This is a genomic window from Rhizobium rhizogenes NBRC 13257 (assembly GCF_000696095.1).
In the GTDB taxonomy this organism is placed as follows: Bacteria; Pseudomonadota; Alphaproteobacteria; order Rhizobiales; family Rhizobiaceae; genus Rhizobium; species Rhizobium rhizogenes.
This window is the reverse complement of sequence record NZ_BAYX01000004.1, coordinates 115,344-171,502: the sequence shown is the minus strand read 5'-3', so window position 1 is coordinate 171,502 and position 56,159 is coordinate 115,344. Positions and strand designations below refer to the sequence as shown.

Sequence of the window (56,159 nt, the reverse complement as noted above, 5' to 3'; positions counted from 1 at the left end):
CGCCGAAATCGCCCATCGAACGGCCCTTCTCATAGGCGTCTTCCAGCCCGTCGAGCATCATATGGTCGAAGATGCGGTCATGGCCCATGCGATAGCCGCCGCGCGCCTTGGCGAGCAGATAGGGAGCGTTCGACATCGATTCCATGCCGCCGGAGACCGCGATGGAAGCGGAACCGGCGAGAATCAGATCATGCGCCAGCATGGTCGCCTTCATGCCCGAGCCGCAGACCTTATTGACGGTCGTCGCACCCACCGCATCCGGCAATCCCGCGCCCCGCGCCGCCTGTCGCGCCGGCGCCTGCCCTTGCCCCGCCGGCAGCACGCAGCCGAACAGCACCTCGTCCACCTTGTCCGCCGATAATCCGGCGCGCTCCAGGGCAGCGCGGATGACATGGGCGCCAAGCTCCGGCGCCTGCAAGGATGATAGCTCCCCCTGGAAGCGGCCAAGCGGCGTGCGCGTGGCGGAAACGATGACGACGGGATCGATTGCGGACATGATGGCTCCTCCCAGCCTGCAATTTCAGAATCGACGCTATAGCTAACACGTTAGATGATGTTCGTCATATAAATATCTCGGAAACATCCTTTCGGAAAGACGGTTGCATCGCTACAGCAATGCCGATTGTCCTCTTCCTCGACATGCCCTATGGATATCCCATTCGCAAAAAATGGATATCTCATGCCCCTCTATATCAAGGACGATGCCATCGACCGGCTGGCGCGGCGCTATCAGGCGCTGACGAAAAGCTCGACCAAAACCGAGGCTGTGCGACTGGCATTGCAGAAGGCGCTGGATGAAGAACTGACCAAGCCGGCGCTGGCCGATATCGCCGTCGCCTTCTGCCGCAATCTCAAGCAGAAGGCTGACGCCAAAGCCGCCGATGGCAGCACGGCGGGAGAGGCCTGATGCTCATCGACACCTCGGTATTGACGGCAATGATGACAGATGAAGAGGAAGCGCGTTGCTTCGCCATCCGCATGCAGACCGCGACCGCGCGCATGACCACGCCTATGGCAGCGGCTCAGGCGGCGATCGATATCGCCGAGCGGCTCAGCTTGACGGCGGTCGAAGCCGGCGACGCCGTCCAGACTTTTCTACAGCTGATGAACATCCAGCTTCTAGCCATTCCGCCGCGCGCTGCCTTTCTGGCGGTCGAAGCACATGATCGCTTCGGTGAGGGCCGCCATTCGGCGGCGCTCAACCTTAACGATTGCATGACCTATGCCTGCGCGCGCTATTATCGCCAGCCATTATTGTCGAAAAGCGACCAATTCAGCCGGACCGATATCGAGGTGGCCTAGGCCACCCGATGCAATAGTGCCGTCAGGGGCAAAGCGAGGCCGATCCTGCGGTATACGAGTTCGAACGTGCACCCACGGAGTTGGGCGCCGCGGCGCATTGCAGCCGCGAGATCGAATCGCCGGCGCGGATCGGACCGGTCACCGATGGGTCGGTGTTGATCGTGCCGTCGGGCAGGATCGCATCCTTCGAGTGGTCGATATTGCCGACATCGGCCTGAGCCGCATCGACCTTGAGCCTCTTGGTGTGATGCTTGTGCGCCGGTTCCGCCCACGCGGTGCTGGACATGCCGATGACGAGAGCCGAAATAGCGAGAGTTTTGAGCAGCATGAGACTGCCTCCTATGGGAGTTGAAGCCCTATCTATATGGGGCCAGGCGCGCCGATTTACAGCGGTGGGCAGACCAAATATCGCAAGAGTTTGAGGGACCAGATCACGCCTTGATCTTGTGCCGCGATACCTCCGCGCCGGCATCGTGTCGCAGGCTGAGGAAGCGCAGCGACGAAACCGCGCCGATTACGGCGATCACCAGGAAAGCCCAGCGGAAATCGATGAGGGAGAGTGTCTCGCCACCGTGAATGGTGCGCGAGAGATTGAGCACGGCGGCGGCAACCGCAACGCCGAGCAGCAACGAGACCTGCTGCAGCATGCTCGACAGGGTCGAGGCGGAGCTGCGCTGCGATGCGTGGATATCGGCGAAGCCCAGCGTGTTCAGCGCGGTGAAATTCATCGAGCGCGACAGGCCGGCGGCAAGCAGCAGACAGTAGATCAACCAGTTTGAGGTCGACGGCGACAGTAGAGCGAAACAGCCGATACTGACCGACGAGATCAGGCCATTGATGACAAGCACGTTGCGGAAGCCGAACGTTTTCAGCATCTGCGTCGTGATCGCCTTCATGCCGAGATTGCCGGCGAAATAGAAGAGCAGATAGGTGCCGGCATCGATCGCCGTCAGGCCGAAGCCCACCTGGAAGAGCAGTGGCAACAGAAAGGGCGTGGCGTTGATCGCCAAACGGCTCGCCGTACCAGCCGAAAGCGTCGACATCGCGAAGGTCTGGACCTTGAAGGCGGAGAGATCGAGCAACGGCGCCTCAACCCGCATGAAATGCCGGGTGGCGACGATGGAAAACACCGCACCGGCAGCAATCAGCCCGACGCTGACCGCCAGGCCCGTCGTGCCCTGTACGACGAATTCGAGGCCGGCAAGCATGAAGGTCAGCCCCGCCGCCGACTGGAAGAAGCCGACGAGGTCGAGCCTTGCCACCTTCTCCTCGCGCTGATCCGGCACGAAGCGCAGGACAAGGACCAGCCCGATGATGCCGATCGGGATGTTGATCAGGAAGTTCCAGTGCCAGCTCAGATAGGTGGTGATGAAGCTGCCAAGGATAGGACCGATGACGGGCGCCGTCAGCGCCGGCCAGGTGATCATCGACATGGCATGCACGAGATCGGACTTGCGCGCGTTTTTCAGCACGATGATCCGGCCGACCGGCGTCATCAACGCGCTGCCGATGCCCTGCACGGCGCGGGCGATGACGAATTCCGTAAGATTGCCGGAGAGGCCGCAGAACAGCGACGCGACGGTGAAGAGGGTGATGGATGCCAGGAACACCCGCCGGGCGCCATAACGATCGCCCGCCCAGCCGGCCAGCGGCACGAAGGCCGCCATGGTGAGCAGATAGACCGTGATGCCGATGCTCATCGACACCGGCTCGATGCCGAATGTCCTGGCCATCTGCGGCAGCGACGTCGTGACGATCGTGCCGTCCAATATCTGCATGAAGAAGGCGACGGCGACGACGAAGGCGATGATGCGGGATTGCCGGCCGAAACTTTCCTCGGAAGGCTGCTCTGTGGTCTGAACGACGGTCATGGCATGGGATTTCGGGGATGGTGTTATGGATAGCCGGGCGTGCCCGACAGCAATCATATGATCAATGCATACGCCCATCGCCGCCGGTTGCAAAGTCGCAATCGAACCCCAGAGGTATTAAAAATATGCCCGGTCCCATAAGGAGCACGGCCGGGGACAACGACCTCAGTCGTCGGAATAACGCTGCTCGCGCCAAGGATCGCCGAACATGTGATAACCGTTTTCCTCCCAGAAACCGGCCTTGTCGGCGGCGATCAGCTCAATGCGGACCAGCCACTTGGCGCTCTTCCAGAAATAGAGATGCGGCACGACAAGCCGCATCGGCCCGCCATGCTCGCGCGTCAGCGGCTGATCCTCCCAGGCGGTGGCGAGGATCGCATCTTCAGCGGCAAAATCGGCAAGCGGCAGGTTGGTCGTATAGCCGTCATAGCTGGTCAGCATGACATAATGCGCCTCGGCCTTGGGCATGGCGAGGTCGAGCAGGTCGCGTGTTGAAACGCCCTCCCACCGATTGTCATAGCGCGACCATGTGGTAACGCAGTGGATATCGCTGACCTTGCTGCTCTGCTCGAGCGCCTGGAAGGCTGCCCAATCGAGGCTAAGCGGCGTTTCCACCAGCCCGCGCACATCGAGCCGCCAGCTCGACAGCGACACTTGCGGCTGCTCCCCGAGATCGAGCACCGGCCAGTTCTTGACCAGATGCTGCCCCGGCGGCAAACGCTCCGTTTCCGGCCGGCTGATCCGCCCGGTCAAAAACTTGCCCTCGGCCGCCCAGCGGCGCTTGGAGGTGGTGAGCTTGCTGTCGGTGGGCATCTGATCGTCGCTCATCGAGGCATCCCTTTTGCTGTGAGGCAATAGGATATCGGAGGCCGATGGGTGTCAAGACATGGAGCAGTGCCCGTAGCGTCATGGCGAACATAGTGCTATGGCCCGGAAAACACAGCGAGGGGCCTAGCTTGGACACCGATACGACATCCGTTCGCGACATTAGATATTCCAGATCCAGCTTCAGGATTGTGATCGCCATCTATTGTCTGCTGGCCGTCGGACTTGCGGCCATGCTGATAGGCGCTGGCGTCGGGCGCTTCTATACGATCATCGGCCTGTTGCCGCTGGCTCTATTCATCGCCTTCATCCTATACGAATATTTTCGCCGCGACTTCTTAACGCCGGTGATAACGATTGGCCCTCAAGGCATTCAGGATATCCGGATTGCCGCCGGTTTTATCCCATGGGAGTGCATGGATGGCGTGATTTTCGCCGGCTTGGATCCAAGAATGGCGAAGACCGCGACCATATTTCTCAACCCGGAGAGCAAGACTGTCCTGAGCGCCGATCTCGTCGCCAAATTCTGGAAAGGCTCGAAACGTTCACGCCCTCGCCCGGTTTTGATAAACCGTGGCCAATTCGATACGCGGTTCAAAGAAATCACCGCTGCGATCGATCTCTATTACCGTGTCTACAAAGCGAGAGCACGGAACGCCGAAATCGCTCGACAGCAGCATACGCCGGCTTAGATCGCCTTGATCTCAATCAGGAAAATGCCGGCCGTGCCTGAAAGCGCGATGCGCCTTCCGCTTGTCTCGTTTATGACCGCGCAATCGCGGGCGAATAGCGAAAAACTCTCATCAGCATCGTCGACCCGGAGATTGCCGTGATCACAGAGAAGGAGCGCGATGCCGGTATGCAATTGCAGCTCCGTGTGCCCATCGACAGCACTTCGCTTGACCGAATGCGACAATCGCCCCCGCCGCGTCATCACATTCAGGTCCATGATGGTGCCATCCACGAGCGTCGCCGATGTCGGCGCGTCCGCGGCAAAGGGCAGCGGATCACTGCCCTCCGTCAGAAGCACAGGCTCACGCCCCTCGATAAAAAGCGTCATGCCCGCGCCTTCGAGGATCGATAGCGTGCGATCGATGCCGGAGAAGACCGAAAACGGCCCATCCGTGGCGACCGTCGCCATGCTGACGCGCCAGTCGAAATCGGCAAGCCCCGCGCCGCCGGGCGAGACGGCGATCTCCACCGTCTCCCCGCCACCGTTTTTCCAGGGCATGCGTTTGTAGTCGCTGGCGCGCAGTATCCGCATGGAGATCAGTTCCCCAGGATGCCCGGCAACCGCAGGCCCTTGTCCTTGGCGCAATCAAGCGCGATGTCGTAGCCCGCATCGGCGTGGCGCATGACGCCTGTCGCCGGGTCGTTCCACAGCACGCGTTCGATGCGGCGGGCTGCATCGTCGGTGCCATCGGCACAAATGACCATGCCGGAATGCTGGGAAAAGCCCATGCCGACGCCGCCGCCGTGATGCAGCGACACCCAGGTGGCGCCGGACGCGGTGTTGAGGAGGGCGTTCAGCAGCGGCCAATCGGAAACGGCGTCCGAGCCGTCCTTCATCGCTTCCGTCTCGCGGTTCGGCGAGGCGACGGAGCCGGAATCGAGATGGTCGCGGCCGATGACGACAGGAGCCTTCAGCTCGCCGTTCCTGACCATTTCGTTGAAGGCAAGACCGAGGCGTTCACGATCACCGAGGCCGACCCAGCAAATGCGCGCCGGCAGGCCCTGGAAGGCGATGCGCTCGCGCGCCATGTCCAGCCAGTTGTGCAGATGGGTGTTGCCGGGGGTAAGTTCCTTCACCTTGGCGTCGGTCTTGTAGATATCTTCCGGATCTCCGGAGAGTGCCGCCCAGCGGAAGGGGCCGATACCGCGGCAGAACAGCGGGCGGATATAGGCCGGCACGAAGCCGGGGAAGGCGAAGGCGTTTTCAAAGCCTTCGTCCTTGGCGACCTGGCGGATATTGTTGCCATAGTCGAGCGTCGGAACGCCGGCGTTCCAGAAATCGACCATGGCTTCGACATGAACCCTCATCGAAGCGCGGGCGGCAGCTTCGACGGCTTTCGGATCGCTCTCGCGCTTTGCCCTGTGTTCGCCCACCGTCCAGCCGGCCGGCAAATAACCGTTCAGCGGATCATGCGCCGAGGTCTGGTCGGTGACGATATCGGGGCGCGGGCCGCCAGCCTTCATGCGCTTCACCAGCTCCGGGAAGATTTCGGCGGCGTTGCCGAGCAGGCCGACCGATTTGGCTTCGCCGGCCTTGGTCCATTTGTCGATCATCGCAAGCGCTTCATCGAGGCTCGTTGCCTTCTCGTCGACATAGCGGGTGCGCAGGCGGAAATCGATGCGGGTCTCATCACTTTCGACCGCAAGGCAGCAGGCGCCGGCCATGACGGCTGCCAGCGGCTGCGCGCCACCCATGCCGCCGAGGCCGCCGGTCAGGATCCACTTGCCCTTGAGACTGCCGTTATAGTGCTGACGACCAGCCTCGACGAAGGTCTCGTAGGTGCCCTGAACGATGCCCTGCGTGCCGATATAGATCCACGAGCCGGCGGTCATTTGGCCGTACATGGCGAGACCCTTCTTATCCAGCTCGTTGAAGTGATCCCAGGTCGCCCAATGCGGCACGAGGTTGGAATTGGCGATCAGCACGCGCGGCGCATCCTTGTGGGTGCGGAACACGCCGACAGGCTTGCCGGATTGCACTAGCAGCGTTTCTTCCTCGGTCAAGGTCTTCAGCGTCGCGGCGATGCGGTCGAAATCCTCCCAGGTGCGAGCGGCGCGGCCGATGCCGCCATAGACGACCAGCTCGTTCGGATTTTCCGCAACGTCGGGGTCGAGATTGTTCATCAGCATTCGCAGCGGCGCTTCGGTCATCCAGCTCTTGGCGTTGAGCTCCGGACCGCGAGGGGAGCGGATTTCGCGGATGTTATGGCGTGGGTTGGTCATGTCATATCTCCAGGGAAGGCAGAATATCGGCGGATACGGATGCGTTGAGCGCGCCGGAGGCGACGAGGTCGCTGGCGGCCTTGAGGTCGTTTGCCATGTAGCGGTCTACATCGAGCGTCGGCACGACGCTGCGGATGGTGGCAATGGCAAGGGTCAGTTCGGGGCTGGTGGCCAGTGGCGCGCGAAACTCGACGCCTTGTGCCGCCGTCAGCGCCTCGATGCCGACGATGCCGAAAAGATTGTCGGTCATCTGCAGGAGGCGGCGTGCGCCATGGCAAGCCATGGACACATGGTCTTCCTGATTGGCGGAGGTCGGCGTCGAATCGACGGAGGCCGGATGCGACATCTGCTTGTTTTCTGACATCAACGCCGCCGAGGTAACCTCGGCGATCATCAGCCCGGAATTCAGGCCAGGCTTCTTGGCAAGGAAGGCCGGCAGGCCGTAGCTCAGCGCCGGATCGACCAGAAGCGCGATGCGGCGCTGAGAGATCGCGCCGATCTCACAGACAGCAATGGCGATCTGATCGGCCGCAAAAGCGACCGGCTCGGCGTGGAAATTGCCGCCGGAGACAACAGAATTGTCGGAAAGGACGAGCGGATTGTCGGTGACCGCATTGGCCTCGATTTCAAGCGTACGGCCGACCGAACGCAGGAGGTCGAGGCAGGCGCCGTCAACCTGCGGCTGGCAGCGAATGCAATAGGGATCCTGCACCCGTTCGTCGCCCTCGATATGGCTCTCGCGAATGACCGAGCCGGCCAGCAAGCCACGAAGCGCAGCGGCAGTGTCAATCTGGCCCTGATGGCCTCGCAGCGTATGAATGTCGGGATGGAACGGCGCGGACGAACCCATGGCGGCATCAGTCGACATGGCGCCGGTAATCAGGGCTGCCTGCGCGGCGCGATGGGCGCGGAACAGACCGGCAAGCGCAAGCGCGGTCGACACCTGCGTGCCGTTGATCAGCGCTAGGCCTTCCTTGGCGGCAAGCACGACCGGCGTCAGCCCGGCCTTTTCGAGCGCCGCGGCACCATCAAGCCGTTCGCCGGCATAAAAGGCTTCGCCATGGCCCATCATCACGGCCGTCATATGGGCAAGCGGCGCAAGGTCGCCGGAAGCACCGACGGAACCCTTCTCGGGGATAACCGGCACGACGCCCTTGGCGAGCATGCCTTCGATCAGCCGCACCAGCTCCAGGCGCACGCCGGAAGCACCACGGCCGAGCGAGACCAGCTTCAGCGACATGATCAGGCGGACGACATTCTCCGGCAGTGGCTGGCCGACGCCGCAGCAATGCGAGAGGATGAGATTGCGCTGAAGCGTGGCGACATCGGCGCTGTCGATCTTGATCGAGGCCAGTTTGCCGAAGCCGGTGTTGATGCCATAGACCGGCGCATTGCCGGCGGCGATTTCGGCGATACGGGCGGCGGCCTTGAGGATACCCGCATCGAAAGAGGCATCGAGCTTGGCCGGCTCGCCGCTCCAGTAGATTGCGGCCAGCTGCTTCAGCGAAACAGAGCCGGGATGAAGAGTGATGGTCATCGGTCGAACCTTTCGCCCCTGAACACATGCGCATGCAATGGATTGAAGCCGATGCGGTAGACAAGCTCGGCGGGGCTTTCGATATCCCAGATGGCGAAATCGGCCGACTTGCCGGCTTCCAACGTGCCGGTTTCGGACAGCAGGCCAAGCGCACGGGCACCTTCGCGGGTGGCACCAGCGATACATTCCTCGACCGTCAGGCTGAAAAGGGTCGCCCCCATGTTCATCGTCAACAACATCGAGGTCAGCGGCGAGGTGCCCGGATTGCAGTCGGTGGCGATGGCGATGGCAACGCCGGCCTCGCGCAGCGCCTTGACCGGCGGTTTCTGCTTTTCATGAATGGCGTAGAAGGCGCCGGGCAGAAGGACAGCCACTGTGCCGGCCGCAGCCATCGCCTTCACGCCGTCCTCATCAAGATATTCGATATGGTCGGCGGAGAGAGCGCCGTAGGAGGCGGCAAGCTTGGCACCACCGAGATTGGAAAGCTGTTCGGCATGTAGCTTCACCGGGATACCAAGCGACTTCGCCAGATCGAAGACGTGGGCAATCTCGGCGGGCGAGAAGGCAATGCCCTCGCAGAAGCCGTCGACGGCGTCGGCCAGACCCTCAGCATGCGCCTGTTCCAGACCCGGCAGCACGACATCGGTAATATAGTCGCCGTTGCGGCCCTTATAGTCGGCGGGCGTCGCATGTGCGGCAAGATAGGAGGTGACGACACGCACCGGGCGGACTTTTTCCAGCCCGCGAGCAGCCTGCAACATCTTTAATTCGGATTCGATGCTGAGGCCATAGCCGGACTTCACCTCGATGGTGGTGACGCCCTCGGCCAGCAGCGTGTCGAGACGCGGCAGGGCGGTTTCAATGAGACCGTCGACGGAAAGAGCCCGGGTCGCATTGACGGAGGAGACGATGCCGCCACCGGCCCGCGCGATTTCCTCGTAGCTCGCGCCTTGCAGCCGCATTTCGAACTCACGGGCGCGGTTGCCGCCGTGGATAATATGCGTGTGGCAATCCACGAGACCGGGCGTGACCCAGCGTCCCTCGAGATCGATGCTCTCGACATTGCCAACGTCAGACAGATCGCTTTCGTTTCCCACGAAAACGATGCGGCCGTCCCTGGTCAGGATCGCACCCTTCTCGACAATGCCGAGCCCAGGCTCACCCTCTTTCAATGTCGCCAGACGGGCATTGCGCCAAAGGCGGCTCTTACCGTCGGACTTCACGCTATCTTCGGAAAAATTGTTCCCACGCATCAGCTTTACGCCTTTCCTCATGGGTTCATAATGTATATACATAATAAAAAGCCTGACAAGAGGGATTTTGGACTCGGCATCCAAAAGGAAAGGGTTGGACCATGACGAAACTCCATGCACGCTCGGCACTGCTTCGCGATGGCTGGCAAGAAAATGTCCGGATAATCCTGGACACCGGCCGCGTTACCGGCATCGAAGTGGGCGTTGTGGCCGAGGCCGGCGACGAGCGGCACGAGGTTCTCGTGCCTGCCATGCCGAACCTGCACAGCCACGCCTTCCAGCGCGCCATGGCCGGCCTTGCCGAGGTCCGCGGCCCTGCGAATGACAGCTTCTGGAGCTGGCGCACCGTCATGTACAAATTCGCGCTGTCGATGACCCCCGATCATGTCGAGGCGGTGGCAGCCCAGCTTTATATGGAAATGCTGGAAGCCGGCTTTTCCCGCGTCGGCGAATTCCACTATCTGCACCATGACAAGGACGGCAGCCCCTATGCCAATATCGCCGAGATGGCGGAGCGCATCGGTGCCGCCAGTGCCGAAACCGGCATCGGACTGACGCTGCTCCCCGTCTTCTATGCTCATTCCGGTTTCGGCGGTGCTGCCCCCATCGACGGCCAGCGCCGCTTCATCAATTCGCTCGACCAATTCGAAGCGCTGATGGCCGGTTGCCGGACGATCGTCGGCCAATTGTCCGGCGCTGAGCTCGGCCTTGCGCCGCATAGCCTGCGGGCCGCCACGCCGGAGGAGCTGGAAAAACTCGTGCCGCTGGCAGGCGACGGGCCGATCCATATCCATGTCGCCGAGCAGGTGAAGGAAGTCGAGGACTGCCTCGCCTGGTCCGGCGCGCGGCCAGTGCAATGGCTGCTCGATCACGCCCCGGTCGACGCACGCTGGTGCCTGATCCATGCGACCCACATGACCGACGACGAAACCCGGCGAATGGCAAAAAGCGGCGCGATCGCCGGCCTCTGCCCGATCACGGAAGCCAATCTCGGCGACGGCGCCTTTTCTGCGCCGCTGTTCCTGGAGGAAGGCGGCCGCTATGGCATCGGCTCGGATTCCAATATCCTGATCTCCGTTCCGGAGGAGTTGCGCCAGCTTGAATATTCGCAGCGCCTGGCACTCCGCGCCCGCAATGTCGTCGCCACATCGGGCGGCTCGACGGCGCGCACGCTGTTCGATCACGCCCTTGTCGGCGGTGGCGTAGCATTGAAGACGCCGGCCGGGCTCGCCGTGGGTCACTATGCCGATCTGGTTTCGCTCGACGTCAGCGCGGTGCCCTATCTCTCCGGCGATCAGATCCTAGACCAATGGATGTTTGCCGGCGGCGTCACCGTCGATTGCGTCTGGACGCAGGGCCGCAAGCAGGTCGAAGGCGGCCGTCATAGCAAGCGGAAGGCAATCTCGGCACGGTTCCGCACGGCCATGTCCGAACTAATCGGTTGAAAAGAACTTTTCCTGACGGCGATTGACGCCTAGATTGATCAGGCGGCGAATACCCAGGTCTTACGAGGGAATGATCGGCGGCATGACCACAGGCAAAGAGGCGACCCTGCATCAGCGTATCCTCAGCGATATCGAAGGCCGGATCGTCTCCGGCGACTGGCCGCCCGGCTATCGCATTCCCTTCGAGCTAGCGCTGGCGGAACAGTATGACTGCTCGCGGATGACGGTGAACAAGGCTCTGACGCAGCTTGCCCGGGCCGGGCTGATCGAGCGGCGCAAGCGCTCTGGAAGTTTCGTCACCCAACCGCAGGCACAATCGGCGGTGCTGGAAATCCACGACATCAAGTCGGAAGTCCTGTCGCTGAACCTGCCCTACTCCCATAAGATCGTCAGGCACGCCAAGCGCAAGGGTCGCATCGAGGATGCGCGGCGGCTGGAGTTTGCCGGCTCAGTATCAGCGCTCGAGGTCATCTGCATTCACTATGCCGGCCGCCGGCCCTTCTGTCTGGAGGATCGCGTCATCAACCTCGATGCGGTTCCCGAGGCCGGACAGGTCGAGTTCGATACGTTGCCGCCGGGGCCATGGCTGCTCAACCAGGTGCCGTGGAGCACGGCCGAGCATCAGATCCGCGCCATTGCGGCGGACAGCGACGCGGCCACAAGCCTCGATATCGCCAGGGGCTCCGCCTGTCTCGTCGTCGAACGGCGCACCTGGAGCGGTCTCGGCCCGATCACCCACGTTCGCCTCACCTATCCCGGCGACCGTCACTCGCTGGTAGCGCGCTTTGCGCCTTCAAGCTGAACGCTGCCGCCGTTGCCATTGGCGCCGCCGGGCTCGGTCTGCATCGGAATAAGGCTTCCAGATTGACGGGGTGGTTGCGCAGGATTGACCAGCAGGATGCTGAGCGCGATCAGCACCAGCACCAGAATGAGGGTAAGGCCGATCAAAAATGGGCGAATCGCTGTCATTTTGGTCCTCCAATTTCCCACGCCCGAAATAGTACCACGGCAGGAAGGGCATTTTGAGGCAATTGGCCTGTTTTTGCGACCTAAACTCTCTACAAAACCTTAAAGTTCAAACCATAACCCCGGATTTCCGGGATTTCTCAAGGGCAATGCGGCAATGACCGTGACAATCAAAACCACCCTCACCTGGCTAGATATCGCCGATGTCGCAGCCGGCGAAACGCTGATTTTGGACGATACCGCCTGGGCTCGCATCGAGCATGCCAGCCGGATCGTCGAAGCCATCGTCGAACGCGGCGTACGCGCCTATGGCATCAATACCGGTGTCGGCGCCCTCTCGGACACGGTGGTCGATCGTCCGTCCCAAAGCCGGCTGTCGCGCAACATCATCCTCAGCCATGCCTGCGGCGTCGGCAGTCTGCTGGAGCCGCGCGAGGTGCGCGCCATCATCGCCGCCCAGATCGCCAATTTCGCCCATGGCCATTCCGGCGTAAGGCGGGAGATCGTCGCGCATCTGCTCGCCTTTCTGGAACGGGATTGCGTGCCGGATGTTCCATCGAAAGGCTCGGCTGGCTATCTGACGCACAATGCCCATACGGCGCTGGTGCTGATCGGCGAGGGATCGGCCCGGGTCGGCGGCAAGTCTATGTCCGGTCGCGAGGCGTTGGCGGCAATCGGCCTAGAGCCGCTGGTGCTCGGCGCCAAGGAGGGCCTGAGCCTCGTCAACGGCACGGCGTGCGCCACCGGTCTTTTCAGCGTGGCGCTCGCCCGCACGAAGCGCCTGCTCGCCTGGGCCGACGCCATCGCAGCACTGACACTGGAGGCAGCCGGCGGACAGATGGCCGCTTTTGACGAGACCGTGCTGGATCTGCGCCAGTCGCCCGGTATCGCGACCGTCGGCGCATCCCTGCGGGCGCGGCTTCAGGGCAGCGGGCTGATTACCGCCGCCATCGGCCGGCGCACGCAGGACGCCCTCAGCCTGCGCGCCGTCCCGCATGCCCATGGCGCGGCGCGCGACGTCTTCGATTTCGTGGCCGGCGTCGCCGACCGCGAGCTTGCCTCCGTCACCGACAATCCCGCCATCTCTGGCACGCCAGAAGAGCCGGTCGTTTCCTCCGAAGCGCACGCTGTTGCGCCGGCGCTCGGTCAGGCCGCCGATAGCCTCGCAATCGCCCTGGCGCAGATTGCCACCATCAGCGAGCGCCGCATGGACCGGCTGGTCAATCCGCTGGTGAGCGGCCTGCCGCCATTTCTCGCAAGCGACGCCGGCAGCCATTCCGGCTTCATGATCGCGCAATATACCGCAGCGGCACTCGCCAACGACAACCGCCGGCTCGCTGCCCCCGCCAGCCTCGACGGCGGCTTGACCTCGGGCCTCCAAGAGGATTTCCTCGCGCATCCGACGGCAGCCGCCAACAAGCTGCTGGCCATTCTCGACAATGCCGATCATGGCCTCGCCATCGAACTGATGGCGGCAGTACAGGCGCATGACTTCCTTGAAGCGACCGCCAGCCGCGGCCCCGGCACCGAGGCGATCCACAGGCTGGTGCGCTCGCATGTCGCCCACTATCATGACGACCGACCGCTGAACCGCGATATCGAGGTGATACGGAAGCTTATCAGCAAGCGCGATCCGCCAGCCGCATAAGGCCTTATGGATAGCCTGGCGACAGAACACGCTTCTCTCACACTTGTTTGATTGGCGGGGCTACGGCGCGGTCGATAGGATCGCCCCGTTGCAATCGAGCATGGCCACATGCCAGCAACTTTGCCGGCCGATTTCTGCCGACATATCGAAAACCCACCGATTAGCGAATGTCTCAAGGAGACTGTCCATGGACCGCAAGCTTCTGACGAAGGGCGCATTGACGCTCGCCGCCGGTGTCGTCGCGACGCTCGTAGCACTGCAGAGCGCCAACGCCACTGAGCGCGTCCGCGTGCGCGGCACGATCGAGAGCCTCGAGGGAGACACCCTCAAGATCAAGTCTCGCGAAGGCAAGGATATCGCCGTCACGCTGAAATCTGGCTGGAACGTCGCCGGCGTCGTCAAGGCTTCGGCCGCTGACATCAAGCCCGGCGATTTCGTCGGCATCGCCAATGAACCGACCGCCAGCGGCGTCGCCGGCGCCATCGAAGTCGTCATCTTTCCGGCCGCGATGAAGGGCACCGGCGAGGGCGACCGCCCATGGGATTCGAAGCCGAACAGTTCCATGACCAACGCTACGGTTGCCAATGCCGTCACATCGGTCAACGGCCCGACGCTGACCCTCACCTACAAGGGCGGCGAGAAGAAGATCAACATCCCGGACGGCACTCCGGTCGTAACGCTGACGTCAGCCACCAAGGGCGATCTGAAAGCCGGCGCCGCCGTCTTCATCACCGCCGAAGCATCCGACGATGGCAAAGTCTCCGCCGACCGCATCGCCGTCGGCCTCAACGGCACCGTTCCACCGATGTGACTTGAAAATCGGGATTGAAAGTAATACTTTCATTTCATCGATCATTACCGAGGCAATTATGAGCACGACCGTAACCGCAAAAGGACAGGTGACGATACCGAAGGCTGTTCGCGAAATGCTCGGGATTGGTCCCGGAAGCCAGATCGACTTTCGTCAAGCGGCCGATGGCAACGTTGTCGTGGTGCCGGTAGAAGCGGGTAAACGCAATAGCCGGTTCGCCAAGTTTCGGGGACATGCCGGAAAGGGCATGAGCACAGACGAAATCATGGCGCTGACACGTGGCGACGACTGAGGTGATCCTGGTCGATTCCAACATACTTCTGGATATCATCACGGATGATCCCGTTTGGTACGATTGGTCGTTGAGCCAACTCGACAGCGCAACGTTGCTTGGCTCTCTTTACATTAATGATGTCGTTTATGCTGAAATATCAGTTCGTTACAATAAGATCGAACATCTCGACAACATGCTGGCTGAGACAGGTATCAGCATCCTTTCGATCCCGCGCCCCGCACTTTTCCTAGCCGGCAAAGTTTTCGTACAATATCGAAAGGCAGGCGGAACACGCACGGGTGTCTTGCCAGATTTCTTCATTGGTGCTCACGCGGCGGTCAGTAATCTTTCTGTGCTGACGCGCGACACCAAGCGCTTCCAAAGCTACTTCAAGTCGATAAAACTCATCAGCCCGCCGGCAGCTTGAGCGCGAATGCCCACCAGCAATCCCTTCGCGGGACTCAGGGCGTCCCTCACCCCTCGACAACCTCGAACCGGCCTGGATGCGAGGCCCCGAGCTCCGCCCAGTCCAGTTCTTCCTCAAGGACATGAAACACGTCGTCGTCGATGGTGCCGCTGCGGCGCATGGCGGCGAGCTTCGTGCGTTTGGCCTGGATCACCTGCCGTTTGAGAGCGTCGACTTCGCCGGCCTCGCGTGGATTTAGCCCCTGGGTGGCCAACTCCCGGTCGCCACGATAAAGGCCGCGCAGCGTCGTGGCAGCCTTGCTGTCCTGCATCGACTCCAGCTCCTCCAGCGCGGCATCGATCAGCGCCAGACGGGCGCTGTCGATATCGTTTTTCATCGAATCGTCACGCTCGAGCTTCAAGAGACGGATCAATGGCCCAAGCGTCAGGCCCTGCACGATCAGTGTGCCGAGCACCACGGTCAGCGCGCTGAAAACGATGAGATCGCGCGAAGGGAAGCCCTCGGGCAGGGCGAGCGCTGTCGCCAGCGTCACCAGACCGCGCATGCCGCACCAGGAGCCGACCAGGCTCATCGAGAGCGTCGGCGCCGAGGCTTTGTAAATGCCGGCAGCGTGGAGATAGTAGATCACGCGGTTTGAAAGCAGCAGCCAGACGATGCGGACAAGGACGACAGTGAGGAAGACGAGGACGGCGAAGCTGATCGCGAAGCCGACATCCTGCTGATAGAGTTGCAGCACGGTGGTGCGCGCCTGCATGCCCATCAGCAGGAAGGCGAGCACGTTGAGCATGAAAATAGCCGCCTCCCAGATGGAATAGGACCGTATCCGGTTGCGCGCCGATATCCGATCCGGCATGTCGCGGGCGATCACCATGGCAAAAGCGACCATGGTCAGAACCGCGGAGAGATGCAGCCGCTCGGCAATCACCCAGACCCCGAAGGTGGCGACGAATTCGAACAGTGAGCCGCCGAGCGTGCCGGCAAGGCGCGGCCCGATCCGCATATAGACATAGCCAAGCAGGATACCGAGAACGATGCCGCCGGGCGCGGCAAGGGCCAGTTGAGGCACAAGTTCGACGGCAGAAACCGTGCCGGAAGCGGCTGCGACGGCAGCACCAAAGATCAACAGCGCCACGGCATCGTTGAGCAGGCTTTCGCCCTTCAGCACAGTGAACGCGCGACGCGGCAGGTTGAATCGGCCAAGCATGGCGGTGGCGGCCGCCGCATCCGGCGGCGCGACGATGGCACCGAGCGCAATGGCGGCAGCAATCGGTAGGCCGGCATAGGCGACACCGACCCAGGCAACAGCAGCGGCCGTCAGAATAACCGCGATGCCCGCAAGCGAGATCAGCGGTATCCAGTTCTGCTTCAGCGTCCGGGGCGGCAGGTCATAGGCGGCATCGAACAGGGCAGGCGCGATGAACAACGCCAGCGCCAATGCCGGATCGATGGAGATGCCGGGCGCCCAGGGCAGCATGGCGACCAAGACGCCGGCGATCGCCAGCATGGTCGGATAGGGAATACCAAGCTTTCGCGACGGCTGTAGCGCGATCAACGCCACTAGCATCAGCGTCAGCATGCTCTCGAAAAAAGCCATGAAACAGGGTCCCCACGTTTTCGTCATCATGGCGGGAAAATTCTGTCGAGCAAGGGGGAGCTCTGCTCGTCGATCCCTGTATCTACGTGGCAAAAAGGGCGCCCGAAGGCGCCATTTTCAAAGTCGATGCTCGATGGGGATACTTGACCCTACTCAGCCGCCTGCGCGTGCGGTCGGTGGCCGATCTCATCATCCTTGTCGTCCTCGTCCGACTTCGGCTGTTTCCAGGCGATCAGGCGGTAGAACATCGGGATGAAGAAGGTAGCAAGGAAGGTCGCCGCCAGCATGCCGCCAATGACGCCGGTGCCGATGGCATGGCGGCTGGCCGAGCCGGCGCCGGTGCTGATCGCCAGCGGCACGACGCCGAGGATGAAGGCAAGCGACGTCATGACGATCGGGCGGAAGCGCAGGCGCGCAGCCTCGAGCGCGGCTTCCGCCGCACTCATGCCGTCCTTGCGTTTCATCACCGCGAACTCGACGATCAGGATCGCGTTCTTCGCCGCCAGGCCGATGAGTGTCACCATGCCGATCTGGAAGTAGACGTCGTTGGTGAGCCCGCGCAGATAGGTGGCAAGCAGCGCGCCGAACAGCGCGAAGGGGATCGCGGTGAGAACCGCGAGCGGCAGGCTCCACTTCTCGTATTGCGCGGCCAGAATCAGGAACACCATGATGATGCCGAAGATCATCGCCTGCGTGCCCGCACCGCCGGTTTCCAGCTCCTGATAGGCAGAGCCCGTCCAGGCGATCTGGAAGCCTTCCGGCAGGGTCTCAGCCGCCACCTGCTGCATCGCCTTGATCGCGTCGCCGGAGGTATAGCCGGGCGCCGGATTGCCGGTGACCTTGGCGGCATTGAAGGCGTTGTAGCGCTCGAGCTGGTCCGGCCCGATGGTACGCGTCACCTTGATCAGCGTATCGAGCGGGATCATCTTGCCGCTGTCGGAGCGGACGAAGACCTGGCGCAGATCGTCGGGTGATTCACGGAACGGCGCTTCCGATTGCAGGTTGACCTGATAGTTGCGGCCATAAAGCGTGAAGTCGTTGACATAGAGGCTGCCGAAGGTCGCCTGCATGGCATCGAAGACGGAGTTGATCGGCACGCCGAGGGCCTTGGCCTTCTCGCGGTCGAGATCGGCGCGGAACTGCGGCACGTTGGTGTCGAGCGTGGTACGCACGCCCGCCAGCTCCGGCCGCTTGGAAGCAGCCGCCACGAGCTTCTGTGCTTCCTCCGAAAGTCCGGCAACGCCCTTGCCGGAACGGTCCTGCACATAGACTTCGAAACCGCCCGTCGTCGAAAGGCCCTGGATCGGCGGCGGGTTGAAGGCGAGCACCATGGCGTCCTTGATGCCCATGTTGGCGCCGATCAGGGGGCCAGCCATGTTGCGGGCGTCAAGTTCGGGCGTCTTGCGCTCGCTCCAGTCCTTCAGCGTCACGAAGGCGACGCCGGCGCTGCTCTTCAGGCCACCCGAGAGCAGATCGAAGCCGGCAACGGCGAAGACGTTTTCAACGCCGGGGAGCTTCTCGGTATTGACCAGCGCCTGATCCATGACAGCCTGCGTGCGCGTCAGCGAGGCCGCCGGCGGCAGGATGGCGATCTGGAACAGCGAGCCCTGGTCTTCATCCGGCACCAGCGATCCCGGCAGCGTATAGAAGAGATAACCGGTCGCCCCGAGCAGGCCGGCGACCAGCACGCAGCCGAGCACCATGCGCTTCAGGAAGAAGGCGACGCCGGCCGTATAGCCCTGCGTCAACCGGTCGAAGGCGCGATTGAAGATACGGAAGGGCAGCACCGGCTCGTGATGGCCGGGCTTCAAGATCAGTGCGCAGAGCGCCGGTGTCAGCGTCAGCGCCACGATACCCGAGATGGTGACCGAGATCGCGATGGTGACGGCGAACTGCTTGTACATCTGGCCGGCGAGCCCGCCCATGAACGAGACCGGGATGAACACGGCGCAGAGCACCAGCACGATCGCGATGACCGGACCGGTCACCTCGCCCATCGCCTTGATTGCCGCCTGCTTCGGCGACAGTTTCTCTGTCGTCATCAGGCGCTCGACGTTTTCGAGCACGACGATGGCGTCATCTACCACGATGCCGATGGCCAGCACCAGACCGAACAGCGTCAGAAGATTGATCGAGAAGCCGAGCACATACATGCCGGCGAAGGTGCCGATGATCGAGATCGGCACGGCAATGACCGGGATCAGCGTCGCGCGCCAATTCTGCAGGAAGACGAAGACGACGATGATGACGAGCAGGATCGCCTCGATGAAGGTGCGGCCCACCTCCTCGATCGACACCTGGATGAACTTGGTCGTGTCATAGGGGATCTGGTATGCAACGCCCTGTGGGAAGGATTTTTGCAGCTCGTCCAGACGCCCCTTGAGCGCCGACATCGTGTTCAGCGCATTGGCGCCGGGCTGGAGATAGACGGCGATCGGGATGGCCGGCGTGCCGTTGAGGCTGCTCTGGACCGAATAGCTCTTGGTGCCGAGCTCGATGCGCGCGACGTCCTTCAGCCTCAGCGTCGCGGCATTGGCGTCCGAGCGCAGGATGATATCGCCGAAGGCGTCGATGTCGGCCAGGCGCCCCTGCGTCGTCACCGTATAGGTGAAGGGCTGGGCGGTGTTGCTCGGCTGGTCGCCGAACCGGCCGGCGGCAAACTGCGAATTCTGTTCCTGGATGGCGGTCGAGACATCGCTCGGCGTCAGATTATACTGCGCCAGCTTGTCCGGCCGCAGCCAGATACGCATGGAATAGTCGATATCGCCAAGCAGGTTGACGTCGCCGACGCCGGGAATGCGCTTGAGATCGTCGATGACATTGAGCAGCGCGTAGTTACCGACGAAGGCACGATCGTAGCGGCTGTCGGTCGAATACATCGCCACGAAGCCGAGGATCGAGGTCGAGCGCTTGGTGACGACGACACCGAGACGGGTCACGTCCTGCGGCAGGGTGGTGACGGCGCGCTGCACGCGGTTGTTGACGTTGATCGCCGCCTGGTCCGGATCGGTGCCAAGCGCGAAGGTGACCGTGATCTGCATCGCGCCGCTATTGGAGTTCGACGACTGCATGTAGAGCATGTTTTCGACGCCGTTGATCTGCTGCTCCAAGGGAGCAGCAACGGTCTGGGCGACGGTTTCGGCGCTGGCGCCGGGATAGGTGGCGGTGACGACCACCTGCGGCGGCGTCAGCTCGGGATACTGCGCAATCGGCAGGAGGCGAATGCAGACGGCGCCCGCAAGCAGGATGACGATCGAGATCACCGCCGCGAAAACGGGGCGATCGATGAAGAATCTGTTTCCCAACATCAGTTCTGCACTACCTTGTTCGCGTCGCTGGGCGCGGCGGCTGCCGCCGCCTGCACGGGCGCGCCGGGGCGCACCTTGATGATGCCTTCGACGATCAGCCTGTCGCCGGCATGAAGGCCCGACAGTACGAGCCAATTGCCGCCGATCTTCTGGCCGAGGGTCACCGGATTGACATGCGCCTTGCCGTCCTTGTCGATCGTATAGACGAACTGCCCCTGCGGGCTCTGCATCAGCGCCATTTCCGGAACGGTGATGGCATTGTCGAGCGAGACGCCGGTAACAGTGGCACGCACGAACTGGCCGGGCAGCAGCCGACGGGTGGGATTGTCCACCACGGCGCGGGCCTGCAGCGTGCCGGTCGAGGCGTCGATGGTGGAGGAGGTGAAGTCGACGACGCCGTCATGGTCGTAGGTCGTGCCGTCGCCGAAGGAGATCTTCACGCCAAGGTTCGGCGCTTCGCCCTTGGCCTTCTTGAGGTCGATCAGCCGGCGCACTTCGGCGGCCTGCGTATCCGAGAAGGAGAAATTGACATAGACCGGGTCGAGCTGGGTGATGCTAGTGAGCAGACCCGTGTCACCCGTCGTGCCGATCAAGCTGCCTTCGGAGACCTGCTCCAGCGTGGTGATGCCGCCGACCGGCGCCGTGACCTTGGTATAGTCCAGATTGAGCTGCGCCGTCTGCACCTGCGCCCGGGCCGAGGCGACCGCGGCGTCCGCCAACTGGCGTGTGGAAATCGCGTCGTCCCGCGCCTTCTGCGTGACGGCGTTCTGGTCGAAGAGGTTGATGTTGCGCTTTTCCTCGCGCTGCGCCTGGGTCAGCTGCGCGTCGGCCTGCTGCAACTGCGCCTGAGCCTGCGCAAGCGTCGCCTCGTAGGAGGCGGGATCGATCAGAAACAGCACGTCGCCGGCCTTGACCTCGGCACCTTCGACAAAATTCCTTTTCAACAGGATACCGCCGACACGCGCGCGGACATCGACTTGCCTATAGGCGGAGATGCGCGCAGCATATTCATAGGCGAGCTGCACGGTCTCGGGCTTGACGTCGACCACGGTCACCTGCGGCGGCGGCATTTGGCCCGCCTGCTGGGCAAGGGAGGAGTGCGCGCCGAGAAAAAGGACACCGGCTGCGAGAAAGCTGCTGCGCAAAAAGGAGCGGGGATGCGCCGTCATAAAAAATCACCACGAGTTTTGACATTTTTATTGCGTCGCAGCATACAAACATACATGAATGATTGTAAATATCAAATCGACGTGACCAATGGCATGAGGTTCGGGACGGCGCTCAAGTTCCCGGACAATATCATGTGAAATCAACCGCATGAGGCGAAATGAAATAAATTTGCGCCACATGCAAAAGTGGAAAGATCGAATGCGCAGGACCAAGGAAGATGCAGCCAAGACCAGGGAGGAGGTTTTGGCAGCCGCCGCCGAGGTTTTCTTTGAAAACGGCGTCAGCGGCTCCAGCCTCGACAAGATCGCCAGGCGCGCCGGCGTGACGCGCGGTGCGATCTACTGGCATTTCAAGGACAAGGCCGAGGTGCTGACGGCGCTGCACAGCGAAATCCGCCTACCGCAGGAAGAACTCGTCGACCACGCAATCGAACATGGCCATGACGATCCGCTGAGCCTGATCGAACAGGCTTCTATCGAGGTTGTGCATATCCTGGCGAACGACGAACACCAGCAACGTATCTTCGCCATCATGATTCTCGGCTGCGAATTCACCGAGGACCCCTCTGACGCCGCCCAACGCATCATCACCGCCAATGCCGAAATGTACGAGAAGCTGCAGAAGCTGATCGACATGGCCGACCGGCAGGGCAAACTCGCGCCCGGCTGGACCGTCGACACTGCCGCCCGCGCCTTCCAATGCTGCATGAACGGCCTCTTTGCCGAATGGCTCCGCTCGGGAAAGTCGTTTCCGGTAATCGATGTCGGCGAAAGGCTGGTGTGGAGCGTGATCGGGTCGATGCGGCGAAACGCCAACTGAGCCCGGCAAGGATCATCTGGCTCGCGACAACTCCCGCGCTAGAGCTGGGCTTCGATCGCGGCCTTATCGACAATCGACCATACTCGCCAGATCTTCTCGCTGCGAAACTCATAGAATACGTTCTCGGTAAAGGACACTCTCTTCCCATTGACGGGCAGACCAATGAACGTTCCTTTCGGCCTGCAGTCGAATTCCAGCCGGCTCGCTATATGAGGCGGGTCAGAAATCAGCAGCTGAATGGCAAAACGGAGATCCGGAATCTCGGAAAAGTCCCTCTCCAGCATCTGGCGATAGCCTGAGATCCCGACATTCTGACCGTTGTGGGAGACGTCATCATCAACGAACTGTTCCAGCCTCGCCCAGTCCTGCGCATTCAGGCAGGCAATATAGCCTCGGTAGATATCGGAGAGGTCGGTTTTGACCATGGCAAATGCTCCCGTGCTTCTACAATAAAAAAGTAGCACGGGGTGCGGGATCGGCGAACCGATGTTCGCCTGCTGCCTCCAAGCACGACGCCGCCGAATAGGGGCAGTCGCCCACGATCAGCCGTCGTGCTGCATCGCGCGGCGGAAGGCTTCCAGCGTCTCGGCGCTGACATGGTGCTCGATGCCCTCGGCGTCGATCCGCGCCGTTTCGGCGCTGACGCCAAGCCAGCGCAGGAAGGCTTCAACCGTCTGATGGCGGGCGCGAATGTCCTGGGCGATCCTGTTGCCCGCATCCGTCAGGAAAACGCCGCGATAGGGCCGCCGCGACACGAGCCCGTCCTCGCAGAGCCGCGCCAGCATCTTGGCGACGGTCGGCTGCGACACGCCGAGCCTTGCCGCGATATCCACCTGCCGCGCCTCGTTGCCGTCATCGATGAGATCAGCGATCAGCTCGACATAATCCTCCACGAGAGCGCCACGCGTGGCCTCTCTCGTGTGCCGGAAACCCTCGGAATGCGTCTCCGCATCCAGCAATGGCTCGTCTCGTTGGATCGGCGGTCTTCTCGTCGGCAATAGGTCAGCTCCTCGCGAGTCCTAGTAAACTCGCTTTCATCTTTATAGCACCGGCTTCAATCTTGAAAGTGGCGGCATAAACGGTCGTCGCCTTTGCAGCTCCAGGCATTTATCCGCTGCGCCAGAATTTCGTGCGCCCAGTTACCCGCTCGTCGCGTTCGCTGCAACCGCCGAACCGATTTTGCCGAATGCGGCGGTGGAGAACTCCTTTTCCCTCATGCCGAGACGACAGTCGCCGCGGCGTGAGCACAAACGGTGTCAGCCCCAAACCGCAAGGCAGCACCGCCATATAATGCCAAATCTATGAAATATAGCCTATTGCATAATGTTGATATCCAGCATATTTCTTTAGATAGATCATAGCTCAATCCCCCGGAGCCCTCCCGTATGTCGCAGAGTCAGGATGCCGCCGCGCCGCGCGCATGGAAATTCGCCAGCCCGAACGAAGACGCACGTCCAAGTCTTCCCGAGGTCAACGCCACCGTTCATGTCCCGCACACAGGCACCTGGATCCGGCGGCTTCTCGCCTTCATGGGGCCGGGCTACATGGTCTCCGTCGGCTATATGGATCCGGGCAACTGGGCGACCGATCTCGCCGGCGGCGCGCAATTCGGCTACACCCTGCTTTCGGTCATCATGCTGTCGAACCTGATGGCGATCCTGCTGCAGGCGCTCTCCGCCCGGCTCGGCATCGCCACCGGCCGCGATCTGGCGCAGGCCTGTCGCGATCATTATCCGAGGCCGGTCAATCTGGCCCTGTGGTTTGCCTGCGAACTCGCCATCATCGCCTGCGACCTCGCCGAGGTCATCGGCACGGCGATCGCACTGCAACTGCTCTTCGGCATTCCGCTGATCGGCGGCGCGCTGATCACCGCGCTCGACGCCTTCCTACTGCTGCTTCTGATGAACAAGGGCTTCCGCTTTCTCGAAGCCTTCGTCATCGCGCTGCTGATCGTCATCTCCGTCTGTTTCGCCGTGCAGATCGCCGCGGCAGCGCCGCCGGTCGCCGCCATCCTGCACGGCTTCATCCCCTCGCCTGAGATCGTCACCAATCACGAAATGCTCTACATCGCCATGGGCATCATCGGCGCCACCGTCATGCCGCATAATCTCTACCTGCACTCCTCGATCGTGCAGACCCGCGCCTATAAGCGCGATGACGAAGGCCGCCGCGACGCCATCAAATGGGCGACGGCCGACAGTACAATCGCCCTGATGCTGGCGCTCTTCGTCAATGCCGCGATCCTGGTCGTCGCCGCCGCCGCCTTCCACGACAGCGGACATGCCGATGTCGCCGAAATCGGCCAGGCTTACGAACTGCTGTCGCCGCTCCTCGGCCTTGGCATTGCCTCGACCCTGTTTGCCGTGGCGCTGCTGGCCTCCGGCCTCAATTCCACCGTGACGGCGACGCTTGCCGGCCAGATCGTGATGGAAGGTTTCCTGCGCCTGCGTATTCCGCACTGGGCAAGACGGCTTTTGACCCGCGGTCTCGCAATTATTCCAGTTATTTTTGTTACCGCATTTTATGGTGAAAAAGGCACTGCCGATCTGCTGGTGCTAAGCCAGGTCGTGCTCTCCATGCAGCTGCCCTTTGCAGTCATCCCATTGGTCCAATTCGTCACGGATCCCAAGAAAATGGGCAAATTCGTCGTGCCCAGGAGCGTTGCCATCCTCTCCTGGCTGGTCGCCGCAATCATCCTGGCACTGAACTTCAAGCTGCTTTACGACACCATCTTCGGTTGACGAATCGCCCGCGAAGCGCGAATCTGACCCTGTGGACGATCACGGCAATTAACAGACTCGTAATATTTGCCTAGATTTCGCCATGATTTGCCCTAGTTTGGGCCCACCGCAGTCTGCAGGGTTCCTCACTTCATGGCCGAAAGTCCATTGCGCGTCCAATTTCCTGCAGAGGCTGCGATTCAGGCGCAGCCTCATCATGAATTTCACGTTCCCTTTCTGCCGCGCTCTGCCCATCTTCGCCATCTGATCGCCATCGGCATTGCCGGCACGGCGTCCTTCGGCCTTCTCGCCACCGTCCTCTACCCGCTGCTGGCCCACCACACGATCGAGCAGGCCGTGCCGATGCGAACGGCCCAGCTCGTCCAGTCGCAGCCGGCAACGCCGAAGAGCAACCGGCTTGCCACGAAACAGCGTTTCGACGGCGCCCGCTTCGCGCAAGTGGCGGAAAAGCTTTCGAGCGGCGAAACCCGCATCTTCACCTATCATCGCACCACGCTGGTCTTCAAAGCCGAGGATACCGAGCCCTCTGCCGGCGATGTCCGAGCGATCAACGCAGCCTATGGCGGCGACATGCGCGCCGAGACCGCATTGTTCTCGCCGCCGGCGCTCACCGAGATCCGCCACGGCATCTATCCGCAGAACAACCATTACGATTCAGTCCGGCGCTCACGCTTCCCGATCAGGGGCGTGCCGTTGAATGTCAGCGTCTCGAGAGCGACTGCCGGCGAATCCGGCCGCGAGTTCAAGAGGCTGGTTTCGATGCCCAAGGACCGCCAGGACTTGCAGGATATCCTCGCCTCCGCCGGTCTCGACGCGGATGCCGGCGACGAGTTGCAGCGCGCCCTGGAGACCGATGCGGTTTCGCCCGGCGACAGAGTGGAACTGCTTCTGGAGAAAAAGACCGCCGACGCGCGGCCGAAATTGATCATGGCCCGCCTCAGCGGCGGCAAGACGCCGGAGCGCATCGTCGCCCGCGACGACGCCGATGGTTTCGTGCCGATGAACGACGACCGGCTGTTTTCCACGCTCTATAGCGAGAGCCAGGCCGACGCGCCGTCCTCTTCGGAAGTCGCCGCCGTCGATCTCAAGGGCGTCGACGATGATAATGAATCGACAATCGACGCCAAGCTGGAAAAGGCCGGCCTTTCCGAGGCAAGCGCCGCCCAACTGATGAAACTCGCCAAGGCCAACGGCATTTCACTGACCGGCGGCGACAACGCACCCGACAGCGTCGACCTTTTGTCCCGCAAGGCGGACAACGGCAAAAGCGAGCTGATGTTCATCGAATTCCATACCGATGGCGATACGCACCGCTACTATCTGCACAAGGGAAGCGGCGAAGGCCCCTCGGAATTCTATGACGAGGGCGGCCATTCCGTTGCCAAGGTGCTGAACCACCGTCCCGTACCCAACGGCAAGCTCGGCGATGGTTTCGCCTGGCGCATTCATCCTATTCTGGGCGTCAAGAAGTTCCACAACGGCGTCGACTTCCGCGCGCCGATGGGCAGCCCGATCATGGCCGGCGGCGACGGCGTCGTCGAAAAGATTTCCTGGGAAACGGGCTACGGCAAATATGTCCGCATCCGCCACGACGGCGGCTATGAGACCACTTATGCCCATATTTCCGCAACGCCATCCGACCTACATGTCGGTGAACGCGTCACCCAGGGCCAGGTCATCGCCTATGTCGGCTCGACCGGCTATTCGACCGGACCGCATCTCTACTACGAGCTGCGCGTCAACGGCCGCTACGAGAACCCGCTGACCGCCCAACTCCCGGCCGGCACCAATCTCACCGGCAAGTCGCTCGACAATCTGCGCTCGCAGGTCAGCCACGTCGACAACATCATGAGCTATCTCGACGTCCCGGCCGAACGCGAGCCGCCACCACCCCCACCCTTCTTTGGCTTCGGGCGCGGCCCCGGACCAGGTCCCGGCGGCAACTTCGGCAGTCCTTGACGACGATCATTTGCTGGCACATTGTCGGCAAATAGGCTATCTACTGACTATCTGACCAGGTAGAAGCCATGAGTAAGCAAAGCAGACAGTTGCCGAAGAGCGACAAGACCGCCGTTCACCAGGGCGGTCGATGGAGCCTTGAGACCGCCAAGGCGCGGTTTAGCGAGGTCGTCCGCCATGCCCGCGACGATGGTCCGCAGCGGGTAAGCGTGCGCGGGCGTGAGGCTGTCGTCATCATGAGCGTCGAGGACTACGACCGCCTGATGCCAGCCAAGCCCAAATTGCCTCTTGTTGACTTCATGGAAAGCCTCAGCCTTTCCGAGCTGGATGTGGAGCGCGAGAGCGACACCGGCAGGAACATCGAGCTTTGATCGGCTGGCTGCTCGATACGAACGTCGTTTCGTCTCTGCTCAACCGAAATGGCGCCCCTTCCGTCAAAGATTGGGCTCGCTCCCAGCCGGAAGAGAGCCTGTTCATCAGCATCCTGACGATCGCCGAATATGATAAAGGCATCTACAATCTGCCGGATGACCATCCGGATCGCTCCCGTCATCTGGCATCCCGCGATGCCTTGCTGGAGCGTTTCGCCGACCGAATTCTGCCGGTCAGCGATCCCATTATTCGGCGCTGGGGCATGATTTCCGGGACGATCAAGCGCCAGACGAAGCATTTTCCGTCTGTGATCGACACGATCCTGGCCGCCACCGCCATGGAATTCGACCTGTTTTTCACCACGCGCAACATTGCCGACGTGAATCACACAGGCGCGGCACTTTTCAATCCGTGGAGCGACGATCCGTCGAACTTCCCCATAGGCAAGGGGAAGCGACTGTAAAAGAGTCGCAGGCTATCGCACCATCATGCGCGGGAACTCCCGAAGGGATGATCAGGCGCAGAATATCGCACACGCCCGACCATCCCCTGGCCCCTCCAGCCTACAGAAGCTTCTCCAGTGTGATCGGCAGTTCGCGGATGCGCTTGCCGGTCGCGTGGAAGACCGCATTGGCAATGGCCGGCGCGACGCCGACGATTGCCAGTTCGCCGACCGCCTTGCCGCCGAGCACGGAGGCATGGGGGTCGGGAATGCCGACATTGATCACCTCGATATCGGGGATATCGGCGTTGGTCGGCACGAGGTAATCGCCGAGATTGTTGTTGATGACGCGCGCGTAACGCTCATCGACAATGCCCTCCTCCAGCAGCGCCTGACCGATGCCCATGATGATACCGCCTTTCCACTGGCTTTCGGCGAGCTTCGGATTGTAGAGCCTTCCGGAATCGAGTGCCGAGACGACGCGCGAGACGCGCACAGTGCCGAAATCCTCGTCGACCCGCACTTCAATGAAATGCGCGCACCAGCTATGCAGCGAATACTCACCCTCCGTCGGTGACCGCATGGTCGCGATGGTCGAGAAGTTGCGGTAGATATCCGCCTTGCTTTGCTTGTCGTCCGGCAAGGTGTTGCGCAGCACCTCGATCTTGTCGCGACCGATCTGCCGCAACAGGTCGGCAATGGCGATGCCGTCGCCGCCATCGCGTGGCGGCAGGATGCGACCTTCCGAAACGGTCAGTGTATTGGCCTGCAGGTCACGAAGCGGCGAATTGGGATCGTTGATCGCCAGACCCACGAGCTCATCGCGGGCGGCGATCGCCGCCTTGTAGACGGCACCGGTCATCAGGTTGGCGAGCTGCGAGCCGCCGGCAACCGGCGCGCGCGGCAGGGCGGAATCGCCGAGCTTGACGCGGATCTGCTCGATCGGAATGCCGAGCGTTTCCGCCGCCGTCTGCGCCAGGATCGTGTAGGTCCCCTGCCCCATGTCGATGCCGCTGCTCGCCACCTCCGCCGATCCGTCGGCCAGGATCCGCACAAGCGCTTCACCCGGCGTGCGGCGCACCGGATAGGTGCCGGCGCCGACGCCCCAGCCGATCAACTGCTTGCCGTCGCGCATCGATCGCGGCGCATGCGAGCGCTTCGCCCAGCCGAACGCATTCGCGCCGGCCTCGAAAGCCTCGCGCAATTGCCGCGTCGACCAGGGCTTGTCCGCCTCCTGATCCCGCTCGGCATAGTTCATCAGCCGGATTTCCAGCGGATCCATGCCGAGTTCATGGGCAAGCTCGTCCATGGCGCTTTCGATGCCGAAGGCGCTCGGGTTTTCGCCGGGAGCACGCAGGGCACCGGGCTTGACCGTGTTCACCGGCACAATGTTCTGCCGCGACGAGAGATTGGGCGTCGCATACATGATCGCGGTGACCACACCCAACGGCTCGACGGCCACGTCACCCATCGACGTCTCATTGGCACCGGTCTGGACGATGGAGGTGAGCTTGCCGTCCTTCGTGGCCCCAAGCGCAATCGTCTGGCGCGTGCCGGGACGGCCACCGAAGGAGGTAAAGGTCTGCGGCCGGGTGATGACCAGCTTGACCGGACGGCCAAGCAGCTTCGCCGCCATGACGCCGACCGCGCCGTGCGGCAAGGCGAGTGCCTTGGAGCCGAAGCCGCCGCCGATATAGGGCGAGATCATCCGCACATTCTCGAAGGGCACGCCGAACCATTCGGCATAGGTGCGTGCCATGCCGTCGATCCATTGGCTGGCCTCCCAGAGGGTCAGCCTGTCGCCGTCCCACTTGGCAATCAGCCCATGCGGCTCGATCGGCACGTTGTATTCGCGCGGCGTCTTGTATTCCGCTTCGATCCTGACGGGCGCGGCGGCAAGGGCGGCTGCGGCATCGCCCCATTCCTTGGTCATCGGGTCGAGCGGAAAACCCTCGCCACCCTTCGGATCCTCAAGGCTATAGACGGCCGGCGCTTCCTCATAGCTCACCTTCACCAACGCCGCCGCCGCCGTTGCCTGCTCGAAGGTTTCGGCAACGACGATGGCGACATGCTGGCCGCTATAAGTGATCTCACTGGTCAGCGCCCGGTACGGGCCTTCCGGACCAGGCGTATCGAGCCAGGTGGTCGGCGAGTTCAGATCCGGCATGGTGTCCGGCGTCAGAATGAGCAGGACTCCCAGCGCCTTTTCCGCCGCTGAAGTATCGATGTCGACGATACGGCCGGCGGCGATCGTGCTTTGCACCATCACCGCATGGGCGAGCCCTTCGAGATCGCGCTCGACGGCATAGTCGGCCTCGCCCTTGATCTTCGCGGTGCCGTCAAGGCGCGACAGGCGTCCGCCGAGGGCGCCATCAGCCGCGCCGTGCTTTCTGGTTTCCATGATGGTCATACTATCTCTCCCATCGTCAGGATAGCGCGCTCGACGACACGCGGCGCAAGCTCGATCTTGTAGTGATTGGCGCCATGATCGACGGCGCCTTCGACAGCAAACAGGCTGGCGCGCTTGACCGCACCCGCCTCCAGCACCTTGCCCCTCAAGGCCGCTTCAACGGCGTGGGCGCGCCACGGCTTGGTCGCGACACCGCCAAGCGCCACCCTGATATCGCGAATGGTTCTGCCATCCGCCTCCAGCTCGAGGCCAACAGCAGCGCTCGCCGCCGCAAACTCATAGGACTGGCGGTCGCGAACCTTGAGATAGGTCGAGCGACGCGCGGCGGCGGATGCCGGAATCGTCACCGCAGTGATCATCTCGCCGGGCGAAATTGCGTGTTCCCGCTCGGGGGTCGTGCCCGGCAGAAGGAAGAAGTCGTCAACGGCGATCCGACGGTCACCGAGATGCACGACAGCGTCGAAGGCCACCAAGGCGACAGCAAGATCACCGGGATTGGTGGCGATGCAGGCGTCGCTGGTGCCGAGAACCGCATGATTGCGGGTGATCCCGCCAATGGCGGAACAGCCGGAGCCGGGCGCACGCTTGTTGCAGGCGGCAAAGGTCGCTGGATCGCGGAAATAGGGACAGCGCGTGCGCTGCATCAGATTGCCGCCGATTGTTGCCATGTTGCGGATCTGCGCCGAGGCCGCCAGCGACAGCGCCTCTGATACGGCCGGGAACAGCATCTTGATATTGGCGTCGTCGGCGACCCGGCTCATCTTTGCCAGCGCACCGATGGTAACGCCTTGATCGGTAAGAGCGATGGCATCGAGGCCGGAGAGATGGGTGATATCCACCACCGTCCCGGGCTCGGCAATACCGCATTTGGCAAGGTCGAGCAGCGTGGTGCCGCCGGCGAGCAATGCGACGGCGGAAGAGGCGCTAGCCTGCCGGGCTTCATCAATGGAGCCGGCGCGGAGATAGGAAAACTCTTTCATCGGGCGGCCTCCGCGGCTTCGCGCACGGCGGCGACGATATGCGGATAGGCACCGCACCGACAGAGATTGCCGGCCATATATTCGCGGATTTCATTATCAGAACCGGTATGGCCTTCGCGGATGCAGGCAACCGCCGACATGATCTGCCCCGGCGTGCAATAGCCGCACTGGAAGGCATCATGTTCGAGGAAGGCGGCCTGGACGGGATGCAGGTCGCCGTTTTCAGCGGCCAGTCCCTCGATCGTGGTCACCTTGCGGCCTTCGGCCTGAGCGGCCAGCGTCAGGCAGGAAAGCACGCGCTCGCCGTCGACATGGACGGTGCAGGCACCGCACTGGCCCTGATCGCAGCCTTTCTTGGTGCCGGTCAGACAGAGATGCTCACGAAGGGCATCGAGAAGCGTCACGCGCGGATCAAGCGAAAGCTCGTGCTCGCGCCCATTGATATCGAGATGGACGGTGGTCATCAGGTCACTCCCTGTTCGGGTCTTCATCTTGCAATTGGCAGTCGTTGGCATTGACCGGTCATGGCATCCGCTCTTGACGTCAGCCTGGCCGGCTCCAGATCATCAGACTACGCGCTTTGGCCGGCGCATGCGGCTTGCGGTGAAACGCCCCGGGAAAGCCGCGCTTTCACCGTCCCAAATCCTGTCATCGGACGGCAATGGCGTCTTGGCCCTTTATGCGATAACAATCCTCTGCTACTCCAGATTAAACGGAGGCGCCTCCGTTTATTATCCTAGAGACTTGTCCGATGTCGTCAAGTCGCAATCCGCATGGAGCGAGAATTGGCGTCCAAGCCATCGACAGAGCCGAAGGACCAGACACCGCCAGCCGGTAAAAGCCTGCGCGCGGATGCACGACGCAATCGTGACAAGCTCATCGAAACCGCGGCGCAAGCCTTCGCCGATCACGGCACCGCCGCCTCGCTCGAAGACATCGCCCGACGCGCGAGCGTCGGCGTCGGCACGCTCTATCGCCATTTCCCGACCCGCGAGCATCTGGTCGAGGCGGTCTATCGCCATGAGGTTGAAGCGCTCTGCGATGCGGCCGAGGAGCTTTCACGCGAGCTTACACCCGATCGGACTTTGGAAGAATGGATGCACCGCTTCGTCGGCTACATAGCCACCAAGCGCGGTATGGGCGACAGCCTGCGCATCCTGCTCAACAGCAATTCCGAACTCTTCGCCGACAGCTATGGCAAGGTCCCGATCGTACTTGCTAGCCTGATCGCGCGGGCAGTGGCCGACGGCTCGATCCGCGCCGACGTCGACAGCACGGATGTGCTGCATGCGCTGTCGGGCACCTATTCCATGCCCAATTCCCCCGAATGGCACGACCGCTCCCGCCGCCTCGTCGGCCTGCTGATGGATGGTCTGCGCTGGGGCGCGCCGAGGGCCTGATAATCCACGGAAGTGTTCCTATATCTTTTTGAATGCTGATGGTCAGGCACATGCGAGGAGCCCATCATGTCCGAAAAACCGGTCAAAATCCCCGGCCCCGATCACCCCATCACGATCGAGGACACACATGCCCATGTCACCGTTTCGGTCGCCGGCAAGGTTATCGCAGAGACGCGGGAAGCACTGTCGCTGAAGGAAGCCTCCTATCCGGCGGTCCTTTACGTGCCCCGCAAGGATGTCGACATGTCGGCCCTCGAGAGGACCGACCACGCGACCTACTGCCCCTATAAGGGCGACTGCGCCTATTACAGCATTCCGGCCGGCGGCGAGCGTTCGGTGAATGCGATCTGGACCTACGAAAATCCCTATCCTTCCGTCGGCCGGATCAAGGATTATATGGCTTTCTACCCCGATCGCGTCGATGCGATCAGGGTGGAGGCTTAAAGCGTCAGTCCGCTGGTCGCATCGAAGACATAGACCTGATCGGGATTGACGGTGACCTTCAATTGCTCGCCGTAGCGAACCGGTGCTTCACCGTCGACGACGGCCGTCACCTGCTCGCCGGCAAGATCGAACAGCACATGCGTCTGTGCGCCGGTCGGCTCGACCAGCAGCGTCTGGCCGGTCAGCGGCGAACCGTTGCCGGTCAGGCTGAGATGTTCCGGCCGCAGGCCGATCTTCACGCTCTGGCCGGGCTGCACCTTGCGCTCGCTGGCGATGCGCAGCGGCGTGCCATCCGTCAGCCGCACGGAAGCCGAACCGTTGACGCCCTCCACCACGCCATCAAGGAAGTTCATCGCCGGCGAGCCGATAAAACCGGCAACGAAGAGATTGGCTGGCTGGCGATAAAGCTCGATCGGCGTGCCCTGCTGCTCGATCCGGCCCTGGTTCAGAACGACGATGCGGTCGGCAAGCGTCATGGCTTCGATCTGATCGTGGGTAACGTAGATCGAAGTCGTCTGCACCTTCTGATGCAGCGCCTTGATCTCGGAGCGCATCTGCACGCGCAGCTTCGCATCGAGGTTCGACAAGGGCTCGTCGAACAGGAAGACGGCGGGGTTGCGCACGATGGCACGGCCCATGGCGACGCGCTGGCGCTGACCGCCAGAGAGCTGCGCCGGCTTGCGGTCGAGCAGCTTGGTAAGGTCGAGCATGCGCGCGGCTTCGTTCACCCGCTGCTCGATCACCGGCTTCGTCTCGCCTGAGAGCTTCAGGTTGAAACCCATATTCTCGGCGACGGTCATGTGCGGATAAAGCGCATAGGACTGGAAGACCATTGCGATGTTGCGTTCGCGCGGCGTCATGGCGTTGACCACCTGCCCGCCGATCGAGACATCGCCGTCGGTGATTTCCTCCAGCCCAGCGATCATGCGCAACAGGGTCGATTTCCCGCAGCCGGAGGGACCGACGAGCGCGATGAACTCGCCGTCGTCGATGGCCAACGAGATATCGTGGATGACCGCCAGCGCGCCATAGGCCTTGTGGATATTGTGCAGTTCGACGGATGCCATGCTTTTTGCTCCGATGGGGCTCAGGACTTCACGGCACCGGCGGTGAGACCCGCGATGATGTGTTTCTGCGCCAGGAAGAAGACGATGATGGTGGGCAGGATGGTGAGCGTGATGAAGGCCAGCACCAGTTCCCATTCCGTGCCGAATTCGCCGCTATAGACCATCATGCCGAGCGGCCAGGGATAGATCGAATCCGAGTTCAGCATGATCAGCGGCAGGATGTAGCTATTCCAGCTGCCGACGAAGGAGATGATGCTGACGGTCGCGATGATCGGCCGAGAGAGCGGCAGCGAAATGTGCCAGAAGAAGCGGATATAACCGCAGCCATCGACAAAGGCCGCCTGGAACAATTCTTCCGGGAGGTTCCGAAAATAGTTTCGGAACAGAAGAATGCTCATGCCCAGGCCGAAGGCCACCTGCGGCAACACCACGCCCCAATAGGTATTGAGCAGGCCGAGATCGCGGATGCGGATGAACAGCGGCAGGATCGCCGTTGCCGCCGGAAACATCAGCCCGATCAGGAAATAGTTGAGCAGGAAGTTCGAGCCGAAGAATTTGACATGCGCGAAGGCGAAGGCCGCCATCGCCGAGACTGATACCGTGAGAAACACGGTCAGCACCGCGATGATCAGCGAGTTCATCATCTGCCGCCAGTAGCGGTCGCCGAACAGGATGCCGGTATAGTTCTCAAAATGCCACTCGGCCGGCAGGCCGAAGGGATTGACCCGGAGATCCCCCAGCGACTTGAAGCCCCCGAGCATGGTCGTCAGAAGCGGGATCAGCACGATGGCGGCGATGATGGTCAGCGACGCATAGAGATAAATCTTCGTGCCGATCTTCAGTCGAACGGATGAGGCGATATCAGTCATTGCGCATAAATATCCGTTTGTAGCCGAAGGCGAGGGTGACGCAGATGACGAACAGCACGACGCCGACGGCGCTGCCGAGGCCGACCTGCATGCGGGTGACGCCGAAATTGTAAAGGAAGGTCACCATCGTCTGCGTCGAGTTGAACGGTCCGCCGCCGGTGAGCGGCATGATCATATCGAACAGCTGCAGCGAGCCGACAACCGCAAAGAACACCGACAGGCGCAACGTCGAGCCGAGCAGCGGCAGCGTGACATAGCGGAATTTCTGCCAGCCGGTGGCACCGTCGATTTCAGCCGCTTCCAGCACGCTCTTGTCTAGGGATTGCAGGCCAGCGATGAACAGCATCATGTGGAAGCCGAAATATTTCCACACAATCACGCCAAGCACCGCGTACATCGCCAGATCCTTGTCGGCGAGCACGTAGGGTGTGGCGGTTCCGAGGAAGTGCGCGATCGCGGCAAACAGGCCGTAGTCGCCGTCATAGACGAAGCGCCAGATCAGGCCTGCCGCCACTTCCGCCAGCACGTAGGGCAAAAAGAAGATCAGCCGAAAGAGCACGACACCGCGAATACGGTGCGCCAGCATAGTCGCGAGCCAAATGGCCAGCGGCACCTGCACGGCGATCGACACCACGATGATCAGCGCGTTGTTCTTCAGCGAGGTCAGGAACGCGGCATTCTTGAACAGCACCTGGAAATTGCGCAGACCGACGAACTCCGTCGGCAGTCCGTAGCCGTTCCATCTGTAAAGGCTGTACCAGGCGGCCTCTCCCATCGGCAGAATGACGAAGATGGAGAACAGCAAAAGCGCCGGCGGCAGGAACAGCAGGATGACGGGCATGCGACCGCGCGCGGCCGGCGATTTTCGTCGCGCTGCAGGTCTCGCTCTTGCGATGGATGGCATGGCGGTCGTTGCGCTGACATCAGTCATGGACAGTCTCGACATTTGCAATTCGAAAGAAGAATGGCGCCGGCGAAGATGGTTTGCCGGCGCCCGCCCAAGTTAGAGCTGATCCTGCTCGAAAGCGTCCTGGACCTGCTGCGCGCCGTCCTTCGGCGTGATCTGGCCAGAGACGATGCCGACCGCGACGTCGTTGACAACACGGCCGACGGAGGGACCGAGATCCTGGTCGAAGAAGTTCTGGTGCCAGGTCGAATGCGCCAGTTGCTCGGCGGCGTCGCCCATCAGCGGCCCCTTGACGCCGTCTTCGGAGCCGACCGTCGCCGGAATGAGCATGCCGGCCTGCGCCATCGTGCGTTCATTCTCCGCATTGGTGAGATAGGCGAGGAAATCGAGCGCTTCCGGCGGAGCCTTCTTGGTCACGGCCCAGCCGTTCAGGCCGCCGAGCGTATCGGTCGCGAGACCGGCGCCGCCGGTGACCGCCGGGAAGGCGAAGCGGCCGACATTGTCATCGGCCAGGCCCTTGCCATCGCCGGAATTGGTGCGCTGGTTGGCGACGGTATTTTCGAAACCGAGGATCATCGCGGCCTTGCCATCGCCGAAGATGCCGAGCGCCTGCGGCCAGGTGGCACCGAGATAGCCCGGCTGGAACGGCTCCAGCTTGCCGAGCTCTGCGAGCTGCTCACCCGCCTTGATGATCGCCGGATCATTGAAGCCGTTGCCCTGGCCGGTCTTGGCCGCGGTGAAGACCGGCTGGCCGCCGTCGCGCATCACCAGATAGCTCCAGTAGAAGTGGATCGGCCACTTCTCGCCGCCACCGCCGGCAATCGGTGCAATACCGGCCGCCTTGATCTTCTTGACCGCGGCCAGATAGTCGTCCCAGGTCTTGATGGCAGTGGCGTCGACGCCGGCCTTGGCGAAGAGCGCCTTGTTGTAGAAGAAGGAAACCGTGCCGAGCTTGTAGGGTACGGCACTGATCTTGTCGTCGAAGGTGAGCCCCTTGACCGCCGCCGGATTATAGGCCTTCAGCCAGGCGCCGTCCTTGGCGTTCATCGCCGCGGTCAGGTCCATCAGCGTGCCGGTCTGCTCCTGCTGCTTCAGCACGCCGCCGCCCCAGCTGAAGAAGAAATCCGGCGCGTCGCTCGATTGCAGCAGCGTCGGCAGCTTTGCCTTGAACGCCTCGTTCGCCAGGAACTGCATCTGGATCTTCACGCCCGGATGCTGGGCTTCATACTGATCGGCGATCTTGCGCCAGACGGCCACATAGTTTGGATCGGTTTCGAGATGTAGCCACTTGACGACCGTGTCAGCCGCGGCGCTGGTCGCGCCGGAAAGCATCGCAAGTCCCGTGGCAGCAGCAATGGCGGCAATACGCACGCCGCGAAGGGCCTTCGCCCCACGTTCATAAAACATGATTGTCTCCTCCCAAGGGAACAACAGCCTCTATATTTTTTCCCTTATGCGGATTAATTCAACGGAGCTTTGCTGAAATGTCAACCACCATTCCTAAATTTTCGGCAAAAGCGGCCCGAGCGGCTTGACATCGGACTGTAAGCATAGGCTATTTAATTCGCATCCCGTCAAAAATACCAGGCCGCAACCGAGCGGAAACGTCATTCGGCACCATTCTCATGAAAACAGCAGATCCCGAGCTTATGCGGGCGATAAACCGCTTCAATGTGCTGGATACGATCCGGCGAGCGGGTTCCATCGCACGTATCGAAATCAGCGAAAGCACCCAGCTTTCCACCACCACGGTTTCGGCCATCACCGCTTCGCTCCTCGATGACGGCCTGATCCTGGCCCGCACCGAAGGCGATCTGCGTGAAGCCGCCGCCCGTGGCCGGCCGCGCGTCATGCTGGAGCTCAATCCGGACGCCGCCCGCGTCGTCGGCGCAAAGATCGCCGCCAACCGCATGGTCTTCGTCGTCGCCGATTTCCGCGGCGAGGTCCTGTCGACGCTGACGCTTGCCCTTCGCGTCGACCGGCAGCCGATCAGCGTCATTGCCGACCTGATCGAAGATGGCGTGCGCCGCTGCGTCGTCGATGCCGACCTGGCGCTGGACGAGATCGATTCCGTTTGCCTCGGCCTGCCCGGCGTCATCGAGCACCGCACCGGCCATGTTCGCTCGAGCCCGATCTTCCGCGAGAGCGGCGTCGATTTCGCCAGAGAAATGTCCGAACGATTGGGCGTCCCCACCATCGTCGAGAGCGATGCCCATGCCATCACGCTGGCACACCACTGGTTCGGCCAGGCACGGGACCTCGACGACATGGTGCTGGTGTCGCTGGAGCAGACGCTCGGCCTTGGCGTCTTGCATGCCGGCCAGCTCTTTCGCGGCGCTGGCGGCCTGAGCCACAATCTTGGTGATCTTGTTCTTGGCATAGGACCGCAAGGCACAGTGAGGCTTGCAAGCCTTGCCGGCGAAAGCGCCATCCTCGGCGACCAGCCCAACGGCCGCTTCGCCGAAGCCATCCGTCTCGGCCGCGGCATGGCACATGCGAAAACCCTGATCGCCGCCGAGGACAACGCGTTGATCAATGCAGCCATCCGCGCCGGCGAGGCCTGCGGCATGGCACTCGCCAACATCGTCACGCTCTTCGCGCCGCCACGCGTCATTCTTGTGGGATCGAGCCTGGCGCTCGGCCAGCCTTTCCTCGACAGCCTCCGGGAAGCCTATTCCCTGGCGATCCCGCCCTCGATCAAGGGCGTGACGGAACTCGTCTTCGACCAGTCGACAGACGAGACCTGGGCGCAGGGTGCGGCGGTCGTCGCACTGCGCGAGCTCTATGAATCGCCTTGGGGAACGACGGGGCCGGCATCGGCCCTCTGACCCGCAAGGACGGACAAGCATTTCATTTGGAGGAAGTTTTATGGAAAAGGTCGGCATTGGCATTATTGGCTGCGGGAACATTTCCGGCGCCTATCTCAAAGCGATGAAATCGTTTCCCATTCTCGACATCAAAGGCGTCGCTGACCTCAATCGCGAACTGGCCGAAGCCAAAGCCGCCGAATTCGGTCTGAAGGCCGTCGATATCGCAGCCCTCTTCGCCGATCCCTCGATCGAGATCATCGTCAACCTGACCATTCCGAAGGCGCATGTCGCCGTCGGCCTGCAGGCGCTCGACGCCGGTAAGCACACCTATTCGGAAAAGCCGCTCGGCATCAATTTCGCCGAGGGCAAGAGGCTCGCGGATGCCGCCGCCGCCAAGGGCCTGCGCATCGGCGCGGCCCCCGACACCTTCCTCGGCGGCGGACACCAGACGGCGCGCTCCATCATCGACGAAGGCGCGATCGGCATTCCGGTCGGCGGCACCGCCACCTTCATGTGCCCCGGCCATGAGCGCTGGCATCCGAATCCGGCTTTCTATTATGAAGTCGGCGGCGGCCCGATGCTCGACATGGGTCCCTATTACATCACCGACCTCGTCAACCTGCTCGGCCCGGTCTCCCAGGTTGCCGGCTTTACCGTGACGCCGCGCAAGGAACGCATCATCACCAGCGAGCCGCGCAACGGCGAGCACATCCCCGTGCATGTGCCGACCCACGTCGCCGGCGTCATGGCCTTTGCCAGCGGTGCCGTCGTGCAGATCGGCATGAGCTTCGACGTTGCCGGCCACAAGCATGTGCCGCTCGAGGTCTACGGCACCGAAGGCACGCTGATCGTGCCCGATCCGAACCATTTCGGCGGCGAGGTCGAGTATCTGAGGAAGGGTGGCCAGTTCGAGGGGCGCGAGGTCACAGCGCCCTATGCCGACGGCAATTATCGCTCGCTCGGCGTCGCGGATCTCGCCCACGCCATCCGCTCCAACCGGCCGCATCGCGCCAATGGCAGCCTGGCGCTGCATGTCCTCGAGGTCATGGAAGCCTTCCAGACGGCCTCGGACACCGGCCGCACGGTCACCATATCAACACAAACGGAACGTCCGGCCCCTCTGTCAGAGTCCCTCGTGGACGGAAAAATCGGCCGCTAACCGCGCAATTTCAGGAGGAATATCATGCGTGAAGCACTTATCGTCTGGGGCGGCTGGAGCGGCCATGAACCGCAGGAATGCGCCCATATCATCCGCGACATGCTGGAGGAGGACGGCTTCAAGGTCTATCTCGAAAACAGCACCGAAGCCTTCGCCGACCCGTCGATCCACGATCTCAGCCTGATCGTGCCGATCGTCACCATGTCGAAGATCGAGAAGGAAGAGGTGAAGAACCTCGCCGAAGCCATCGAGAGCGGTGTCGGGATCGCCGGTTATCATGGCGGCGCCGGTGACAGTTTCCGCGAAAGCGTCGAATACCAGTTCATCATCGGCGGCCAATGGGTCGCCCATCCCGGCAACATCATCGACTACACAGTCAATATCACCCAGCCCGACGATCCGATCATGGAGGGAATTACCGATTTCCCCTACACGTCGGAGCAATATTACATGCATGTCGACCCATCGAACGAGGTGCTGGCCACCACCACCTTCACCGGTGACCACGCCTACTGGATCGACGGCGTCGTCATGCCGGTCGCCTGGAAGCGCAAATACGGCAAGGGCCGCGTCTTCTATTCTTCACTCGGCCACCAGGCCAAGGAATTCAGCGTGCCGCAGATGAAAACCATCTTCCGCCGCGGCGCCAACTGGGCGGCACGTTGACGACGAGCTGGTTGAGGCTAGCCACAGGTAGCCGCTACATCCAATGACCACCTGGAGCCGCCCGCAGCAAGTTGTTGCGGGCGGTTTTCTGTTTGAAAAGTGCACTACGAAGGCGATACGGACATTATGTTCCCGCCTTGCATGTTCTGCGATGTGCAAGAACTGATCCGAAACCGGAGTTTCCAGACATATGCTTCATCATATCTCCTTCGGCGTCTCCAACATTGAACGTGCAGCGACATTCTACGATGCTGCTCTTGCCCCGCTCGGATACATTCGCGTTTGGGAGGATCTCAGGCCGGGAGAAATGGATCAGGCCGTAGGCTATGGCATTGCCGGCGGCGGCGATAAGCTGGCGTTGAAGTTCTGTCCGGAAGGTCAGCGGCCGCCCGGTCCGGGTTTTCATCTGGCCTTGGCCGCACCAAGCAAACAAGGTGTTGTCGACTTCTATGAAGAGGCTATCGAACATGGGGGAACAGGCAACGGTTCCCCCGGCCTTCGACCCCACTATGGGCCACATTATTTTGCGGCATTCGTGATCGATCCGGATGGCCATCATATCGAAGCCGTCTTCAATTCTCCCGATTGATGGTGGGAGGCAGGCACCTTGCCACTTTGACCCGAACTGGTAAGCTACCCGACAGCACACCACAAACTCCGGTGATGCTCGCGCTTTTTGCTACCATGGGGATGGGATGGATCAAGGCGCTATGGAAGCATCGAACAGTTCGACAGTCAGCTACGGCACCGAACCGGGATTGCGTTTCGCCTCCCTGCTCGACGGACAGGGCGGCTGCCGGCAGCTCAGCCTGGAACAGGTCGGTTCCTGCAAGCCCGGAGAGGGCGTCACCTGGCTGCATTTCGAGCGCGATCATCCCGCTACCGCCGACTGGATCACCCATAAGAGCGGCCTTGACCCTTTCGTCATCGAAGCTCTGCTGGAGGAAGAATCCCGACCGCGCGTCGAGCCCGTAGGCGACGGGCTGCTGATCATCCTGCGCGGCGTCTGTGCGACCTCGCCAGATGGCACGACGCAGAAGCCGACCGATATCGACCTCGTGCCCCTGCATCTCTGGGTCGATGGTGAGCGCATCGTTTCGCTTCGCGACAGCGGCCACTACATCACGGCGCTGCGCGATATCCGCCTGTCACTGGAAAAGAAGAAGGGGCCGCAACGCTCCGGCGAACTGCTCGCTTTGATCGGCGACAAGCTGGTGCGTGATCTCGAACCCGTGCTCGACGCCATGGACGAAGAGGTCGACGAGCTTGACGAACTGATCTTTCACGGCGAGGCCGGCCAGGTGCGCGAGCGCCTGAAGCTTTTGCGCCGGCGAGCCGTGCAGCTTCGCCGCTATCTGGCGCCGCAGCGCGACGCGCTGAACCGCATCGAGCATGACGATGCGCCCTGGCTTGCCGAACGCGATAAGCTGCGCATGCGCGAGGTCATCGACAAGCTGATGCGCTATATCGAATATCTCGACGCCATCCGCGACCGCACCAGCATCCTGCATGACGATTTATCGACCGTCATCAGCGAGCGCATCGCCCGCAACTCCAACCGCCTCGCAGCCCTTGCCGCCCTGCTTCTGCCGCCGAGCGTGGTGGCTGGCCTGTTCGGCATGAATGTCGGCGGTATTCCCGGGGTCAACGACACCTGGGCCTTCGTCGTCATCGTCCTCTTCGTAACGGTTACGTCGATCGCCACCCTCTGGGTGCTGAAGCGCATCAACTGGCTCTAGACCCGACCCGAACCTCAGCCACGCCGGACGCGAAGGTCGATGCTTTCGGATAAGCGACCAGCAATCTTACACACGGCTTGCCACCTGATGTTCAAACCTCACGCACATGAGAAAATGTGAGAACAACCGGAAGCCACTGCTCCGCCTTTTGGTGTCCGGACATGGATTTCGCGCCATTTCCCATCCGGATCAATCGGTTACCTTTCTTATTATAAGCCCCTAAAAAAGCACAGGAATGAGATTTATGAAGCGAAACTGAAACGCGACCAGTTTTCGTTTGACATTCCTTTATCTTCATTTATCGTCGTTATGGTTTCGGTTTTCGCTTGAGGGGCGCAAAGTGAAACAGGGGGAGGATCCATTGTCCATAGATCGAATCGATAGCAAAAATGGTGCTGCTCGCAGAGCAAGCTGCATTGCCACTCGGCCTGCGCGCCATAGCCTGCGCGAAGGCGGATCTTTTGCATCGAGCTTCAGACGCCGCATTTTCCTAAGAGCATTTCACCATTCGGAATCTGGCACCGGCGCGCGACCGCGCGTGACAAGTGCCGAGCCGGCTTGGGCAAAAAACATCACCCCGTAAGACGTAACCGACCCAGAACTATCAATCTCCTCGCAGCGGCATCGACATGCCGCGCATGGAAGGAATCTATCGTGCTTGAACTCAGAAACGTGTCGAAATCGGTCAGCGGCGAAACGCATATCGCCGAAACGAACCTGACGCTGCAGCGCGGCACGCTGAATGTCCTCCTTGGACCGACACTGTCGGGCAAGACGTCGCTGATGCGGCTGATGGCCGGCCTAGACAAGCCGACGACGGGGACGATCCATGTCGACGACGCTGACGTCACCGGCGTTCCCGTGCAGCGCCGCAACGTCGCTATGGTCTACCAGCAATTCATCAATTATCCGGCGATGACCGTCTACGACAACATCGCCTCGCCCATGCGCCTTGGCGGCACCGACGCGGAGACGATCGACCGCGAGGTGAAAAAAGCCGCCGATCTCTTGCGGCTCGGCCCCTTCCTCGATCGCCTGCCGCTCAGCCTTTCCGGCGGCCAGCAGCAGCGCACGGCGCTGGCCCGCGCCATCGTCAAGAACGCCGGCCTGGTGCTGCTCGACGAGCCACTCGCCAATCTCGACTATAAGTTGCGCGAGGAACTGCGCGCCGAACTGCCGAAAATCTTCGCCGAATCCGGCGCTATCTTCGTCTATGCCACGACCGAGCCTTCGGAGGCACTGCTTCTGGGCGGCAACACAGCAACCCTATCGCAGGGCCGCATCACGCAGTTCGGGCCGACGATCGACGTCTTCCGCAGCCCGAAAGACCTGATGACCGCCACCACCTTCGCCGATCCGCCGCTGAACACCATCACGCTCGACAAGCACGGCAACCTCTTCGTGCTGAACGACAGCATTCGCCTGCCCGTACCGTCGGGCCTCGAGGACCGGCCCGACGGCCCCTATACGATCGCATTCCAGCCGCACCATCTGGCGCTGAAGCCGCAGACGCCGGAAGCCGTCGCCGCGCCGGCGCGGGTGATGGTGACCGAGATCACCGGTTCGGAAAGCTACATCCACATCGATTTCGCCGACCGGCGCTGGGTGATGCTGACCCAGGGCGTGCAGGACATCGATGTCGACGATGCGATCGACGTCTACATCGACCCGCGCCACATCATGGTGTTCGACACCGATGGCGCCGCCGTTACACCCGCCCTCCAACGGGCAGCCTGAGGAGAGACACGGCCAATGGCACGTATCGACCTGGATCATATCCGACACGCCTATAACGACCATCCGAAGTCCGATGCGGACTATGCGCTGAAGGAAGTGCATCACAGCTGGGAGGACGGCAGCGCCTATGCGCTGCTCGGGCCGTCCGGCTGCGGCAAGACCACGCTGCTCAACATCGTCTCCGGCCTGGTGCGCGCCTCCGAAGGCCGTATCCTCTTCGACGGCAAGGACGTGACCCGGCTATCGACCCAGGAGCGCAACATCGCCCAGGTCTTCCAGTTCCCGGTCGTCTACGACACCATGACGGTCTATGAAAACCTCGCCTTCCCCTTGCGCAACCGGCACGTTCCGGAAGCCGACGTGAAGCGCAAGGTCGACGAGATCATCGAGATGATCGGCCTCTCCGACAGCGCTCACCGCAAGGCGCGAGGCCTGACGGCCGACGCCAAGCAGAAGATTTCGCTCGGCCGCGGCCTGGTGCGCTCGGATGTCAACGCCATCCTGTTCGACGAGCCGCTGACGGTCATCGACCCACACATGAAATGGGTGCTGCGCTCGCAGCTGAAACAGCTCCACCGCCGCTTCGGCTTCACCATGGTCTATGTCACCCACGACCAGACGGAAGCGCTGACCTTCGCCGACAAGGTGGTGGTGATGTACAATGGCGAGGTGGTGCAGATCGGCACGCCGAACGACCTGTTCGAGCGCCCGCGCCACACCTTCGTCGGCTATTTTATCGGCTCGCCGGGCATGAACGTCTTACCGATCGAGATCGATGGCCGCAATGCGCGGCTCGGCAACCGCACGATCGCCCTTCCCGGCGCACCCATCGAGCGGCGCGAAGGCCGCTCCGAACTCGGCATTCGCCCGGAATTCGTTCGTCTCGGCCGCGAAGGCATGCCGGCGACGGTCACGCAGGTCGAGGATCTCGGCCGCCGCAAGGTGGTGCGCGCCAAGCTGGACGGGCAGGATATCGTCGCCGTCATTGGCGAGGACCAGACCGTACCGGCCGAACCGCATATCGCGTTCGATCCCGCCGGCATCAATATCTACGCCAACTCCTGGCGCGTCGAGATGGGAGCCTGATCATGGACAAGCCGTGGAACAACAAAGCCTGGTTCATGCTCATTCCCGTCCTGGTGCTGGTCGGCTTTTCGGCCGTCATTCCGCTGATGACGGTGGTGAACTATTCGCTGCAGGACACCTTCGGCAACAACGTCTTCTTCTGGGCAGGGACGCAATGGTTCGAGGAGATCCTGCACTCCGGCCGCTTCTGGGACGCCATGTTCCGCAACCTGATCTTCTCCTTCGTCATTCTGGCGATCGAAGTGCCGCTCGGCATCCTCATCGCGCTCAACATGCCGAAGAAGGGCGTCGGCGTGCCGATCTGCCTGGTGCTGATGGCGCTACCGCTGCTGATCCCGTGGAACGTCGTCGGCACGATCTGGCAGGTGTTCGGCCGCAGCGACATCGGCCTGATGGGCTATGTCCTCGTCGGCCTCGGCATCGACTATAATTACGTCTCCGATCCGGTCGACGCCTGGGCGACGATTATCCTCATGGACGTCTGGCACTGGACAAGCCTTGTCGTGCTGCTCTGCTATGCCGGCCTTGCCTCCATTCCCGACGCCTTCTATCAGGCCGCCAAGATCGACGGCGCCTCGCGCTGGTCCGTCTTCCGCTACATCCAGCTGCCGAAGATGAACCGCGTGCTTTTGATCGCCGTGCTGCTGCGCTTCATGGACAGTTTCATGATCTACACCGAACCCTTCGTCGTCACCGGCGGCGGCCCCGGCAATTCCACGACCTTCCTGTCGATCGACCTCGTCAAGATAGCGCTCGGCCAGTTCGACCTCGGCCCCGCAGCAGCAATGTCGCTCGTCTACTTCCTGATCGTGCTGCTCTTGTCCTGGGTCTTTTATACCGTCATGACCAATTATGATGCGGGAGCGACGCGATGAGCGCCAAACCTCTTTCCACCACCGCCGACGACGCAACGATGCACCAATTGGCCGCTTCAAGCTCCGCCGCGAACGCTCCGGCCACGACCGGCACACAATCGGTAAGCCGGCATCGCGAAGAGGGACGCTGGTCCTGGGTGGTGCCGACGCTCTACATCGTCTTCCTGCTCCTGCCAATCTACTGGCTCGTCAACATGAGCTTCAAGACCAATGAGGAGATCGTCGGCGGATTGACGCTCTATCCGCATGCGCCGACGCTGCGCAACTACACGATCATCTTCACCGATCCGTCCTGGTATAAGGGCTATATCAACTCGATCACCTATGTCGTCATGAACATGGTGATCTCGGTTGGCTGCGCGCTGCCGGCGGCTTATGCCTTCTCGCGCTACCGCTTCCTTGGCGACAAGCACGTCTTCTTCTGGCTGCTGACCAATCGCATGGCGCCGCCGGCGGTCTTCGCGCTGCCCTTCTTCCAGCTCTATTCGGCCTTCGGCCTGATCGACACCCATATCGCGGTCGCGCTGGCGCATTGCCTGTTCAACGTGCCGCTCGCGGTCTGGATCCTCGAAGGCTTCATGTCCGGCGTGCCGAAGGAGATCGACGAAACCGCCTATATCGACGGCTATTCGTTCCCGCGCTTCTTCATCAAGATCTTCATTCCGCTGATCGCCAGCGGCATCGGCGTCGCTGCCTTCTTCTGCTTCATGTTCTCCTGGGTCGAGCTTTTGATCGCCCGCACGCTGACGGTGACCGACGCCAAGCCGATCGCCGCCATCATGACGCGCACGGTCTCGGCCTCGGGCATGGACTGGGGCCTGCTTGCCGCCGCCGGCGTGCTGACCTTGGTCCCCGGCGCACTCGTCATCTATTTCGTCCGCAACTACATCGCCAAGGGCTTCGCGCTCGGCCGCGTCTGAAGGGAGACCATCATGAATACCGATTTTTCCTGGATGGCCTGGACACTGCCGACCGCGCTGTTCTTCGCAACGATCCTGGCGCTACTGATCGGCATGGCGGTCTGGGAATATGTCTCGCCCGGCGGCAATCCACGCATCGGCATCCTGCGCTTCGAAACGACGCGCGGCGACCGACTATTCGTCTCGCTGCTCGGCGCCGCCTTCATCCATATCGCATGGCTGGGTCTGATCGGGCCAAGCCTGTGGTGGGCGGTCGGCATTTCCGTGGTCTATGCGATCGGCGTCTTCCGCCTGGTCTAGCCCGGTTTCAAGAGTTACCCCGCCACTTGCCCGTCTTCGGACATGCGGCGCGGTAAGACAAGTCGATACAGATGGCCGGGGATCCGGTCGCCTGACACTGCGTTCGCAACCTGTAGGGAGGAATATATGCGACGGAATCTCTTAACAACGACGGCAGTCGTGCTGCTGGCTCTGGCCGGCTCGGCTCAGGCCGGCATGAACGAAGCCAAGACATTCCTGGACAAGGAGATCGGCGATGTCTCGACGCTCTCGCGTGCCGACCAGGAAAAGGAAATGCAATGGTTCGTCGACGCGGCCAAGCCCTTCCAGGGCATGGAGATCAAGGTCGTCTCCGAAACCTTGACCACCCACCAGTATGAATCACAGGTTCTGGCACCGGCCTTCACCGCCATCACCGGCATCAAGGTCACCCACGACGTCATCCAGGAAGGCGACGTCGTCGAGAAGATCCAGACGCAGATGCAGACCGGCCAGAACCTCTATGACGGCTGGGTCAACGATTCCGACCTGATCGGCACCCACTGGCGCTACAAGCAGGTCCGCAACCTGACCGACTGGATGGCCGGCGAGGGCAAGGACGTTACCAATCCCGGCCTCGATATCGCCGATTTCATCGGCACCAGCTTCACCACCGCACCGGACAAGAAGCTCTACCAGCTTCCCGACCAGCAGTTCGCCAACCTCTACTGGTTCCGCTACGACTGGTTCAACGACGCGAAGAACAAGGCCGACTTCAAGGCGAAGTACGGCTACGATCTCGGCGTGCCGGTCAACTGGTCGGCCTATGAGGACATCGCCGAATTCTTCACAGGTCGCGACGTCAACGGCAAGAAGGTCTTCGGCCATATGGATTATGGCAAGAAGGACCCGTCGCTCGGCTGGCGCTTTACCGATGCTTGGCTCTCCATGGCCGGCAACGGCGACAAGGGCCTGCCAAACGGTCTGCCGGTCGACGAATGGGGCATCAAGGTCGATGCCAACTCGCGTCCGGTCGGCTCCTGCGTCGCGCGTGGCGGCGACACCAACGGCCCGGCCGCCGTCTACTCCATCCAGAAGTATCTCGATTGGTTGAAGGCCTATGCACCGCCGGAAGCTCAAGGCATGACCTTCTCGGAATCCGGTCCGGTTCCGTCGCAAGGCAACGTCGCCCAGCAGATCTTCTGGTACACGGCCTTCACCGCCGACATGGTCAAGCCCGGCCTGCCGGTCATGAATGCCGACGGCACGCCGAAATGGCGCATGGCGCCTTCTCCGCATGGCGTCTACTGGAAGGACGGCATGAAGCTCGGCTATCAGGACGTCGGTTCCTGGACGCTGATGAAGTCGACCCCGGTCGACCGCGCCAAGGCCGCATGGCTTTACGCGCAGTTCGTGACATCGAAGACGGTGGACGTGAAGAAGAGCCATGTCGGCCTAACCTTCATCCGCGAATCCACCATCCGCGACAAGAGCTTCACCAAGCGCGCGCCTGAACTCGGCGGTCTGATCGAGTTCTATCGCTCGCCGGCACGCGTGCAGTGGTCGCCCACCGGCACCAACGTTCCGGACTATCCGAAGCTGGCGCAGCTCTGGTGGCAGGCGATCGGCGATGCCGCATCGGGTGCCAAGAACGCGCAAGGTGCCATGGATGCACTCTGCGCCGACCAGGAAAAGGTGATGCAGCGCATCGAACGCGCCGGTGTTCAGGGCGATATCGGTCCGAAACTCGCCGAAGAGCATGATCTCGCCTACTGGAACGCCGATGCCGTCAAGAACGGCCATCTCGCTCCGCAGCTGAAGATCGCCAACGAGAAGGAAAAGCCGGTCACCGTCAACTACGACGAACTGGTCAAGAGCTGGGCCGACGCGCAGAAGTAAGCCGAGCCTGTGACGTAATAGAGATGCCGGGGCCTGAAGGGGCTCCGGCATTTTTTGTGATGACCCAGCACGAAGAACAGCAAAAACCAGCCGCGTCGCGACTGTCACAGACTTGACACATTTCCTGTGAGCACGAACTATCCTTATCCGGATCATGGCATCCGAATACATCAGAAACCGTTGATATGCTTCGCGGATTTTCAGCAGCCAATAATCATAAGGAGAACAGCGTGAGAAACAGTCATTTTGGGCGCCGGGCGCTCATGACCGCCATCGGCCTTGCCGCCGCCCTGCCGGCTCTGGCAGCCGACCTGCCGACAGCCCAGCCCGACGACAATCTCAACGCGGTTCTCTGGGATCAGACCTCGGTCGAGGCCAAGGGGAATGCGCTCGGCGCCTACGCGCTCGGCCGCATCCGGCTCGATGAAGCGCTCGCGGACAAGAACTGGACCGCTGCCCCGGTCGAGCAGACCGGCAACTTCCAGGATTTCCCCCCGGCAATCATCCTCGATGTCGACGACACCGTGCTTAACACATCGCCCTATCAGGCCCAGAACATCATTGCCGGCACCAGCTTCACGCCGGACAGCTGGACCAAATATGTCAACGCCCAGCAGGACAGCCCCATTCCGGGTTCCGTCGAATTCACGCAATATGCGGCATCCAAGGGCGTAAAGGTCTTCTACGTCACCAACCGCACCGCCGACGAGGAAACACCGACCGTCGAGGAAATGAAGCGCTTCGGCTTTCCGATGGGCGACAATGTCGACACCTTCCTCAGCGCCAAGGAACAGCCCGACTGGGGCTCGGCCAAGGGCACGCGCCGCGCCTTCATCGCCAAGAACTACCGTATTCTCCTGATGTTCGGCGACAATTTCGGCGACTTCACCGACGATTACAAGGGCACGCTTGAGGAGCGCCAGAAGGTCTTCGAAACCAATGCCGCCCATTTCGGCCACGACTGGATCGTCATCGCCAACCCGACCTACGGCTCGTTCGAAAGCGCGCCCTACAAGGGCGACTACAAGCTTCCGCCTGAAAAACAGCGCCAGTTGAAGCAGGATGCGTTGAAGCCCTGGGATGGGAAATAAGGCTGCTTAACGAAGGCTTGTCAGGTGAGTCCGCGCTTGCCGTAACTCACCTGACCGTCACCCCTGATAGCCAGCGATCAATCAACTCTTCCGCTTCAGCTTGGTCGCACCTTCCTCCACCAGCTTCTGCGCCGCTTCCGCGACCGTGATCTTGCCGAAGGCGAGCTGATCGGCGACCGGGCGCGCGACGTTCTGGTCGAACTCTCCGGAGCCGAGCGGCGCCGGCACTGGATAGGTGCCGACCTGATCCTTCAGCAGCTCGATATATTGCACCGTCTGCTGCTCCACCGGATTAAGTGTCGGCAAGATGGAAGCGCGTACGGCGGGCGACATCGGCACGCCGCGCTCGACGCCGAGGATCTTGCCGGCATCGGGATCGTTGACGAAGAAGTTGATGAATTTCGCCGCCGCTTCGCCGTTCTTGCTGGTGGCGCCCACACTCCAAATCAGGGCCGGGCGATAGTAATGGCCGGAAGGGCCGTCCTTCTTTTCGCGCGGCAGCATCGTGACGGCGAGCTTGCTCTTGACCACGAGCTGATAGCCGACGAGCTGGTTGGAATAGGCCATGCCGATGGCGGATTTGCCGAGCGCCAGGCAGTTGCTCTCGATGACGTTCTGGTCGAGCGTCTGGACATCGGCGGAGACCGTGCCGCCGCGCTTGCGCAGATCTTCCCAGTAGCTGTACCATTCCTTGGCATCGTCGACGCCGAAGCCGAGCCCGCCCTCTTCCGTAAAGAGGCTCTTGCCGCGCTGGCGTAGCCAGACATCGAGGACGTAATTGTAGCGCGCTCCATAGGGGCCGCCCCAATAGCCGCGCTTGCCGGCCGCCTTGGTCATTTCCACGGCAAGATCGGCATATTCCGCCCATGTCGTGGTCGGGCCGGGCGGCGTGAGGCCGGTCTTCTTGAACATCTCCTCGTCGTAGAACATCGCGAAGGAGTTCAGCCCGAGGCCGACGCCATAGAGTTTGTTGTCGACGGTAGTCAGCTTCAGCACATCCTTGCCGAAGCTGTCGACATTCAGCGTCGAGGGCACGAATTGGTCGAGCGGCATGCAGGCGCCGCGCTTGGAATAATCCGAAATCGTGCTCGGCTCGAGCTGGAAGACATCCGCTATGTTCTGGCTGGCCATGCCGGTCGCGAGCTTTGCCCAGTAGCCGTCGCCGCTGATGCTTTCGCCGACGACGGAAATATCCGGGTTCTTGGCATGGAACAGCTCGGCGACACCGATTGTGCGCTTGCCGCGATCGGGCGAGCCCCACCACATCGCCCGCAATTGCGTCGCGTCGGCAAAGGCGGGCATGGCCCCTCCACCGAAAGCGAGACCGGCCGCGGCACCGGCAGTTCCGATCATGAATGAACGACGATTCACGCGCATGAGATTCCTCCTTCTCTCGCGTTGCTATCCGCGACGATCTCCCCGACGCCTACTGCGGATAATTCCGCGGGAGGATATGCAACTTCATTGCGAAACGCAATAAACAATCTTTTTCTTGCAAATTTGCACGATTTGCATGATTGTTGCGTTATGAACGAGCTTCGATCCAAACGCATCACACAAGCCGATATTGCCAGCAGGGCCGGCGTCTCCGTCTCCACCGTGTCGCGGGTGCTCACCAACGAGCCTGGCATCAGCGACACGATCCGCCAGCAGATTTTCAAGGTGGCGACCGACCTCGGCTACCCCCTGAAGGCGGCCGTCGATAGCATGCCGGGAGGGCTGGCGCTGATCGCCAGCGACAGCGCCACGGGTGGCCTCAGCGTCTTTTACGAAGGCATTCTCGAGGGCTTACGCGCTGGCGCCGCCGAGCGCGGCATGCCCTTCGACATCCGCCTCGTCCGGGAGGCAAGGACCTCGCCGGAGCATATCCAGGAGCAGCTTCAGGCGGCCGGCGCCGAGGGACTGTTCCTCGTCGGCATCGACCCGCCCGACGACCTGCGCCCCTGGCTGGAGGAAAGCGGCACGCCGACCGTGCTCGTCAACGGGACCGACCCGAAGCTGCGCTTCGATGGCGTTTCGCCCTCGAACTTCTTCGGCGCTTACGCCGCAACCCGCCGGCTGCTCGATGCCGGCCATCGCCGTATCCTGCATTTCACCGGCTCTCACCGCCAGACGATCCGCGAACGCGTCCGGGGCTTCGAAGCGGCGATTGCCTCGGTGGAAGGTGCCGAAGGCCGGATCGTGCCGATGACCTTCCGCGGCAGCTCCAGCCAGGAGGCCCATGATACCACCGCCGCCATCCTTGCCGAGGATCGCAGCTTCACCGCCGCCTTCTGCATGAACGATTTCATCGCCGTCGGCGTGCTCGATGCCGTTACCGAAGCTGGTCTGCGCGTGCCCGACGACTTCGCCATCGTCGGCTTCGACGATCTGCCCTGCGCGCTGATGACCAATCCGCGCCTCGCCACCATGCGCGTCGACCGCGCCGCCCTGGGGCGCGAGGCCGTCAACCTGATGATCGCCCGTTTCCGCGATCGCGACGCGCCCGCGCGCCACGTTTGTCATGCCGTCATACCGATCCCCGGCGGCACCCTTCCGTCCGAAACCTGAAGCGCGTCTCCTGCGGAGGCGACCAAGCAAGAGCCAGACCTATGATCTACGATCCCGTCAGTACCAATCCGCTTGCCGGCAATCCGCTCAAAAACCGCTCCGACATGCGTTGCGCGCTAACCGACCTGTTCGATCCGCTGCTGCCGTACTTTTCCAAGGGCAATGCCCGCGTCCGCATCGACGCCGCCGGCGCGCATTTCGACCGTGCCGCCGCCGATCTCGAAGGTTTTGCCCGTCCGCTCTGGGGCCTCGCGCCGCTCGGCGCCGGCGGTGGAGATTTCGCCCATTGGGACCGTTTTGCCGAGGGGTTGGCCAATGGCGTCGACCCGGCTCACCCGGAATATTGGGGCGGTGTCAACGGCCGCGACCAGCGCATGGTCGAGCTTGCCGCTCTGGGCTTCGCGTTGGCTCTGGTGCCGGAGAAGATCTGGGAGCCGCTGGATGCTCGCGCCCGCAACAATCTCATCGCCTATCTCAAGCATGCCCGCACCTTCGACTATGCCGACAACAACTGGCGCTTCTTCCGCGTACTGGTGGACATCGCGCTGGATCGGCTCGGCGCCACCTTCGACCGCAGCCTGACGGAGGATTATCTGAGGGAACTGGACGGCTTCTACATTGCCGACGGCTGGTATCGCGACGGCAATATCCGGCGCATCGACCACTACGTTCCCTTTGCCATGCATTTCTACGGGCTGATCTATTCCAAGCTCGTCAATGACGACCGCGCCGAGCGCTACCGCGAGCGCGCCGTGCTGTTTGCCAAGGATTTCCGCCACTGGTTTGCCCCTGATGGCGCCACCATCCCCTTCGGCCGCAGCCTGACCTACCGTTTCGCCTGCGCCGGCTTCTGGTCGGCGCTGGCCTTTGCCGATGTCGAGGCGTTGCCCTGGGGCGAGATCAAGGGGCTTTGCCTCCGGCACCTGCGCTGGTGGGCCGACAAGCCGATCGCCAACCGCGACGGCACGCTGCCGATCGGCTATGCCTATCCTAACCTGCTGATGTCGGAAAACTATAATTCCGCCGGCTCGCCCTATTGGGCCTTCAAGGCCTTCCTGCCGCTGGCCCTCCCCGAGACGCATCCCTTCTGGACGGCAGAGGAAAAGCCGCAGGCCGCCGAACCATCGATCGTCCCGCTCAAACATCCCGGCATGGTGATGATGCGAAGCAACGCCGATGTCGTGGCGCTATCCTCCGGCCAGGAAAACCAGCAGATGCGCTTCGGGGCGGAGAAATACGCCAAGTTCGCCTATTCCGCCCGCTATGGCTTCAGCATCGAAAGCGACGAGCGTGCCTTTACCGGCGCTGTCTTCGACTCAATGCTCGCCTTCAGCGATGACGGCCTGCACTACCGCGTCCGCGAGACCAATCAGGAGGCGAAGCTCGCCGGCGATACGCTTTATGCCAAATGGTCGCCCTTGCCCGACGTCACCGTCGAGACCTGGCTGATCCCCGCCGCCCCCTGGCATATTCGCCTGCACAAGATCGTCACCCCTCGACCGCTGCAAACCGCCGAAGGCAGCTTTGCCATCGCTAGGCGCGATTTCGAGGCCGACACGCTCTCAGCTGGCAAAGGTGCTGCCTATGCCATCGGCGAAGAGGATTTCAGCGGTATTGTCGATCTCGGCTCGACAATCGCTCGCGACGGCGTGGCGCAGAAGGCGCCGCCGAACACCAACCTGATCGCCTCAAAGACGCTCGTGCCGCAGTTGCGCGGCACGATCCCGGCGGGCGAAACCATTCTCGTCTCCGCCGTCCTCGCCGAGCACGATCCCTCGGCTGTTTCCGGCGCCTGGACGAAGCCGCCCGCGAAACCCGACATCGACGCCCTGCACGCCCTGATCGCCGAGAAAGGCGTCACCGTCAGCGCCATCGAAGCGCCGGAACGCCGGCCATGACATCATCCGCCTCCCGCCCGACCATTGCTTTCGCCATGCAGCCGTCGCGCACCCAGCATGTGATACCATCAGCTCTGATCCAGCGTCTCGATACGATCGGGCGCGTCCTCGACGCCGCGCCAATGGTGCGCTTCGACGATGAAAGAGCGCGCAAGCTGCTCGACGAGACAGAGATCCTGATCACCGGCTGGGGCTCGCCGCCCATCAATGAAGCCGCACTGGCGCAGGCACCGCATTTGAAGCTGGTGGCACATGCGGCTGGCACCGTGAAGGGCCTGATCGAGGACGGTCTGTTCGACAGGAATATCGTGGTTAGCCATGCGGCGCAGGCCAATGCCCTGCCGGTTGCCGAATTCACCCTTGCGGCGATTATCTTTGCCGGCAAGCAGGTCTTCCGCTTTCGCGACCTCTATGTCGCCGACCGTAACCGCCACCGCACGCAGCCGATCCAGGCCGAAGCCATCGGCAATTACGGCCGCACGGTCGGCATCATCGGCGCATCGCGCATCGGCCGGCGGGTGATCGAACTACTCGCACCCTTTGACTACCGAATCCTGCTCTACGATCCGATGGTCGACAAGACGGAAGCGGCGCGTCTCGGCGTCGAGAAGACCGAACTCGATGCCCTGATGGCCACGGCCGATATCGTCTCGCTGCACGCGCCGTCACTGCCCGCGACGCGGCATATGATAGACGCGCACCGTTTGTCCCTAATGAAACCCGGCGCGACCTTCATCAACACGGCGCGCGGCGCGCTGGTCGATGAAGCCGCCCTACTCGCCACCCTGGAAACAGGCCGCATCGACGCGATCATCGACGTCACCGATCCTGAAATCCCGGAGGCAAGTTCGACCTTCTACGACCTGCCGAATGTCTTCCTGACGCCGCATATTGCCGGCGCCGTCGGTCTGGAGCGCACCCGCCTCGGCGAGATGGCGGTGGACGAGGCCATCCGCTTCATCGAGGGCAAACCATTGCTCTATGAAATCCGCCGCCAGGATCTGGCGCGCATGGCATGACGCAACGCAGCAATTTCACGAAAACACCCTGAAGACGCCCCATTTCGGCACAGGTGGAAAACCCGTTTTTAATCATTCCCGGCTAGCAATCTCTTTAGCGAAGAGGTTCTAGTCATGCGTACTCGCGTTCTTTCCATTCTGGCTATCTTGCTGCTCGGCGTGCTGGCGAGCTGCGCCACCGCGCCCACCCGTACCCGCAATGTTTGCGCGATCTTCGATCAGCGCGACGGCTGGTTCAACAACTGGCAGCGGGCGGCCGAGCGCACCGAGCGCAAATACGGCGTTCCCGTGCCGATCCTGATGGCGACGATCTACACCGAATCCGGCTTCCAGCCGCGTGCCCGTCCACCCAGACGATATTTGCTCGGCTTCATTCCCTGGAAGCGCCCATCGAGCGCCTATGGCTTCTCGCAGGCGCTGGACGGCACCTGGGAAAAGTACAAGCGTGAGACAGGCAACTGGGGCGCAAGCCGCACCAGCTTTTCCGACGCGATCGATTTCGTCGGCTGGTATCACTACCGGACGCACCTCGAGACCGGCATCGCGCTCAACGATTCCTACGATCTCTATCTCGCCTATTATTCCGGCACGAAGGGTTATCTGCAGGGGTCATGGCGCGGCAATGCAACCGCATTGGCCGGTGCCAAACGCTTCAA

General features: G+C 61.9%; 55 protein-coding genes (2 of these 55 cut by a window edge). 33 read left to right on the top strand and 22 right to left on the bottom strand.

The window, feature by feature from the left end; all coding sequences use genetic code 11:
• A protein-coding gene (locus RRH01S_RS10280; protein ID WP_042471474.1) for an acetyl-CoA C-acyltransferase crosses the window boundary here: on the bottom strand, positions 1 to 496 show its 5' end (the start). The gene continues 695 nt to the left of window position 1, outside the view; 496 of the gene's 1,191 nt are visible here — the first part of the coding sequence; its start codon is at positions 494 to 496; the stop codon falls past the left edge of the window.
• A 183-nt stretch (positions 497 to 679) separates the two neighbouring features.
• On the opposite strand from RRH01S_RS10280, the gene RRH01S_RS10275 reads away from it, so the two are divergent.
• Entirely contained in the window at positions 680 to 907 is a 228-nt protein-coding gene (locus tag RRH01S_RS10275) for a type II toxin-antitoxin system VapB family antitoxin (protein WP_042471799.1), read from the top strand.
• Positions 907 to 1,302 (top strand): type II toxin-antitoxin system VapC family toxin, encoded by a 396-nt coding sequence (locus RRH01S_RS10270; protein WP_042471471.1) that lies wholly within the window; start codon positions 907 to 909, stop codon positions 1,300 to 1,302. Before RRH01S_RS10275 ends, RRH01S_RS10270 begins: the two co-directional genes overlap by 1 nt.
• A gap of 22 nt (positions 1,303 to 1,324) precedes the next feature.
• Here RRH01S_RS10270 and RRH01S_RS10265 read toward each other — a convergent pair whose 3' ends face one another.
• The 3 genes from RRH01S_RS10265 to RRH01S_RS10255 all read right to left on the bottom strand — a co-directional run bounded on the left by RRH01S_RS10265 (position 1,325) and on the right by RRH01S_RS10255 (position 4,001).
• Complete coding sequence (locus RRH01S_RS10265) at positions 1,325 to 1,630, bottom strand: hypothetical protein (protein ID WP_007694182.1); 306 nt, start codon at positions 1,628 to 1,630, stop codon at positions 1,325 to 1,327.
• Positions 1,631 to 1,733: 103 nt separating this feature from the next.
• A complete protein-coding gene (locus RRH01S_RS10260; RefSeq protein WP_042471466.1) occupies positions 1,734 to 3,173 on the bottom strand; it encodes an MFS transporter in 1,440 nt (479 codons plus the stop codon).
• A 165-nt stretch (positions 3,174 to 3,338) separates the two neighbouring features.
• Positions 3,339 to 4,001 carry a sulfite oxidase-like oxidoreductase gene (locus tag RRH01S_RS10255; RefSeq protein WP_042471463.1) on the bottom strand — a complete coding sequence of 221 codons (663 nt, stop codon included), beginning with the start codon at positions 3,999 to 4,001 and terminating at the stop codon, positions 3,339 to 3,341.
• A gap of 128 nt (positions 4,002 to 4,129) precedes the next feature.
• Here RRH01S_RS10255 and RRH01S_RS10250 point away from each other — a divergent pair, with 128 nt between their 5' ends.
• On the top strand, positions 4,130 to 4,690 hold the full coding sequence (locus RRH01S_RS10250; protein WP_034521884.1) for a hypothetical protein: 561 nt from the start codon (positions 4,130 to 4,132) through the stop codon (positions 4,688 to 4,690).
• On the opposite strand, the gene RRH01S_RS10245 is transcribed toward RRH01S_RS10250, so the two are convergent.
• Genes RRH01S_RS10245 through hutI form a run of 4 tightly spaced genes read right to left on the bottom strand, consistent with a single transcriptional unit; the run spans position 4,687 to position 9,743 of the window.
• Positions 4,687 to 5,262: a HutD/Ves family protein gene (locus RRH01S_RS10245; RefSeq protein WP_034521885.1), complete on the bottom strand. Its 576-nt coding sequence runs from the start codon at positions 5,260 to 5,262 to the stop codon at positions 4,687 to 4,689. The two genes, RRH01S_RS10250 and RRH01S_RS10245, sit on opposite strands and share 4 nt — an antisense overlap.
• 5 nt (positions 5,263 to 5,267) lie before the next feature.
• Entirely contained in the window at positions 5,268 to 6,953 is a 1,686-nt protein-coding gene (gene hutU, locus RRH01S_RS10240) for a urocanate hydratase (RefSeq protein WP_037219079.1), read from the bottom strand.
• A gap of 1 nt (position 6,954) precedes the next feature.
• Positions 6,955 to 8,490, bottom strand: a complete 1,536-nt coding sequence (gene hutH / locus RRH01S_RS10235) for a histidine ammonia-lyase (RefSeq protein ID WP_007694193.1) — start codon at positions 8,488 to 8,490, stop codon at positions 6,955 to 6,957.
• Positions 8,487 to 9,743: an imidazolonepropionase gene (hutI, locus tag RRH01S_RS10230; RefSeq protein ID WP_042471458.1), complete on the bottom strand. Its 1,257-nt coding sequence runs from the start codon at positions 9,741 to 9,743 to the stop codon at positions 8,487 to 8,489. The genes hutH and hutI overlap by 4 nt, the downstream gene beginning before the upstream one ends.
• A 101-nt stretch (positions 9,744 to 9,844) precedes the next feature.
• Here hutI and RRH01S_RS10225 point away from each other — a divergent pair, with 101 nt between their 5' ends.
• Positions 9,845 to 11,188: a formimidoylglutamate deiminase gene (locus RRH01S_RS10225; RefSeq protein ID WP_042471456.1), complete on the top strand. Its 1,344-nt coding sequence runs from the start codon at positions 9,845 to 9,847 to the stop codon at positions 11,186 to 11,188.
• 82 nt (positions 11,189 to 11,270) lie between these two features.
• Positions 11,271 to 11,990: a histidine utilization transcriptional repressor HutC gene (gene hutC / locus RRH01S_RS10220; RefSeq protein WP_034522133.1), complete on the top strand. Its 720-nt coding sequence runs from the start codon at positions 11,271 to 11,273 to the stop codon at positions 11,988 to 11,990.
• On the opposite strand, the gene RRH01S_RS10215 is transcribed toward hutC, so the two are convergent.
• Positions 11,954 to 12,157 carry a hypothetical protein gene (locus RRH01S_RS10215; protein WP_034521893.1) on the bottom strand — a complete coding sequence of 68 codons (204 nt, stop codon included), beginning with the start codon at positions 12,155 to 12,157 and terminating at the stop codon, positions 11,954 to 11,956. The two genes, hutC and RRH01S_RS10215, sit on opposite strands and share 37 nt — an antisense overlap.
• Positions 12,158 to 12,311: 154 nt before the next feature.
• Here RRH01S_RS10215 and RRH01S_RS10210 point away from each other — a divergent pair, with 154 nt between their 5' ends.
• From RRH01S_RS10210 to RRH01S_RS10195, 4 genes are all read left to right on the top strand, one after another.
• Complete coding sequence (locus RRH01S_RS10210) at positions 12,312 to 13,802, top strand: HAL/PAL/TAL family ammonia-lyase (RefSeq protein ID WP_042471453.1); 1,491 nt, start codon at positions 12,312 to 12,314, stop codon at positions 13,800 to 13,802.
• 187 nt (positions 13,803 to 13,989) lie between these two features.
• The gene (locus RRH01S_RS10205) at positions 13,990 to 14,613 is read left to right on the top strand and encodes a hypothetical protein (protein ID WP_037219084.1); all 624 of its coding nucleotides are present in this window, start codon (positions 13,990 to 13,992) and stop codon (positions 14,611 to 14,613) included.
• Positions 14,614 to 14,671: 58 nt separating this feature from the next.
• Entirely contained in the window at positions 14,672 to 14,905 is a 234-nt protein-coding gene (locus RRH01S_RS10200; RefSeq protein ID WP_034522136.1) for an AbrB/MazE/SpoVT family DNA-binding domain-containing protein, read from the top strand.
• A gap of 1 nt (position 14,906) precedes the next feature.
• Positions 14,907 to 15,314, top strand: coding sequence for a type II toxin-antitoxin system VapC family toxin (locus tag RRH01S_RS10195; protein ID WP_037219420.1), 408 nt, complete (start codon positions 14,907 to 14,909; stop codon positions 15,312 to 15,314).
• A 46-nt stretch (positions 15,315 to 15,360) separates the two neighbouring features.
• On the opposite strand, the gene RRH01S_RS10190 is transcribed toward RRH01S_RS10195, so the two are convergent.
• The 3 genes from RRH01S_RS10190 to RRH01S_RS10180 all read right to left on the bottom strand — a co-directional run bounded on the left by RRH01S_RS10190 (position 15,361) and on the right by RRH01S_RS10180 (position 21,286).
• Positions 15,361 to 16,908 (bottom strand): cation:proton antiporter, encoded by a 1,548-nt coding sequence (locus RRH01S_RS10190; protein ID WP_037219086.1) that lies wholly within the window; start codon positions 16,906 to 16,908, stop codon positions 15,361 to 15,363.
• 149 nt (positions 16,909 to 17,057) lie between these two features.
• Entirely contained in the window at positions 17,058 to 20,216 is a 3,159-nt protein-coding gene (locus RRH01S_RS10185) for an efflux RND transporter permease subunit (RefSeq protein WP_034521899.1), read from the bottom strand.
• Positions 20,216 to 21,286, bottom strand: coding sequence for an efflux RND transporter periplasmic adaptor subunit (locus tag RRH01S_RS10180; protein ID WP_234711675.1), 1,071 nt, complete (start codon positions 21,284 to 21,286; stop codon positions 20,216 to 20,218). Before RRH01S_RS10180 ends, RRH01S_RS10185 begins: the two co-directional genes overlap by 1 nt.
• On the opposite strand from RRH01S_RS10180, the gene RRH01S_RS34370 reads away from it, so the two are divergent.
• Positions 21,287 to 21,523, top strand: a complete 237-nt coding sequence (locus tag RRH01S_RS34370; RefSeq protein ID WP_165586807.1) for a hypothetical protein — start codon at positions 21,287 to 21,289, stop codon at positions 21,521 to 21,523.
• Positions 21,524 to 21,584: 61 nt separating this feature from the next.
• On the top strand, positions 21,585 to 22,205 hold the full coding sequence (locus RRH01S_RS10175) for a TetR family transcriptional regulator (protein WP_034521901.1): 621 nt from the start codon (positions 21,585 to 21,587) through the stop codon (positions 22,203 to 22,205).
• A 38-nt stretch (positions 22,206 to 22,243) separates the two neighbouring features.
• Here the strand turns inward: RRH01S_RS10175 and RRH01S_RS10170 are convergent, their stop codons facing one another.
• Both RRH01S_RS10170 and mntR read right to left on the bottom strand, forming a co-directional pair.
• Positions 22,244 to 22,630 carry an ester cyclase gene (locus tag RRH01S_RS10170; protein ID WP_042471448.1) on the bottom strand — a complete coding sequence of 129 codons (387 nt, stop codon included), beginning with the start codon at positions 22,628 to 22,630 and terminating at the stop codon, positions 22,244 to 22,246.
• Between the two features lie 117 nt (positions 22,631 to 22,747).
• Positions 22,748 to 23,203 carry a manganese-binding transcriptional regulator MntR gene (gene mntR / locus RRH01S_RS10165; RefSeq protein ID WP_037219090.1) on the bottom strand — a complete coding sequence of 152 codons (456 nt, stop codon included), beginning with the start codon at positions 23,201 to 23,203 and terminating at the stop codon, positions 22,748 to 22,750.
• A gap of 387 nt (positions 23,204 to 23,590) precedes the next feature.
• Here mntR and RRH01S_RS10160 point away from each other — a divergent pair, with 387 nt between their 5' ends.
• From RRH01S_RS10160 to RRH01S_RS10145, 4 genes are all read left to right on the top strand, one after another.
• Complete coding sequence (locus RRH01S_RS10160) at positions 23,591 to 24,946, top strand: Nramp family divalent metal transporter (RefSeq protein ID WP_037219092.1); 1,356 nt, start codon at positions 23,591 to 23,593, stop codon at positions 24,944 to 24,946.
• A gap of 132 nt (positions 24,947 to 25,078) precedes the next feature.
• Positions 25,079 to 26,905: a M23 family metallopeptidase gene (locus RRH01S_RS10155; RefSeq protein ID WP_042471444.1), complete on the top strand. Its 1,827-nt coding sequence runs from the start codon at positions 25,079 to 25,081 to the stop codon at positions 26,903 to 26,905.
• A 68-nt stretch (positions 26,906 to 26,973) separates the two neighbouring features.
• On the top strand, positions 26,974 to 27,276 hold the full coding sequence (locus RRH01S_RS10150) for a type II toxin-antitoxin system Phd/YefM family antitoxin (protein ID WP_034521908.1): 303 nt from the start codon (positions 26,974 to 26,976) through the stop codon (positions 27,274 to 27,276).
• Complete coding sequence (locus RRH01S_RS10145) at positions 27,273 to 27,740, top strand: type II toxin-antitoxin system VapC family toxin (RefSeq protein WP_042471441.1); 468 nt, start codon at positions 27,273 to 27,275, stop codon at positions 27,738 to 27,740. The genes RRH01S_RS10150 and RRH01S_RS10145 overlap by 4 nt, the downstream gene beginning before the upstream one ends.
• Positions 27,741 to 27,840: 100 nt before the next feature.
• Here the strand turns inward: RRH01S_RS10145 and RRH01S_RS10140 are convergent, their stop codons facing one another.
• The 3 genes from RRH01S_RS10140 to RRH01S_RS10130 are packed head-to-tail and all read right to left on the bottom strand — an operon-like array spanning position 27,841 to position 31,573.
• Complete coding sequence (locus RRH01S_RS10140; protein ID WP_042471438.1) at positions 27,841 to 30,129, bottom strand: xanthine dehydrogenase family protein molybdopterin-binding subunit; 2,289 nt, start codon at positions 30,127 to 30,129, stop codon at positions 27,841 to 27,843.
• The gene (locus RRH01S_RS10135) at positions 30,126 to 31,109 is read right to left on the bottom strand and encodes an FAD binding domain-containing protein (protein WP_034521913.1); all 984 of its coding nucleotides are present in this window, start codon (positions 31,107 to 31,109) and stop codon (positions 30,126 to 30,128) included. Before RRH01S_RS10135 ends, RRH01S_RS10140 begins: the two co-directional genes overlap by 4 nt.
• Positions 31,106 to 31,573, bottom strand: coding sequence for a (2Fe-2S)-binding protein (locus tag RRH01S_RS10130; RefSeq protein WP_034521916.1), 468 nt, complete (start codon positions 31,571 to 31,573; stop codon positions 31,106 to 31,108). The genes RRH01S_RS10135 and RRH01S_RS10130 overlap by 4 nt, the downstream gene beginning before the upstream one ends.
• Before the next feature lie 321 nt (positions 31,574 to 31,894).
• Between RRH01S_RS10130 and RRH01S_RS10125 the strand changes: the two genes are divergently transcribed.
• Both RRH01S_RS10125 and RRH01S_RS10120 read left to right on the top strand, forming a co-directional pair.
• A complete protein-coding gene (locus tag RRH01S_RS10125; protein WP_047468772.1) occupies positions 31,895 to 32,509 on the top strand; it encodes a TetR/AcrR family transcriptional regulator in 615 nt (204 codons plus the stop codon).
• Positions 32,510 to 32,575: 66 nt separating this feature from the next.
• Positions 32,576 to 32,953, top strand: coding sequence for a DUF427 domain-containing protein (locus RRH01S_RS10120; protein WP_034521921.1), 378 nt, complete (start codon positions 32,576 to 32,578; stop codon positions 32,951 to 32,953).
• Here the strand turns inward: RRH01S_RS10120 and RRH01S_RS10115 are convergent.
• The 4 genes from RRH01S_RS10115 to RRH01S_RS10100 all read right to left on the bottom strand — a co-directional run bounded on the left by RRH01S_RS10115 (position 32,950) and on the right by RRH01S_RS10100 (position 37,203).
• Positions 32,950 to 34,020 (bottom strand): ABC transporter ATP-binding protein, encoded by a 1,071-nt coding sequence (locus tag RRH01S_RS10115; RefSeq protein ID WP_007692180.1) that lies wholly within the window; start codon positions 34,018 to 34,020, stop codon positions 32,950 to 32,952. The two genes, RRH01S_RS10120 and RRH01S_RS10115, sit on opposite strands and share 4 nt — an antisense overlap.
• Positions 34,021 to 34,040: 20 nt before the next feature.
• Positions 34,041 to 34,889, bottom strand: coding sequence for a carbohydrate ABC transporter permease (locus RRH01S_RS10110; protein ID WP_034521924.1), 849 nt, complete (start codon positions 34,887 to 34,889; stop codon positions 34,041 to 34,043).
• Positions 34,882 to 35,820, bottom strand: coding sequence for a carbohydrate ABC transporter permease (locus RRH01S_RS10105; RefSeq protein ID WP_034521927.1), 939 nt, complete (start codon positions 35,818 to 35,820; stop codon positions 34,882 to 34,884). Before RRH01S_RS10105 ends, RRH01S_RS10110 begins: the two co-directional genes overlap by 8 nt.
• Positions 35,821 to 35,892: 72 nt before the next feature.
• On the bottom strand, positions 35,893 to 37,203 hold the full coding sequence (locus RRH01S_RS10100; RefSeq protein ID WP_007692192.1) for an ABC transporter substrate-binding protein: 1,311 nt from the start codon (positions 37,201 to 37,203) through the stop codon (positions 35,893 to 35,895).
• A gap of 218 nt (positions 37,204 to 37,421) precedes the next feature.
• On the opposite strand from RRH01S_RS10100, the gene RRH01S_RS10095 reads away from it, so the two are divergent.
• The 12 genes from RRH01S_RS10095 (at position 37,422) to RRH01S_RS10040 (ending at position 50,036) form a co-directional block, all read left to right on the top strand.
• On the top strand, positions 37,422 to 38,624 hold the full coding sequence (locus RRH01S_RS10095; protein WP_039973706.1) for an ROK family transcriptional regulator: 1,203 nt from the start codon (positions 37,422 to 37,424) through the stop codon (positions 38,622 to 38,624).
• A gap of 40 nt (positions 38,625 to 38,664) precedes the next feature.
• Entirely contained in the window at positions 38,665 to 39,765 is a 1,101-nt protein-coding gene (locus tag RRH01S_RS10090) for a Gfo/Idh/MocA family protein (protein ID WP_042471429.1), read from the top strand.
• A gap of 24 nt (positions 39,766 to 39,789) precedes the next feature.
• Positions 39,790 to 40,431, top strand: a complete 642-nt coding sequence (locus RRH01S_RS10085; protein WP_034521934.1) for a ThuA domain-containing protein — start codon at positions 39,790 to 39,792, stop codon at positions 40,429 to 40,431.
• A 190-nt stretch (positions 40,432 to 40,621) separates the two neighbouring features.
• Positions 40,622 to 41,020 (top strand): VOC family protein, encoded by a 399-nt coding sequence (locus tag RRH01S_RS10080; RefSeq protein WP_034521937.1) that lies wholly within the window; start codon positions 40,622 to 40,624, stop codon positions 41,018 to 41,020.
• A 106-nt stretch (positions 41,021 to 41,126) separates the two neighbouring features.
• Positions 41,127 to 42,170 (top strand): zinc transporter ZntB, encoded by a 1,044-nt coding sequence (locus tag RRH01S_RS10075; RefSeq protein WP_110924615.1) that lies wholly within the window; start codon positions 41,127 to 41,129, stop codon positions 42,168 to 42,170.
• A 654-nt stretch (positions 42,171 to 42,824) separates the two neighbouring features.
• Positions 42,825 to 43,907 (top strand): ABC transporter ATP-binding protein, encoded by a 1,083-nt coding sequence (locus RRH01S_RS10070; protein WP_034521941.1) that lies wholly within the window; start codon positions 42,825 to 42,827, stop codon positions 43,905 to 43,907.
• 15 nt (positions 43,908 to 43,922) lie between these two features.
• A complete protein-coding gene (locus tag RRH01S_RS10065) occupies positions 43,923 to 44,993 on the top strand; it encodes an ABC transporter ATP-binding protein (RefSeq protein WP_007692205.1) in 1,071 nt (356 codons plus the stop codon).
• A gap of 2 nt (positions 44,994 to 44,995) precedes the next feature.
• Positions 44,996 to 45,868 carry a carbohydrate ABC transporter permease gene (locus tag RRH01S_RS10060; protein WP_034521944.1) on the top strand — a complete coding sequence of 291 codons (873 nt, stop codon included), beginning with the start codon at positions 44,996 to 44,998 and terminating at the stop codon, positions 45,866 to 45,868.
• Positions 45,865 to 46,788, top strand: coding sequence for a carbohydrate ABC transporter permease (locus RRH01S_RS10055; RefSeq protein ID WP_007692209.1), 924 nt, complete (start codon positions 45,865 to 45,867; stop codon positions 46,786 to 46,788). The genes RRH01S_RS10060 and RRH01S_RS10055 overlap by 4 nt, the downstream gene beginning before the upstream one ends.
• Positions 46,789 to 46,800: 12 nt before the next feature.
• Entirely contained in the window at positions 46,801 to 47,088 is a 288-nt protein-coding gene (locus RRH01S_RS10050) for a DUF2160 domain-containing protein (RefSeq protein ID WP_007692211.1), read from the top strand.
• Positions 47,089 to 47,214: 126 nt separating this feature from the next.
• Positions 47,215 to 48,945 (top strand): ABC transporter substrate-binding protein, encoded by a 1,731-nt coding sequence (locus RRH01S_RS10045; protein ID WP_042471423.1) that lies wholly within the window; start codon positions 47,215 to 47,217, stop codon positions 48,943 to 48,945.
• A gap of 230 nt (positions 48,946 to 49,175) precedes the next feature.
• A complete protein-coding gene (locus RRH01S_RS10040) occupies positions 49,176 to 50,036 on the top strand; it encodes an HAD family acid phosphatase (protein ID WP_042471420.1) in 861 nt (286 codons plus the stop codon).
• An 81-nt stretch (positions 50,037 to 50,117) separates the two neighbouring features.
• Here the strand turns inward: RRH01S_RS10040 and RRH01S_RS10035 are convergent, their stop codons facing one another.
• On the bottom strand, positions 50,118 to 51,413 hold the full coding sequence (locus RRH01S_RS10035; RefSeq protein ID WP_034521953.1) for an ABC transporter substrate-binding protein: 1,296 nt from the start codon (positions 51,411 to 51,413) through the stop codon (positions 50,118 to 50,120).
• Positions 51,414 to 51,563: 150 nt separating this feature from the next.
• Between RRH01S_RS10035 and RRH01S_RS10030 the strand changes: the two genes are divergently transcribed.
• The 4 genes from RRH01S_RS10030 to RRH01S_RS10015 all read left to right on the top strand — a co-directional run.
• Positions 51,564 to 52,586, top strand: a complete 1,023-nt coding sequence (locus tag RRH01S_RS10030) for a LacI family DNA-binding transcriptional regulator (RefSeq protein ID WP_042471416.1) — start codon at positions 51,564 to 51,566, stop codon at positions 52,584 to 52,586.
• Positions 52,587 to 52,627: 41 nt separating this feature from the next.
• Positions 52,628 to 54,484, top strand: coding sequence for a DUF2264 domain-containing protein (locus RRH01S_RS10025; RefSeq protein ID WP_042471413.1), 1,857 nt, complete (start codon positions 52,628 to 52,630; stop codon positions 54,482 to 54,484).
• A complete protein-coding gene (locus tag RRH01S_RS10020; RefSeq protein WP_042471410.1) occupies positions 54,481 to 55,503 on the top strand; it encodes a hydroxyacid dehydrogenase in 1,023 nt (340 codons plus the stop codon). The genes RRH01S_RS10025 and RRH01S_RS10020 overlap by 4 nt, the downstream gene beginning before the upstream one ends.
• 114 nt (positions 55,504 to 55,617) lie before the next feature.
• On the top strand, positions 55,618 to 56,159 hold the 5' portion of the coding sequence (locus RRH01S_RS10015; protein WP_034521964.1) for a transglycosylase SLT domain-containing protein. 46 nt of this gene lie beyond the right edge of the window; 542 of the gene's 588 nt are visible here — the first part of the coding sequence; the start codon lies at positions 55,618 to 55,620; its stop codon lies beyond the right edge, outside the window.

Excerpts from the sequence above, each read along its gene's own strand:
- RRH01S_RS10065 (WP_007692205.1), top strand. The coding sequence starts at position 43,923 with ATGGCACGTATCGACCTGGATCATATCCGACACGCCTATAACGACCAT.
- RRH01S_RS10090 (WP_042471429.1), top strand. The coding sequence starts at position 38,665 with ATGGAAAAGGTCGGCATTGGCATTATTGGCTGCGGGAACATTTCCGGC.
- RRH01S_RS10055 (WP_007692209.1), top strand. The coding sequence starts at position 45,865 with ATGAGCGCCAAACCTCTTTCCACCACCGCCGACGACGCAACGATGCAC.
- RRH01S_RS10020 (WP_042471410.1), top strand. The coding sequence starts at position 54,481 with ATGACATCATCCGCCTCCCGCCCGACCATTGCTTTCGCCATGCAGCCG.
- hutU (WP_037219079.1), bottom strand. The coding sequence starts at position 6,953 with ATGACCAACCCACGCCATAACATCCGCGAAATCCGCTCCCCTCGCGGT.
- RRH01S_RS10130 (WP_034521916.1), bottom strand. The coding sequence starts at position 31,573 with ATGACCACCGTCCATCTCGATATCAATGGGCGCGAGCACGAGCTTTCG.
- RRH01S_RS10225 (WP_042471456.1), top strand. The coding sequence starts at position 9,845 with ATGACGAAACTCCATGCACGCTCGGCACTGCTTCGCGATGGCTGGCAA.
- RRH01S_RS10265 (WP_007694182.1), bottom strand. The coding sequence starts at position 1,630 with ATGCTGCTCAAAACTCTCGCTATTTCGGCTCTCGTCATCGGCATGTCC.
- RRH01S_RS10260 (WP_042471466.1), bottom strand. The coding sequence starts at position 3,173 with ATGACCGTCGTTCAGACCACAGAGCAGCCTTCCGAGGAAAGTTTCGGC.
- RRH01S_RS10080 (WP_034521937.1), top strand. The coding sequence starts at position 40,622 with ATGCTTCATCATATCTCCTTCGGCGTCTCCAACATTGAACGTGCAGCG.
- RRH01S_RS10270 (WP_042471471.1), top strand. The coding sequence starts at position 907 with ATGCTCATCGACACCTCGGTATTGACGGCAATGATGACAGATGAAGAG.
- RRH01S_RS10075 (WP_110924615.1), top strand. The coding sequence starts at position 41,127 with ATGGATCAAGGCGCTATGGAAGCATCGAACAGTTCGACAGTCAGCTAC.
- RRH01S_RS10200 (WP_034522136.1), top strand. The coding sequence starts at position 14,672 with ATGAGCACGACCGTAACCGCAAAAGGACAGGTGACGATACCGAAGGCT.
- RRH01S_RS10180 (WP_234711675.1), bottom strand. The coding sequence starts at position 21,286 with ATGCCGCCGCCGCAGGTGACCGTGGTCGACGTCAAGCCCGAGACCGTG.
- RRH01S_RS10150 (WP_034521908.1), top strand. The coding sequence starts at position 26,974 with ATGAGTAAGCAAAGCAGACAGTTGCCGAAGAGCGACAAGACCGCCGTT.
- hutH (WP_007694193.1), bottom strand. The coding sequence starts at position 8,490 with ATGACCATCACTCTTCATCCCGGCTCTGTTTCGCTGAAGCAGCTGGCC.
- RRH01S_RS10190 (WP_037219086.1), bottom strand. The coding sequence starts at position 16,908 with ATGGCTTTTTTCGAGAGCATGCTGACGCTGATGCTAGTGGCGTTGATC.
- hutC (WP_034522133.1), top strand. The coding sequence starts at position 11,271 with ATGACCACAGGCAAAGAGGCGACCCTGCATCAGCGTATCCTCAGCGAT.
- RRH01S_RS10095 (WP_039973706.1), top strand. The coding sequence starts at position 37,422 with ATGAAAACAGCAGATCCCGAGCTTATGCGGGCGATAAACCGCTTCAAT.
- RRH01S_RS10135 (WP_034521913.1), bottom strand. The coding sequence starts at position 31,109 with ATGAAAGAGTTTTCCTATCTCCGCGCCGGCTCCATTGATGAAGCCCGG.
- RRH01S_RS10205 (WP_037219084.1), top strand. The coding sequence starts at position 13,990 with ATGGACCGCAAGCTTCTGACGAAGGGCGCATTGACGCTCGCCGCCGGT.
- RRH01S_RS10215 (WP_034521893.1), bottom strand. The coding sequence starts at position 12,157 with ATGACAGCGATTCGCCCATTTTTGATCGGCCTTACCCTCATTCTGGTG.
- hutI (WP_042471458.1), bottom strand. The coding sequence starts at position 9,743 with ATGCGTGGGAACAATTTTTCCGAAGATAGCGTGAAGTCCGACGGTAAG.
- RRH01S_RS10045 (WP_042471423.1), top strand. The coding sequence starts at position 47,215 with ATGCGACGGAATCTCTTAACAACGACGGCAGTCGTGCTGCTGGCTCTG.
- RRH01S_RS10050 (WP_007692211.1), top strand. The coding sequence starts at position 46,801 with ATGAATACCGATTTTTCCTGGATGGCCTGGACACTGCCGACCGCGCTG.
- RRH01S_RS10140 (WP_042471438.1), bottom strand. The coding sequence starts at position 30,129 with ATGACCATCATGGAAACCAGAAAGCACGGCGCGGCTGATGGCGCCCTC.
- RRH01S_RS10105 (WP_034521927.1), bottom strand. The coding sequence starts at position 35,820 with ATGACTGATGTCAGCGCAACGACCGCCATGCCATCCATCGCAAGAGCG.
- RRH01S_RS10210 (WP_042471453.1), top strand. The coding sequence starts at position 12,312 with ATGACCGTGACAATCAAAACCACCCTCACCTGGCTAGATATCGCCGAT.
- RRH01S_RS10110 (WP_034521924.1), bottom strand. The coding sequence starts at position 34,889 with ATGACTGATATCGCCTCATCCGTTCGACTGAAGATCGGCACGAAGATT.
- RRH01S_RS10035 (WP_034521953.1), bottom strand. The coding sequence starts at position 51,413 with ATGCGCGTGAATCGTCGTTCATTCATGATCGGAACTGCCGGTGCCGCG.
- RRH01S_RS10115 (WP_007692180.1), bottom strand. The coding sequence starts at position 34,020 with ATGGCATCCGTCGAACTGCACAATATCCACAAGGCCTATGGCGCGCTG.
- RRH01S_RS10120 (WP_034521921.1), top strand. The coding sequence starts at position 32,576 with ATGTCCGAAAAACCGGTCAAAATCCCCGGCCCCGATCACCCCATCACG.
- RRH01S_RS10160 (WP_037219092.1), top strand. The coding sequence starts at position 23,591 with ATGTCGCAGAGTCAGGATGCCGCCGCGCCGCGCGCATGGAAATTCGCC.
- RRH01S_RS10170 (WP_042471448.1), bottom strand. The coding sequence starts at position 22,630 with ATGGTCAAAACCGACCTCTCCGATATCTACCGAGGCTATATTGCCTGC.
- RRH01S_RS10175 (WP_034521901.1), top strand. The coding sequence starts at position 21,585 with ATGCGCAGGACCAAGGAAGATGCAGCCAAGACCAGGGAGGAGGTTTTG.
- RRH01S_RS10245 (WP_034521885.1), bottom strand. The coding sequence starts at position 5,262 with ATGCGGATACTGCGCGCCAGCGACTACAAACGCATGCCCTGGAAAAAC.
- RRH01S_RS10155 (WP_042471444.1), top strand. The coding sequence starts at position 25,079 with ATGGCCGAAAGTCCATTGCGCGTCCAATTTCCTGCAGAGGCTGCGATT.
- RRH01S_RS10025 (WP_042471413.1), top strand. The coding sequence starts at position 52,628 with ATGATCTACGATCCCGTCAGTACCAATCCGCTTGCCGGCAATCCGCTC.
- RRH01S_RS10185 (WP_034521899.1), bottom strand. The coding sequence starts at position 20,216 with ATGTTGGGAAACAGATTCTTCATCGATCGCCCCGTTTTCGCGGCGGTG.
- RRH01S_RS10030 (WP_042471416.1), top strand. The coding sequence starts at position 51,564 with ATGAACGAGCTTCGATCCAAACGCATCACACAAGCCGATATTGCCAGC.
- RRH01S_RS10255 (WP_042471463.1), bottom strand. The coding sequence starts at position 4,001 with ATGAGCGACGATCAGATGCCCACCGACAGCAAGCTCACCACCTCCAAG.
- RRH01S_RS10275 (WP_042471799.1), top strand. The coding sequence starts at position 680 with ATGCCCCTCTATATCAAGGACGATGCCATCGACCGGCTGGCGCGGCGC.
- RRH01S_RS10085 (WP_034521934.1), top strand. The coding sequence starts at position 39,790 with ATGCGTGAAGCACTTATCGTCTGGGGCGGCTGGAGCGGCCATGAACCG.
- RRH01S_RS10060 (WP_034521944.1), top strand. The coding sequence starts at position 44,996 with ATGGACAAGCCGTGGAACAACAAAGCCTGGTTCATGCTCATTCCCGTC.
- RRH01S_RS10100 (WP_007692192.1), bottom strand. The coding sequence starts at position 37,203 with ATGTTTTATGAACGTGGGGCGAAGGCCCTTCGCGGCGTGCGTATTGCC.